This is a genomic window from Streptomyces sp. R818 (assembly GCF_056172735.1).
Genome location: NZ_JAOCNE010000014.1, coordinates 449,776 through 505,958 on the forward strand (window position 1 = coordinate 449,776; position 56,183 = coordinate 505,958).

General features: G+C 72.8%; 49 protein-coding genes (1 of these 49 running past the window's edge). 15 read left to right on the plus strand and 34 right to left on the minus strand.

Translation table 11 applies throughout. The features are described 5' to 3' along the window. Window positions 1-40: 40 nt before the first annotated feature. From N5I75_RS33720 to N5I75_RS33735, 4 genes are all read right to left on the minus strand, one after another. Window positions 41-835: an SDR family NAD(P)-dependent oxidoreductase gene (locus N5I75_RS33720; protein WP_476683941.1), complete on the minus strand. Its 795-nt coding sequence runs from the start codon at window positions 833-835 to the stop codon at window positions 41-43. Window positions 836-843: 8 nt separating this feature from the next. Then, entirely contained in the window at window positions 844-1,551 is a 708-nt protein-coding gene (locus tag N5I75_RS33725; RefSeq protein WP_476683942.1) for a TetR/AcrR family transcriptional regulator, read from the minus strand. A gap of 73 nt (window positions 1,552-1,624) precedes the next feature. Next, window positions 1,625-2,617: a beta-ketoacyl-[acyl-carrier-protein] synthase family protein gene (locus N5I75_RS33730; protein WP_476683943.1), complete on the minus strand. Its 993-nt coding sequence runs from the start codon at window positions 2,615-2,617 to the stop codon at window positions 1,625-1,627. 132 nt (window positions 2,618-2,749) lie between these two features. Then, entirely contained in the window at window positions 2,750-3,571 is an 822-nt protein-coding gene (locus tag N5I75_RS33735; RefSeq protein ID WP_476683944.1) for an MmyB family transcriptional regulator, read from the minus strand. Window positions 3,572-4,030: 459 nt separating this feature from the next. On the opposite strand from N5I75_RS33735, the gene N5I75_RS33740 reads away from it, so the two are divergent. Further along, window positions 4,031-4,576 (plus strand): hypothetical protein, encoded by a 546-nt coding sequence (locus N5I75_RS33740; protein ID WP_476683945.1) that lies wholly within the window; start codon window positions 4,031-4,033, stop codon window positions 4,574-4,576. A gap of 13 nt (window positions 4,577-4,589) precedes the next feature. Here the strand turns inward: N5I75_RS33740 and N5I75_RS33745 are convergent, their stop codons facing one another. Beyond that, on the minus strand, window positions 4,590-5,780 hold the full coding sequence (locus N5I75_RS33745; RefSeq protein ID WP_476683946.1) for a DUF4032 domain-containing protein: 1,191 nt from the start codon (window positions 5,778-5,780) through the stop codon (window positions 4,590-4,592). Between the two features lie 50 nt (window positions 5,781-5,830). Continuing rightward, window positions 5,831-6,730, minus strand: a complete 900-nt coding sequence (locus N5I75_RS33750) for a Gfo/Idh/MocA family protein (RefSeq protein WP_476683947.1) — start codon at window positions 6,728-6,730, stop codon at window positions 5,831-5,833. 296 nt (window positions 6,731-7,026) lie between these two features. Between N5I75_RS33750 and N5I75_RS33755 the strand changes: the two genes are divergently transcribed. Together N5I75_RS33755 and N5I75_RS33760 are read left to right on the plus strand one after the other, a co-directional pair. Continuing rightward, on the plus strand, window positions 7,027-8,529 hold the full coding sequence (locus tag N5I75_RS33755) for an MFS transporter (RefSeq protein ID WP_476683948.1): 1,503 nt from the start codon (window positions 7,027-7,029) through the stop codon (window positions 8,527-8,529). Beyond that, window positions 8,507-9,151 carry a TetR/AcrR family transcriptional regulator gene (locus N5I75_RS33760; protein ID WP_476683949.1) on the plus strand — a complete coding sequence of 215 codons (645 nt, stop codon included), beginning with the start codon at window positions 8,507-8,509 and terminating at the stop codon, window positions 9,149-9,151. The genes N5I75_RS33755 and N5I75_RS33760 overlap by 23 nt, the downstream gene beginning before the upstream one ends. Here the strand turns inward: N5I75_RS33760 and N5I75_RS33765 are convergent. The 9 genes from N5I75_RS33765 to N5I75_RS33805 form a co-directional block, all read right to left on the minus strand. Next, window positions 9,139-11,028 (minus strand): DUF2264 domain-containing protein, encoded by a 1,890-nt coding sequence (locus N5I75_RS33765; protein ID WP_476683950.1) that lies wholly within the window; start codon window positions 11,026-11,028, stop codon window positions 9,139-9,141. The two genes, N5I75_RS33760 and N5I75_RS33765, sit on opposite strands and share 13 nt — an antisense overlap. Further along, on the minus strand, window positions 11,025-12,005 hold the full coding sequence (locus tag N5I75_RS33770; RefSeq protein WP_476684868.1) for a hydroxyacid dehydrogenase: 981 nt from the start codon (window positions 12,003-12,005) through the stop codon (window positions 11,025-11,027). Before N5I75_RS33770 ends, N5I75_RS33765 begins: the two co-directional genes overlap by 4 nt. Before the next feature lie 23 nt (window positions 12,006-12,028). Next, window positions 12,029-12,901: a carbohydrate ABC transporter permease gene (locus N5I75_RS33775; RefSeq protein ID WP_476683951.1), complete on the minus strand. Its 873-nt coding sequence runs from the start codon at window positions 12,899-12,901 to the stop codon at window positions 12,029-12,031. Further along, the gene (locus N5I75_RS33780) at window positions 12,898-13,881 is read right to left on the minus strand and encodes a carbohydrate ABC transporter permease (RefSeq protein ID WP_476683952.1); all 984 of its coding nucleotides are present in this window, start codon (window positions 13,879-13,881) and stop codon (window positions 12,898-12,900) included. Before N5I75_RS33780 ends, N5I75_RS33775 begins: the two co-directional genes overlap by 4 nt. Window positions 13,882-13,912: 31 nt before the next feature. Continuing rightward, complete coding sequence (locus tag N5I75_RS33785; protein WP_476683953.1) at window positions 13,913-15,268, minus strand: ABC transporter substrate-binding protein; 1,356 nt, start codon at window positions 15,266-15,268, stop codon at window positions 13,913-13,915. Between the two features lie 103 nt (window positions 15,269-15,371). Beyond that, window positions 15,372-16,508: a substrate-binding domain-containing protein gene (locus N5I75_RS33790; protein ID WP_476683954.1), complete on the minus strand. Its 1,137-nt coding sequence runs from the start codon at window positions 16,506-16,508 to the stop codon at window positions 15,372-15,374. 86 nt (window positions 16,509-16,594) lie between these two features. Then, window positions 16,595-17,383 (minus strand): arylamine N-acetyltransferase family protein, encoded by a 789-nt coding sequence (locus tag N5I75_RS33795; protein ID WP_476683955.1) that lies wholly within the window; start codon window positions 17,381-17,383, stop codon window positions 16,595-16,597. Between the two features lie 22 nt (window positions 17,384-17,405). Next, window positions 17,406-18,791 carry a cytochrome P450 family protein gene (locus N5I75_RS33800; protein WP_476683956.1) on the minus strand — a complete coding sequence of 462 codons (1,386 nt, stop codon included), beginning with the start codon at window positions 18,789-18,791 and terminating at the stop codon, window positions 17,406-17,408. Between the two features lie 94 nt (window positions 18,792-18,885). Further along, on the minus strand, window positions 18,886-19,146 hold the full coding sequence (locus N5I75_RS33805) for a hypothetical protein (RefSeq protein WP_394436163.1): 261 nt from the start codon (window positions 19,144-19,146) through the stop codon (window positions 18,886-18,888). Between the two features lie 136 nt (window positions 19,147-19,282). Here N5I75_RS33805 and N5I75_RS33810 point away from each other — a divergent pair, with 136 nt between their 5' ends. Further along, a complete protein-coding gene (locus N5I75_RS33810; protein WP_476683957.1) occupies window positions 19,283-20,026 on the plus strand; it encodes an MgtC/SapB family protein in 744 nt (247 codons plus the stop codon). Between the two features lie 68 nt (window positions 20,027-20,094). Here the strand turns inward: N5I75_RS33810 and N5I75_RS33815 are convergent, their stop codons facing one another. Then, window positions 20,095-21,549: a cytochrome P450 gene (locus N5I75_RS33815; protein WP_476683958.1), complete on the minus strand. Its 1,455-nt coding sequence runs from the start codon at window positions 21,547-21,549 to the stop codon at window positions 20,095-20,097. A gap of 140 nt (window positions 21,550-21,689) precedes the next feature. Here N5I75_RS33815 and N5I75_RS33820 point away from each other — a divergent pair, with 140 nt between their 5' ends. From N5I75_RS33820 to N5I75_RS33830, 3 genes are all read left to right on the plus strand, one after another. Then, a complete protein-coding gene (locus N5I75_RS33820) occupies window positions 21,690-22,322 on the plus strand; it encodes a TetR/AcrR family transcriptional regulator (protein WP_476683959.1) in 633 nt (210 codons plus the stop codon). A gap of 69 nt (window positions 22,323-22,391) precedes the next feature. Further along, window positions 22,392-22,847 carry a MarR family winged helix-turn-helix transcriptional regulator gene (locus tag N5I75_RS33825; protein ID WP_476683960.1) on the plus strand — a complete coding sequence of 152 codons (456 nt, stop codon included), beginning with the start codon at window positions 22,392-22,394 and terminating at the stop codon, window positions 22,845-22,847. Next, window positions 22,844-24,271 carry an MFS transporter gene (locus N5I75_RS33830; protein ID WP_476683961.1) on the plus strand — a complete coding sequence of 476 codons (1,428 nt, stop codon included), beginning with the start codon at window positions 22,844-22,846 and terminating at the stop codon, window positions 24,269-24,271. The genes N5I75_RS33825 and N5I75_RS33830 overlap by 4 nt, the downstream gene beginning before the upstream one ends. A 26-nt stretch (window positions 24,272-24,297) precedes the next feature. On the opposite strand, the gene N5I75_RS33835 is transcribed toward N5I75_RS33830, so the two are convergent. Next, on the minus strand, window positions 24,298-25,032 hold the full coding sequence (locus N5I75_RS33835; protein ID WP_476683962.1) for a 2OG-Fe(II) oxygenase: 735 nt from the start codon (window positions 25,030-25,032) through the stop codon (window positions 24,298-24,300). A gap of 249 nt (window positions 25,033-25,281) precedes the next feature. Between N5I75_RS33835 and N5I75_RS33840 the strand changes: the two genes are divergently transcribed. Further along, complete coding sequence (locus N5I75_RS33840; protein WP_476683963.1) at window positions 25,282-26,112, plus strand: putative protein N(5)-glutamine methyltransferase; 831 nt, start codon at window positions 25,282-25,284, stop codon at window positions 26,110-26,112. 7 nt (window positions 26,113-26,119) lie between these two features. On the opposite strand, the gene N5I75_RS33845 is transcribed toward N5I75_RS33840, so the two are convergent. The 4 genes from N5I75_RS33845 to N5I75_RS33860 all read right to left on the minus strand — a co-directional run bounded on the left by N5I75_RS33845 (window position 26,120) and on the right by N5I75_RS33860 (window position 29,928). Beyond that, window positions 26,120-26,764, minus strand: a complete 645-nt coding sequence (locus N5I75_RS33845) for a DUF4230 domain-containing protein (protein ID WP_476683964.1) — start codon at window positions 26,762-26,764, stop codon at window positions 26,120-26,122. 66 nt (window positions 26,765-26,830) lie between these two features. Beyond that, window positions 26,831-28,732, minus strand: coding sequence for a tetracycline resistance ribosomal protection protein Otr(A) (gene otr(A) / locus N5I75_RS33850; protein ID WP_476683965.1), 1,902 nt, complete (start codon window positions 28,730-28,732; stop codon window positions 26,831-26,833). A gap of 135 nt (window positions 28,733-28,867) precedes the next feature. Then, complete coding sequence (locus tag N5I75_RS33855) at window positions 28,868-29,302, minus strand: protein-tyrosine phosphatase family protein (RefSeq protein WP_476683966.1); 435 nt, start codon at window positions 29,300-29,302, stop codon at window positions 28,868-28,870. Next, window positions 29,299-29,928: a TetR/AcrR family transcriptional regulator gene (locus tag N5I75_RS33860; protein WP_476683967.1), complete on the minus strand. Its 630-nt coding sequence runs from the start codon at window positions 29,926-29,928 to the stop codon at window positions 29,299-29,301. Before N5I75_RS33860 ends, N5I75_RS33855 begins: the two co-directional genes overlap by 4 nt. 93 nt (window positions 29,929-30,021) lie before the next feature. Between N5I75_RS33860 and N5I75_RS33865 the strand changes: the two genes are divergently transcribed. Continuing rightward, window positions 30,022-30,945, plus strand: a complete 924-nt coding sequence (locus N5I75_RS33865) for a DMT family transporter (RefSeq protein ID WP_476683968.1) — start codon at window positions 30,022-30,024, stop codon at window positions 30,943-30,945. On the opposite strand, the gene N5I75_RS33870 is transcribed toward N5I75_RS33865, so the two are convergent. From N5I75_RS33870 to N5I75_RS33880, 3 genes are all read right to left on the minus strand, one after another. Continuing rightward, window positions 30,936-32,084 carry a dihydrofolate reductase family protein gene (locus tag N5I75_RS33870; RefSeq protein ID WP_476683969.1) on the minus strand — a complete coding sequence of 383 codons (1,149 nt, stop codon included), beginning with the start codon at window positions 32,082-32,084 and terminating at the stop codon, window positions 30,936-30,938. The two genes, N5I75_RS33865 and N5I75_RS33870, sit on opposite strands and share 10 nt — an antisense overlap. A gap of 39 nt (window positions 32,085-32,123) precedes the next feature. Beyond that, the gene (locus tag N5I75_RS33875) at window positions 32,124-33,095 is read right to left on the minus strand and encodes a glutathione S-transferase family protein (protein WP_476683970.1); all 972 of its coding nucleotides are present in this window, start codon (window positions 33,093-33,095) and stop codon (window positions 32,124-32,126) included. Between the two features lie 84 nt (window positions 33,096-33,179). Continuing rightward, window positions 33,180-33,815 (minus strand): PAS domain-containing protein, encoded by a 636-nt coding sequence (locus N5I75_RS33880; protein ID WP_476683971.1) that lies wholly within the window; start codon window positions 33,813-33,815, stop codon window positions 33,180-33,182. Between the two features lie 163 nt (window positions 33,816-33,978). Here N5I75_RS33880 and N5I75_RS33885 point away from each other — a divergent pair, with 163 nt between their 5' ends. Continuing rightward, complete coding sequence (locus N5I75_RS33885; RefSeq protein WP_476683972.1) at window positions 33,979-37,146, plus strand: cytochrome P450; 3,168 nt, start codon at window positions 33,979-33,981, stop codon at window positions 37,144-37,146. Between the two features lie 73 nt (window positions 37,147-37,219). After that, window positions 37,220-37,456, plus strand: coding sequence for a hypothetical protein (locus N5I75_RS33890; RefSeq protein WP_476683973.1), 237 nt, complete (start codon window positions 37,220-37,222; stop codon window positions 37,454-37,456). Between the two features lie 63 nt (window positions 37,457-37,519). On the opposite strand, the gene N5I75_RS33895 is transcribed toward N5I75_RS33890, so the two are convergent. The 4 genes from N5I75_RS33895 to N5I75_RS33910 form a co-directional block, all read right to left on the minus strand. Then, on the minus strand, window positions 37,520-37,909 hold the full coding sequence (locus tag N5I75_RS33895; protein WP_476683974.1) for a VOC family protein: 390 nt from the start codon (window positions 37,907-37,909) through the stop codon (window positions 37,520-37,522). Window positions 37,910-38,064: 155 nt separating this feature from the next. After that, window positions 38,065-39,906: an asparagine synthase (glutamine-hydrolyzing) gene (gene asnB, locus N5I75_RS33900; RefSeq protein WP_476683975.1), complete on the minus strand. Its 1,842-nt coding sequence runs from the start codon at window positions 39,904-39,906 to the stop codon at window positions 38,065-38,067. A 301-nt stretch (window positions 39,907-40,207) separates the two neighbouring features. After that, the gene (locus tag N5I75_RS33905) at window positions 40,208-40,840 is read right to left on the minus strand and encodes a flavin reductase family protein (protein WP_476683976.1); all 633 of its coding nucleotides are present in this window, start codon (window positions 40,838-40,840) and stop codon (window positions 40,208-40,210) included. 111 nt (window positions 40,841-40,951) lie between these two features. Further along, window positions 40,952-42,127: a TIGR03364 family FAD-dependent oxidoreductase gene (locus tag N5I75_RS33910; RefSeq protein ID WP_476683977.1), complete on the minus strand. Its 1,176-nt coding sequence runs from the start codon at window positions 42,125-42,127 to the stop codon at window positions 40,952-40,954. Between the two features lie 127 nt (window positions 42,128-42,254). Between N5I75_RS33910 and N5I75_RS33915 the strand changes: the two genes are divergently transcribed. Further along, window positions 42,255-43,049 (plus strand): GntR family transcriptional regulator, encoded by a 795-nt coding sequence (locus N5I75_RS33915; protein ID WP_476683978.1) that lies wholly within the window; start codon window positions 42,255-42,257, stop codon window positions 43,047-43,049. Continuing rightward, window positions 43,046-43,729 carry a phosphonatase-like hydrolase gene (locus N5I75_RS33920; protein WP_476683979.1) on the plus strand — a complete coding sequence of 228 codons (684 nt, stop codon included), beginning with the start codon at window positions 43,046-43,048 and terminating at the stop codon, window positions 43,727-43,729. The genes N5I75_RS33915 and N5I75_RS33920 overlap by 4 nt, the downstream gene beginning before the upstream one ends. On the opposite strand, the gene pgm is transcribed toward N5I75_RS33920, so the two are convergent. The 4 genes from pgm to N5I75_RS33940 form a co-directional block, all read right to left on the minus strand. After that, a complete protein-coding gene (gene pgm / locus N5I75_RS33925) occupies window positions 43,722-45,344 on the minus strand; it encodes a phosphoglucomutase (alpha-D-glucose-1,6-bisphosphate-dependent) (RefSeq protein ID WP_476683980.1) in 1,623 nt (540 codons plus the stop codon). The two genes, N5I75_RS33920 and pgm, sit on opposite strands and share 8 nt — an antisense overlap. Before the next feature lie 95 nt (window positions 45,345-45,439). Then, window positions 45,440-46,207, minus strand: coding sequence for a Clp protease N-terminal domain-containing protein (locus tag N5I75_RS33930; RefSeq protein WP_476683981.1), 768 nt, complete (start codon window positions 46,205-46,207; stop codon window positions 45,440-45,442). Between the two features lie 63 nt (window positions 46,208-46,270). Continuing rightward, window positions 46,271-47,305: an aldo/keto reductase gene (locus N5I75_RS33935; protein ID WP_476683982.1), complete on the minus strand. Its 1,035-nt coding sequence runs from the start codon at window positions 47,303-47,305 to the stop codon at window positions 46,271-46,273. Between the two features lie 123 nt (window positions 47,306-47,428). Further along, window positions 47,429-51,742, minus strand: coding sequence for a discoidin domain-containing protein (locus tag N5I75_RS33940; RefSeq protein WP_476683983.1), 4,314 nt, complete (start codon window positions 51,740-51,742; stop codon window positions 47,429-47,431). 120 nt (window positions 51,743-51,862) lie between these two features. On the opposite strand from N5I75_RS33940, the gene N5I75_RS33945 reads away from it, so the two are divergent. Next, window positions 51,863-52,654 (plus strand): alpha/beta fold hydrolase, encoded by a 792-nt coding sequence (locus N5I75_RS33945; protein ID WP_476683984.1) that lies wholly within the window; start codon window positions 51,863-51,865, stop codon window positions 52,652-52,654. A 53-nt stretch (window positions 52,655-52,707) separates the two neighbouring features. Continuing rightward, a complete protein-coding gene (locus N5I75_RS33950; protein WP_476683985.1) occupies window positions 52,708-53,205 on the plus strand; it encodes a cupin domain-containing protein in 498 nt (165 codons plus the stop codon). Window positions 53,206-53,482: 277 nt separating this feature from the next. On the opposite strand, the gene N5I75_RS33955 is transcribed toward N5I75_RS33950, so the two are convergent. Further along, complete coding sequence (locus N5I75_RS33955) at window positions 53,483-54,916, minus strand: cellulose binding domain-containing protein (RefSeq protein ID WP_476683986.1); 1,434 nt, start codon at window positions 54,914-54,916, stop codon at window positions 53,483-53,485. Between the two features lie 48 nt (window positions 54,917-54,964). Next, window positions 54,965-56,183 carry the 3' portion of a beta-N-acetylhexosaminidase gene (locus N5I75_RS33960; protein WP_476683987.1) on the minus strand. 311 nt of this gene lie beyond the right edge of the window, so 1,219 of the gene's 1,530 nt are visible here — the last part of the coding sequence; its start codon lies beyond the right edge, outside the window; the stop codon is at window positions 54,965-54,967.

Genomic DNA, 56,183 nt, shown 5'->3' on the forward strand with positions numbered 1-56,183 from the left:
AAGAGGAGGGGCGCGCGTGGATCGGCTCCCCGGAGCGGGATCAGACGGCGGTGTAGGCGCCGTCCACGAGGTGGTAGCTGCCCGCGATGAACGAGGCGCGGTCCGAGAGCAGGAAGGCGATCAACTCGGCGACCTCCTCGGACTGTCCGAGCCGGCCCGCCGGGTGCAGACCGACGAGACCGTCGTAGGCGGCCTTGTCCATCTCCTTCAGGAGTGGGGTCTCGATGAAGCCCGGCCCCACCGCGTTGACGCGGACGCCCTTCGACGCGTACTCCGCGCCCGCCGTCTTCGTCAGGCCGACCACACCGTGCTTGGCCGCGACGTACGCGGGGGAGCCCGCGAAGCCGACCGAGCCGAGGATCGAGGCGACGTTCACGATCGCACCGCCGCTCGCGGCCTCCATGACGGGCAGTTCGTGGCGCATCGAGTAGAAGACGCCGTCGAGGTTGGTGCGGATGACGCGGTCGTAGGTGTCGATGTCGTACGCGCCGGTCGGGGCGGAGGCACCGCCGATCCCCGCGTTGTTCACGGCCAGGTCGAGCCCGCCGAAGGTGTCGACCGTGAACCGGACGGCGGCCTCGACGGAAGCGGGGTCGGTCACGTCCACCGCGACGGCGGCGGCCTCGATGCCCTCGCCCTTCAGCGTCTCGGCGGCCTCCTTCGCGCCCTGCTCGTTGTAGTCGGCGATGACGACGGCGGCGCCGTCGCGGCCGAGGCGGCGGGCGGTGGCCAGGCCGATGCCGGAGGCGGCACCGGTGACGAGGGCGGTCTTCCCGGCGAACTCGCCGCCGGTGGTGCTGTTGCTGCTGCTGACGCTTGTGCTGGTGGTGCTCATGGTGCGTGTCACTCTCTGCTTGCGCTGTTCTCAGTGGTCGCGCTGATCTCACTGGTTGTGTCGGCGGCGGCCGTCGCCGAACGGGCGGCCTCCCCGACGAGGGCGTCGTAGGCCGTCGCCACCAGGGCGGCGAGATCCGTGGCGTCCTTCTCCGTGCCGCGCGCCCACGCGCGCAGCGCGGCGGTCAGTACCCCGGCGGCGGCACCGACGACGACCTCGGGGCGCGGGTCCCGGGCCGGGTCGGTACCGAGCCGGTCGGCGATGATGCGGACGGACTCGTCCTGGGCGTCGACCCGGATCCGTTCGTACGCGGCGAACAGGGCGGGCTCCTCGTCCACGACGGCGTACAGCTCGCGCAGCCTGGGGCGGTGGTGCCAGCCGGGGCTCTCGCGGTCCGCGAGCCAGTCCGCGACGGCGTTGCGGTACGCGAGGAGCGGGGGTTCGTCCTCGGGGCGGGCGCGCAGCGCCGCGTTGATGCGGGCGCCGTCGGCGCGGGTGAAGTCGAGCGCCGCGTCCTCCTTGCCGGAGAAGTGGCGGCTGAACGTGCGGCGCGTGACGTCCGCGCGCTCGGCGATCGCCTCGACGGTGACGGCCCCGAGGCCCCGCTCGAGCACCAGCTCGACGGCCGCCTCCGCCAGCGCTTCGCGCGTCCGGCGGGCCTTGACCTGTCGACGGTCCTCGGAGGGCCGCCCCGGGAGGGGCTCGTTCGCCTTCATGGCTCTACGGTACACCCGAATGTCCCGGCGGGACATAAGTCCCGTTGGGACATTTCTGGGCGCGGGGAGCGTCTCAGGCGTGCCAGTGGCCGTGCAGCGCGGCCGTCGCGAAACCGGGGCCGTACGCGACCATCGTGCCGCGGGCCCCCGGCGCGGGCGGCTCCTCGTGCGTGCGCTCCAGGACGCGCAGGATGCTGACGCCGCCCAGGTTGCCCTCGTCGGTGAGGGTGTCCGTGGAGTGGCGGGCGGCGCGGGCGTCCAGGCCGAGCGCTTCCGCGGTGTCGGAGATGATGCGGGGGCTGCCCGGGTGGATCACGGCGAAGTCGGAGTGCCGGCCGCCGAGCCAGTCCAGGAAGACCGGCAGTGCTTCTCGCGACGCGGCGCGCCCTTCCTTCGTGGCGTCGAAGTGCAGCCCGGCGGAGGTGATCCGGCCGGCCAGATGGTCCATGGTGTCCGGCAGGACGTGCTCGAAGCTGTCCTCGACCACGAAGCCGGGACCCAGCGGTTCGGCGCTGACGACGGCGGCACCGGCCGAGTCGCCGAACAGGGCCTTGTAGATCATCGCGTCGATACCGGTGTCGCTGTGGTGGTACACGGCGGAGATCACCTCCGCGGCCACGACCAGAACGGGGCTGCCCGGCCTGGCCCTCACCATGTCCGCCGCGCGGATCAGGCACTTGGTGCCCCCGGTGCACGCGAGCGTGGTGTGCGCGAGGGCGCTGGCGGTGGGGCGCATCCCGAGGCGGGTCATGAGGTGCACGTCGAGGTTGGGCACCGACCAGCCGGTGGAGTGCGTCGTGACGATCCCGCCGAGATCCGCCGCCGAGAGGCCGGCGCTCGCGAGCGCCGCCTCGGCCGCCTCCTGCGCGAGCTCGAGCGCGTCCGCGAACGCGGCGCGGGCGCGCTCGCCGACCTCGCCCCCGCCCGCCACGGTCGCCGAGGTGAGGGGACGCGTGAAGAAGCGGGTCCGTACGCCGCATCCGGCCACGGCACGGACGGCCGCCGCGAGCCGGGGGTGGTCCGGGTGGTGCGTGCGTATGTCGTCCGCGATCTCGTCGGTGGTCACCTTGTGGGCACCCAGGGCTGTGCGAGGTCGGGACACGTAGACAGACATGTGATGGCTCCCACGGGGGCGGTAGGGGGTGTGGGGGGCCAGGTCAACCTACGTCACCGCGGGCGATGGTTGAAGGTCGGAGTGTCACCCCGCCTGCAGCGCGGGCATCCGGGGATGGGCGCGCCGGACGCCGGGGTGGAAGACCAGGATCATCAGACGCGCCCCGGGCGTGGTGAGCGGCTGCGCCGCGCACATGGTCGCCCAGCCGGGCCCCAACCGGGCGTGCAGGAGCGGCCGTTCGTCGCCGTCCGGGTGGATCGCCGAACCGCCCGCCTCGTAGATGGGCGCCGCTTCCGGATCGGAGAGGACCTCCTTCTCGATCTGGCGCAGCGTGTCGTCGTCGGGACGTGCGGCCAGGGCCGCCCGCAACTGGGGGAGCAGCAGCGGTGCCCACGCGGTCGTCCAGTCCGTCAGCATGTTCCGCGCGTGCTGGTCGAGGAGCATCCAGCGCATGGTGTTCTGCGGGGGCCGCCGGTCGGGGAAGAGTTCCGTGAACGCCTCGTTGCAGGCGAGCAGGTCCCAGGACGCGTCGGACACGTAGGCGATGTGGTTGATGCCGTCGACCGCCTCCTGCCAGACACCGGGCACCTCCTTGCCGGAGGAGAGGTACAGCGGGCCGGGCGGGTCCTGGAGCAGGGCGTAGCGGCACAGCAGTACCCATTCCTGCTCGTTCAGGCCGAACAGGCGGGCCACGTCGCGGAGCAGATCCGCGGGCGGGCTCGGGTAGCTGCCCGACTCCAGCCGGTGATAGGTCCCGAGGGTGCGGTGCAGCAACTGGTCGACCTGGTGCTGCGACAGGCCGGGCGCGCGCCGGCCCTGGCCCGTGGGGCGGGTGAAGCCGTGGGACTCGGGAGCTATGAGGGCGCGCCGTTCACGGAGCAGGGCGCGGAGCGCCTTCTTGTTCATGGTGGGTAATCCCTCTTCGTACACGCCGAGTTGAGCGTGAGCAGTCTAAATACTCCCAACGGCTTTGGTAATAAACATTGCCCGAAGAAAACGATCAGACGGTCCGTCATGATGAGTGGCGCGGGGTTACCCACCTGCCGGTTTCATCGTCTGTGAGCACATGGACACAGCGATGGGGCACCTGTCCCCGGCCGCTCGAAAATGGCCGAAATTTCCCGGCACCGGGTAACTCACGAGCCTTCGGGCTGTTCGTGGAAGAGAGGCGGGACCGGGCCACCTAATTTGTTCGATGTGGCCGGAAAATGCGTTGCAACGACGCACGTCCCTCTCTCGACGCGACCGGTTCCCGGAGGTCACTGGCTGCGGTCGGTGCCGTCACTCGCCATTACGTAGCGGCCACGGCATCGGCCGCGCCCGGTACAGCGCCCGCCCGTGCACACCCCGGGCATACTCGGGCCCATGACGATACGAAGATCCGCCGTCACTGCCGTCGGCCTGCTCGCCGCCGGGCTCATGCTCTCCGGCTGCGGTGCGGAGAAGGCGGACGGCACGGCGGCCCGAACAGCGGCCACGCCGCAGACGCCGCAAACACCGATGGCGTCCGCCGGCGCCGACTGCGCCGCCCCCAGCGCGCCGCCCGAGCAGCCCCCCGTAGCGGGCGACGCCAACCCGAAGTACCGCGAGAACCACGCGTTCCAGAGCACGGTCGAGCTCAAGGGCGCCGCGCGGTGCGCCGCCGACCGGCAGGCGGAGCGGGTCCGGGGCGCGCTCGCGCGGTTCAGTGGACGGCAGGACGTCACGCCGGGCCAGGTCGGCAGCGCGCTGACCCGGCTCGGGTACGCCGCCGACAAGGTGACCACGAGCGGCAGCGAGGGCATGGTGAGCTTCGCCGTCGAGATCGCGCCCGCGTGCGTCGAGGGCTCCGTCGCCGGACGGGTGACGGTGGAGACGCACGGCGTGTACATCGAGGGCACCGGGTGCGTGAAGCCGCAGGGCGGTCACTGACCCCGGCGGCGCTTCACTCCGGCTTGCCCAGATTGCGTACGTAGTCCTCCGCCGCCGCGTCCAGGCCGATGTCGTGCTGGGCGCGCTCGGAGAGGTACCAGCGGTGTTCGAGCAGCTCGTGGTAGAGCTCGGCCGGGTCGACGGGGGTCGGGATCCGGTCGCGTACCGCGCGGACCGTCGGCCGGAACACGTCGCGCACCCAGCGGTGGGCGAGGACCTCGGGGCGGGCGTCCTGGACGTCGTCCTGGGTCGCCATCCAGCTCTCCAGGTCGTTCAGGAGCCGCCGCGCCTGGTTCTCCTCCGCGTCCATGCCGGTGAGGCGCAGGAGCTGGCGCTGGTGGTGGCCCGCGTCGACGACCTTCGGCACGAACGTGACCGTGTCGCCGTGCGGGGAGCGGGAGATCTGCATCTCGGCGACGTCGAACCCCAGGTCGTTCAGGCGGCGGATGCGGCGCTCCATGTAGTGGTGCTTGCCCGCCGGGTACACCGACGTCCGGGTCAGCTCGCTCCACAGGTTCGTGTAGCGCTGCCCTATCTCCGTGCCGAACTCGATGGGGTCGATCGACGGGTGCAGCGCCCCGGACGCCTCCAGGTCGAGCATCTCCCCGCTGATGTTGACGCGGGCCAGATCGATGTCGTACTCCCGCTGCCCGTCGCTCAGCTTCGGGTGCAGCTCGCCGGTCTCCGCGTCCACGAGGTACGCGGCGTACGCGCCCGCGTCCCGCCGGAACAGGGTGTTGGAGAGCGAGCAGTCGCCCCACGCGAACCCGGCGAGGTGCAGCCGGACCAGGAGCACGGCGAGCGCGTCCATCAGACGGTGCACGGTCGTCGGCCGCATCGTCGTCTCGAACATCGACCGGTAGGGCTGGGAGCCGCCGAGGTGCCGGGTGATCAGGACCGGCTCCAGCGGCGTCCCGTCCGGCTGCTCGCGGCCGGTGACGACGGCCAGCGGGTCGACCGCGGGTATCCCGATGCGGTCGAGGGTGCGGAGCAGTTCGTACTCGCGCAGCGCGGGCCGCTCGGCCAGCTCCTTCACGGCGACCACTTCGTCACCCGCGCGCGCGTAGCGCACCACGTGCCGCGAGATGCCGCGCGGCAGCGGCACGAGGTACTCCTCCGGCCACTCCTCCAGCGGGATGTGCCAGGGCAGGGCGAGCAGGAGCACCGGGTGCTCGGGGTTGGTGGCGCTGATCTGGAGCGGCATGGTCATCAGCGTAAGCGGCCCGCCGCGCGCGTGGATCTCCCTGCCGCGCCTCAGTACGACAGGGAGTGCTCCGCCCCCGCGAGGATCTCCGTGATGCGCAGGCCGAAGCGGGCGTCGCACGGGGCGGGGGTACCGGTGCGCGCCGACTCCCGCAGCACGTCGATCGCCACGGCGAACGACTCCGGGGCGGTGCCGCCCGCGGGCATCGTGAATGTCCCGGCCGTGCCGCGCAGTTCCACCGCCGTCCCGCCGGCCGCCTTGGGCGCCGTCAGGCTCAGCGTCGCCGTGCTGGACGCGCCGGACGCGTGTGCCATCACCAGGTGCACGGTGTCGCCGGGGCCGCTCCGCGCCGTCAGCGCCTCCACGTCACCGAGGATCGGAAGCAGCACCGACAGGGCGTGCGGGCCCACGTCCCACAAAGCGCCCCGCTCGGCGCGCCACGGCGTGGAGGCCCGCACCTCGGCGTCGTCGCCCGGCGTGTAGAGGCTGCCGTACCAGTCGGCGCGGCCGGTGAACCAGTTGCCCACGGCCGCCTGTTCGGCGATCCAGGCCGACGGGTCGGGCGCGTAGCGCAGGGTGCAGAAGACGGCCGTGGCGACGCCCGCCGCGTCCGCCGCCTCCACGACCGCGCGCGCCGCGTCCGGTTCGGTGGCCAGCGGCTTGTCGAGCAGCAGATGGCACCCGGCCGCCGCCGCGCGGGCCGCGAGCGGCGCCTGCACGTCCGGCGGCACGGCGAAAGCCACCGCGTCGCACGCCGCGAAGAGCGCGTCCACGTCGTCGTACGCGGTGATGCCGTGTTCGGCGGCGAGTTCGGCGGCGGCCTCCGGGCGGCGGCCCCAGACGCCGGTGAACTCGGTGTGCGGATGGGCGGCGAGCGCCGGGGCGTGAGTACGGCGGGCCCAGGGGCCGGTGCCGACAAGTCCGCAGCGCAGGGTGTCAGTCGTGGTCATGAGCGGCAGTATCGCCCGGATCGGGCGAAAGTCGCTTCACGCGGCGTCACCCGCACCGCGCACCCGCACCGCGCACCCGCACCGCGCACCGGCCCCAGGGCTCCGCCCTGGACCCCGCTCCACAATCTCCCCCAGACTTCGCCCGGGGGACCCCCAGGGGCTTGAGCGGGGCGCAGACAGCGGGCCCCCGGGTGGTGAATACTCATTCACCGGCCGGGTGAATGCCGATTCACCCGCTTTCACCGTCCCGACGCGCCGCGCCGGGCCGCCCGCCCGCCGTCCCCGGCAGGAGCCCCATGGACGCCGCACCCGCACCGATACCGGCCCCGGCCCCGACGCACGGGCGCCTGCGCGAGCGCCTCACCGTGCCCGTGCTCGCCTTCGGTGGCATCCTCATGGCCGTCATGCAGACCGTCGTCGTCCCGCTCCTGCCCGATCTGCCCCGGCTGACCGGCGCGTCCCCGGCGGCCGTCTCGTGGATGGTCACGGCGACGCTCCTGGCGGGCGCGGTCCTCACCCCGGTCCTCGGCCGGGCGGGCGACATGTACGGCAAGCGCCGAGTCCTGCTGATCGCGCTCGGCCTGATGACCGTCGGCTCGGTGCTCTGCGCGCTGACCTCCGACATCCGCGTCCTGATCGCGGCCCGCGCCTTGCAGGGCGCCGCCGCGGCCGTCGTGCCGCTGTCCATCAGCATCCTGCGCGACGAACTCCCGCCGCACCGCACCGGTTCCGCCGTCGCCCTGATGAGCTCCACCGTCGGCGTCGGCGCCGCCCTCGGCCTGCCGCTCGCCGCGCTGATCGTGCAGTACGCGAACTGGCACGCCATGTTCTGGGCGACCAGCGCCCTCGGCGCCCTCGGCCTCGCGCTCGCCTGGTGGACGGTGCGCGAGTCGCCCGTCAGATCACCGGGCCGCTTCGACGCCCTCGGTACCCTCGGCCTGGCCGCAGGCCTGATCTGCCTCCTGCTCGGCGTCTCGCAGGGCGGCCAGTGGGGCTGGGGCGGTGCCCGGGTGATCGGCCTGTTCGCGGGCGCGGCCGTGATCCTCACCCTCTGGGCCTGGCACCAACTCCGCACCAAGCGCCCCCTGGTGGACCTGCGCCTGGCGGCGGGCCGCCGCGTCGGACTGCCGCACGTAGCCGCGCTCTTCACCGGCTTCGCCTTCTACGCCAACTCCCTCGTCACCGCGCAACTCGTGCAGGCCCCCGTCGCCACCGGCTACGGCCTCGGCCTGTCCATCGTCGCGACGGGCCTGGTCATGCTGCCCGGCGGCGTCATCATGCTGCTGTTCTCCCCGGTCTCGGCCCGCGTCTCCGCCGCCCGCGGCCCCCGCACCACCCTCGCGATCGGCGGCGTCGTCCTGGCCCTCGGCTACGCCGTGCGCATCGCCGACAGCACGGACCTGTGGGTCATCCTGGTCGGCGCGGCCGTCGTCTCGACCGGCACCACCCTCGCCTACTCGGCACTGCCCACGCTGATCCTGCGCGCGGTCCCCGCCCACGCGACCGCCTCCGCGAACGGCGTCAACGTCCTGATGCGCACCATCGGCCAGGCCGTCTCCAGCGCCGCCGTCGCCGCCGTCCTCGTCCACCACACCACGCGCGTGGGCGGCGCCGAGGTGCCGACGCTCGGCGGCTACCAACTGGCGTTCGCCATGGCCGGTACGGTCGCGCTGGTGGCCACGGCCGTCGCCCTCGCGGTCCCGTCCGACACCGCCCGGGAGAGCGCGACGACGGCCGCCCCCGTCCAGTCGGCGACGACGAAGGGAGCGCAGGCCGATGAGCACGACGTACGCGGGTGAACAGGCGTCCCGCGCGGTCCGCCGCGACGCCGAGGCGACCAGAACGGCCATCGTGAAAGCCGCCCGGCACCTGCTGGCCCGGCACGCGCACGGCGACATCACGCTCAAGGCCGTCGCCGAACGGGCCGGGGTCAGCCCACCCCTGATCCTCAAGTACTTCGGGAACAAGGACGCCCTGTTCTCCAGTGTCATGAACTTCGAGGCGGACGTGGAGACCTTCCTCGACGCGCCGCTGGAGAACCTGGGCGCCCACATGGTCCGCCACGTCCTCACCGGCCAGGCCGAACGCGGCGCCGACCCCATCCTCCGCATCGTCTTTGCCCCGCTCCACGGCGAACAGGGCGAGATCCTCCGAGAGAACTTCCGTACCCAGGTGAGCGGCCGCCTGGCGGCCCGCCTCCCCGGCGAGGACGCGGGGCTGCGCGCGGAACTGGCGGTGTCCATGCTCCTGGGTCTGGGCGTGATGTACGGCATCGCCCGCGGCCCGCATGTACGGATCGCGGACGTGGAAGAGGTGGTCACGCATTACGCCCCGGCTGTGCAAGACCTCCTAGGGGCGCGGGACTGTGTCGATGAGCGGCTCCGCCGCGGGGCGCGCCCAGCCCCCACTCACCGGCACTGAACGCGCAGCGGCTCGTAAGCCACGAAGGTCTCGAACCCATCGGCCCACCGCACGGTCAACTGCCCGTCCACAACATCCACTCCGGCAACAACCTCAGCGAGCCCGGAGTCGAATTCCCCACCAAGACAGGCCAGCGCCACAAAAACCCCGCCCCCCTCAACACCCGCCGAAAGCCGTGGCACCCGCACCCACGACTCGAACGCCGTCCCCTCAGGCGCCCGCACGGCATCCCGCTCCTCCCACCCGTACAACCCCACCAGCTCCGAGCGGACCGTATTCGTAGCCCACCCGGTAAGGGAGACCCGGGCCCCGCGCGGCGCCCCCACGACCCGGTGGACCCGCAGCTCGAAACGCCCCCGCGCCACCGTCACGCTCTCCACGCGAAGCCCCGGCACCATCGGCGGCCCCGACGCGAAGACGGGCCGGTGCCAGGACGCGGCCCAGCCCCAGCCGTCCCCGTGCTCCGCGCCGAGCGGGTGGACCCGGCGTCGTACGCTCGCGACGCCGCCGACCTCGACCGACAGGTGGTTGTCGGCGATGTTGGTGCGGGAGGTCGGCCCGGTGTGCGTGGAGTACGCCTGGCGGCCGTACAGCGGGTCGTCCTGCTCGGCGAACTCGCCCTCGTGCGGCCGGACGTGGTCGCTGCCGTGGTTGTGCAGGCGCACGATCCCGTCGTCCCGCGTCGACTGGACGAGCAGTCCGGGCGCGGGCAGCGCGAGGACCCGGTCGGGGCCCTCGACGGGGGCGGCCTCCTCGGTCGCGGTCCACAGCGGAGCGTCCTGCGGCGCGAGCAGCGCGACGAAGCCCTTCGACGCCCAGTACGGGGACGCGGGCCCCGAGTACGGCTGGAGGGTGGCGGTGTGCGGGCCGTGCCAGCCGAGGCTGAGGAGGCCGTCATCGGTGATGCCGCCGCGGTCGACGAAGTAGCGCAGGTTGCCGCTGATGAGGCGGCGCGAGGCGCCCGGGGTCAGCGGGGTGTGGCCGGTGAGCGCGCCCGTGCCGACCGCCGCCGACGCCGCGAAGCGGTAGGTGAGGGAGCGCCCGAAGTGGAGCGGCGCACCGTCCCCGCCGAAGAGCAGGGAGAAGCTCTCCAAGTGCTTACGGAGCCGCGGGCCGAAGCGGTCGGCGAGCGCCGTGTCGCCCGACAGGTGGGCGTGGAGCATCGGGTAGAGGTGCAGCGCCCAGCCGTTGTAGTGGTCGAAGGCGCGGCCGTCGCCGTCCGCGTACCAGCCGTCGCCCCGGTACCAGGTCTCCATCAGGTACAGGGCGCGCTCCATGGCGCGGGCCGTGGCCTCGTCGCCCCGGCCCACCGACTCAAGGAACGACGCCACCATGAAGGGGAACAGGTACCAGTTGTTCGGGGCGGGCGTGTGGTCGATCGCGCCGCGCAGCCACCGCTCGGCACGGTCCTGTACGTCGCCGTCGAGCCGGTCCCACAGCCACCGCCGGGTCAGCATCAGGCCGAGCGCCACCGACGCGGACTCGACCATCGGCTGGCCCTGCACATGGTGGTCGAGGATCAGCGGCCACGACTCGGCGTCGTCCGCGCCGGGCGTACGGGTGCCGGCGGTGAGGCCGCTCGCGTACCGCTCCAGGAGGTTGTGCGGGTCCTTGCCCTCGGCGCCCGCGATCCGGAACCCGGCCGCCAGGAACGTACGGGCGTAGCCTTCGAGGCCGTCCGAGCGCACGCCCGACGCGGACGGGCGGCCCGGCAGGTCGAGGAGGGCGCCCTCAGGGGTGGCCCAGCGCCAGGCGGCGGTGAGCAGTCCGTCGGCGACGGCCTCCCAGTGGGCGCGGGTGTAGCCGGTGTGCGGGCTCAGCGCCCGGTCCTCGGCGGGGAGTTCGAAGGGTATGGCCTTGCCACCAGGAACGCTCATGCGAGGAACGCCAGCCTTTCGCGTCGTACGGGATGGGCGAAACCGTCGCCCGCGGCCCAGCGCGCCACTTCGGCGACGGCCGTGTCGGCGAGCCGCTCCCACTCGCTGCCCTGCGATCCGGCCAGGTGCGGGGTGATGAGCGCGCCGGGGCAGTCCCACAGCGGGTGGTCCGCGGGCAGGACCTCGGGGTCGGTGACGTCGAGGACGGCCCGGACGCGGCCCGCGCGGACCACGTCGGTGAGCGCGTCCTGGTCGACGACGGCGCCGCGCGAGGTGTTGATGAGCGTCGCGCCGGGCCGCATGGAGGCCAGCAGATCGCGGCTGACGAGGCCGCGCGTGGCCGGGAGCAGCGGGGTGTGGACGCTCAGCAGGTCGCTGCGGGTGAAGAGGTCGGGCAGCTCGACCCACTCCACGCCCAGCTCGGCGGCCTCCGCCTCGGTCACGTAGGGGTCGTGGAGCAGGACCTCGTAGTCGAAGGGGCGGAGCAGTTCGATGACGCGGCGGCCGATCAGGGACGCCGACAGCAGGCCGACGGTGCGGCGGTAGTTGCCGACCTCGTGCGGGGTGAGCAGCCAGGCGTCGCGGGCGCGGTCCCTGCGGAAGTCGCGGGCGCGCTCCAGGACGTGCTTGCCGTGCAGGAGGAGCATGGCGAGGGTGTACTCGGCGACGGGCAGCGCGTTGGCCGCCGCCGCAGAGGTGACCTGGATGCCACGCTCCCAGCACGCCTCGGTGACGTGCCCGCGCACCGAACCGGCCGCGTGCACCACGGCCTTCAGGTTCGGGGCGGCGGCCAGGACGTCCGCGTCGAGCCGGGGACAGCCCCAGCCGGTGACCAGGACCTCCACATCGGCGAGGAGCTCCTTCGCCCGTACGGTGCTCAGGTCGTCCAGGGCGGGGAGCGGCGCCAGGTCGCAGACGCCTCGCAGCGCGGCCACGGACCGCGGCGTGAAGACGGCCGCCGCGGCCTGGGGGGACATGGCCAGCGCCACACGGGGCTGAGTCACTTGACCGCCCCCGCCGTCAGGCCGGAGCGCCAGAACCGCTGGAGGAGGACGAAGGCGAGAATGAGGGGGAGGACCGCGAGAAGCGAACCCATGATCACCACCGGGTAGTACTCGGGAGAGACGGACGCCTGGCTGTTCCACTGGTAGAGGCCCAGGCTGACGGGGTAGAGGTCCTGGTTCGACAGCATCACCATCGGCAGGAAGAAGTTGTTCCAGATGGCGGTCAGCTGGAAGAGGAAGACCGTGATGAGGCCGGGGCCGAGCATGCGCAGGGCGACCTTGACGTACGTGGTCAGCTCGCCGGCGCCGTCGACCCGCGCCGCCTCCAGGACCTCGTTCGGCACATAGCCCTGCGCGAAGATGCGGCCCAGGTAGACGCCGAACGGGTTGAACAGGACCGGGATGAACACCGACCAGAAGGTGTTGACGACGCCGGTCGCGGACGCGATCAGGTACAGCGGCAGCGCGAGCACCGTCTGCGGCACCATGACCGCGGCCAGGACGAGGCCGAACAGCTTCTCCTTGTGCCGGAAGTGGTACTTGTCGAAGGCGTACCCGCAGGCGACGCTGATCAGCGCGCCGATCGCGGCGCCCACGACGGCGTAGAGCAGGCTGTTGCCGTACCAGCGGCTGTACAGGCCGCCGTCCATCGCGAACAGGTCCTTGATGTTCTGCACGAGCGAGAAGTCGCTGAGGGACAGGATGTTGCTGCTGAACAGCGCGTCGCGGGACTTCGACGCGGCGAGGACCAGCCACAGCACCGGCAGCAGGGTGTAGAGGACGGAGATCGCGACGACCGCGTTGACCGTGGCGCGGCCGAGCAGGCGCGGGCGCAGCAGGGCGGGGTTTCCGGACGCGACTGTGCTCATCGGGCGTTCTCCTCGGCCGAGTCGACGCGGTTGGTCCAGCGGGTGACGCCGTAGGAGAGGGCGATCGTCAGGAGCAGGAGGATCACCGAGGCGGCCGCCGCCAGGGAGTAGTTGTTGCGGCTGAACGCCGCGTCGTAGATGTACATGCTCGGCGAGAACCGCGAGTTGATCATCTGCGAGGACTGGTGGAGCAGCATCGGCTCGGTGAACAGTTGCAGCGCCCAGATGAGGGTGAACATCGCGACCATGACGATGGAGGAGCGGACCAGCGGTGCCTTCACCTGGAGCGCGGTGCGCACCGGCCCGGCGCCGTCGACGACGGACGCCTCCAGGACTTCGCGGGGGACCGCCTGCAGGGCCGCGTAGAAGACGACCATGTTGTAGCCGAGATTGCTCCACAGGGCGATGTTCACGATCGACGGCAAGGTGGTGTGCAGGCCGAGGAAGTCGACCGTGATGTCGGCCTTGCCGAGGATGTCGATGATCGGGCTGATGCCGGGCGTGTAGAGGTACAGCCAGATCAGCGAGGCGATGATGCCGGGCACGGCGTGCGGCAGGAACAGGCCGAGCTGGGCCGAGGCCCGCAGCCGTACGACGCCCGAGTCGAGCAGCAGCGCGAGCGCGAGCGAGCCGATCACCATCAGCGGGATGTAGATCACGCAGTACAGCGCGACCGTGCCGAGCCCGGACAGGAACGTCGGGTCGGTGAGCACGGCGGCGTAACTGCGCAGGCCCACGAAGACGGTGCGCTCCGCGCCGAAGCCGAGGCCCGGCTGGTCGTCGCTGAAGAAGCTCAGCCAGACCGCCGTGCCGACCGGGATCAGGAAGACGACGACGAGGAGGACGAAGAACGGCGTCATGAGGACGCCCGCCGCGCCGTTGCGGCGGCGTCTGGCCGCCTGGTGCGCCTTGCGTCCCGCGGCGTCGGCGCTGCGTCGGGGCGCGGGCGTCGCGGTGGGGGCGTGGGTGGTCGCGGTCACGGGGTTCACCTGCCTTTCGGAGTGCGGGCGCTCACGTGGAGTGCTGGGTGGTGGAGAGGCCGAGCGCCTTCAGGTCCGGCATGGTGCCGTCCTGCGCGGCGCGCATGGAGGAGAGCAAGGTGCCCGATCCGGCGCCCGCGCGCGCGAAGGCGTCCTGCATGACGGAGGCGGTCGCGGTCATGCGCGGGCCCCACACCCAGCCGTCGTCGATCTTCCGCGCCTCCCGCTCGAACAGCGTGTAGATGTCCTGGCCGCCGTAGTACGCGCGGTCGAACGCGGCGCGGCCCACGTCGATCAGCTCGGTCGCGGCAGGGTACTGACTGCTCGCGCCGCTGGAGAGCCGCGCCTTGAGGGCGTCCGGGTGGGAGACCTGCCACTCGATGAACTCCATGGCGGCCTCGGGGTGCGCGCTGTCCTTCGTCACGGCGAACGTGGAGCCGCCGTGGGTGCCGAGCGTCGGCCTGTCCGGGGTCCACTGGGGGAGCGGGGCGATGCGCCACTTGCCCTTCTGCTCGGGGCGCGCGTTCATCTGCGCGCCCGCGTCCCAGGCGCCGCTCAGCCGGGTCAGGACGAGACCGTTGCCGATCTGCGCGTCGTAGAGGCGGGCCGTGGAGGAGTTGACGTAGACGAGGTCCTCGTCGAGGAGGCGCTGCCAGTACGCGGCCACCTTGCGGGTCGGCGCGTCCGCCAGGGACACGTTCCACGCGCCTTTGGACGTGTCGAACCACTGCGCCCCCGCCTGCCAGGACCAGGCGGCGAACTGCGTCATACCGTCCGTGGGGAAGGTGCCGACCCGGCGGCCACCGCCCGTGCGGCGCACCTTGCGGGCGAGTTCGGTGTACTCGTCCCACGTGGTCGGCACCTCGAAGCCGTACTTCGCGAAGAGGTCCGCGCGGTAGTGCATCACCATCGGCTCTATGTCGAGCGGCACGCTGAACGTGTGCTTCTCGAACGTCGTCTGGGCCAGGGACTGGGGCAGCAGCTTGGCCCGCAGGTCGTCGCTGATCAGCGAGGTGATGTCGCGGGCGACGCCGTCGATGGCGAAGCCCGGCAGCTGGGGGTACTCGATGGTGGCGACATCCGGGGCGTTGCCGGCGCGCGCCGCGTTGCTGATCTTCAAATACCCACCCTGGCTACCGGAGGGGATCTGCTCGTAGTCGACCCGGATGTGGTCGTGGGTCCTGTTGAACGCGTCGACCACTTCCTGGCTGCCGCGCAGCGAGGACCAGAACGTGATCGTGGTCGTGCCCTTGGTGCTGGTGGTACCGGACGTGCTGGTGCTCCCGGATGACGCGCTGTCGTTCCCGCTGCAGGCGCTCAGGGCGCCCGTCAGCGGCAGCGCGGTGATCGCGGCGAGCACGGATCGACGGCTCTGTCGACCAGGCATGGGCGCCTCCCGCGGCTCCTGCGTGTTCGAGTCACAGGAATACTGATCGGCTGAGCGGTCGCGGTCAATAGATCGATCAGAAGAAAATGAAACGGTCAAACGCTCATGCGGACGCTCCAGTTGAGGGTGCGGTGGCCGGGGCCTGGGTCGAGCCGCGGACCTCCAGGGTGGGCAGCAGCTCCATCCGCCGCACCGGGCCGCCCGAACGCCCCGGAACCGGGTCGCCGAGCCTGCGCAGGAGCAGCTCGGCCGCGGCCCGGCCGACGTCCGCCTTCGGCGGCGACACGGCGGTCAGCGGCGTGCTGCCGAGCGCCGCGACCACGTCGTCGTACGCGATCACCGAGCAGTCCTCGGGGACCCGTACGCCGCTGTCGCGCAACGACTGCACCAGCATCAGCGCGTCCACGTCACCGTGAAGGATGGCGGCCGTGGCACCCAACTCACCCAGTAGCGCCGGGAGTTCGATGGCCTTCTCGGCGGTCTCCGACCCGGGGTCGGGGGCGGCGCCGGGGGAGCTGAGGGCGATCGCCCACGTGTCGACGTCCGGGTGGTCCGCGGCGATGCCGGCGAAGGCCGAGCGCAGGGCGCGCGCCGTCGGGCTGTCGTCGCGCGCGGCGAGCACGATACGACGGTGCCCGAGGCCCGTCAGGTGCTCGACGGCGAGATGGATGCCGTACCAGTGGTCCGTGCAGACCGTGTCCAGGGCGTGCAGCGCGCTGCCGCGCCGTGGCATCCGCTCCATCACCACGGCGGGCACCTCGAGCCGCGCCAGCCAGGCGTAGTCCGCCTCCTCGACGGCGCGGCTGCGCCAGCGCGGCGCGATGAGCAGCCCCCGCGCGCCCTCCGCCAACGCCCGCTCGACGAGCGGCTGTTCGGCGCCCGGGGCGGTCGGGGCTATGTGCAGGGCGATGCGTACGCCGGCCTCCTCGAAGGCGGTGCGGGCGCCGTGCAGCGCCTCGTACAGGTAGGCGTGGCGCTCGGGCACGACGAGCGCGACCGGGCCGCCGTCCGCCTGGGGCGGCGCCGTGGGCGCGGCGGCCTGCTCGGACTCGGGCAGGACCGGGCGGGCCACGCCGTGGCCGCGGCGCAGTTTGCCCTCGCGGGCCAGCTCCTCCACGTCGCGGCGGAGCGTCACCACCGACACCGCGAGTTCGGCGGCGAGGTCGCTGACCCGGGTCGCGCCGCGCGACTGCACGACGGCGAGGATCCGCTGCCGCCTGAGATCGACCGGTTCGCGCATGCTGAGGGCCCCCTCACGACCGCTGTTCGTTTGAGCGCTTCGGTGAACGCTTCGGCCGCAGCATAACCAGCGGGCGCGGGCCGGCATCAGCCCCCGGCGGACTCCGGTTCCGGCGGGAGGCGGTCGAGGGTGATGCCGAAGTGCTGGTCGTAGGCGGCGCGGACGGCGGCGTCCGTGGGCAGCTCGGTGCGCGTGCGCTGCGCGCCGACCGTCCTGGTGAGCGTATGACCGCTGAGGGTGATCCGTCCCTCCTCGGTCAGCAGCGAACAGACCAGGGAGCGGGTGAAGTGGGAGGCGGGGGAGGTGCGGTGGTACCAGGCGCCCGCCTCGAAGTCCCGGAGCGCGCGCGGGCGCCGGTCGAGGAGGTACTGCGGCTCCCCGTCCCGCAGCACGAGCAGATCCCCCTCGGCCGCGTCCTCGACGCGGAAGACGCCGCCGGGGTCGGCCTGGTCGCCGCGGTCCCCGTACCGCAGGGGGAAGTGCGTGTGCGTGCCGAACCCGATGTCGGCGAGCCAGTCGCCGCCCTCGCTGTCGCGCACGCGCAGCGCGAGGTGGTCGTACGGGATGCCGAACCGGCCGCCCTCGCCCGCCGCGCGCGCCTGCAACAGCGTCACCTCGAAGCCGAGGGCGGTGAGCAGGGTGCCGAACGCGCCGTTGAGCTCGTAGCAGAAGCCGCCGCGCCGCCGGTCGACCAGCTTGGCGACGAGCGCGTCCGCGTCGAGCGTGATGTCCTCCTGCAGGTGCACGGAGAGGTTCTCGAACGGCACGGTGCGCAGGTGCGCGAGGTGCAGGGCACGCAGCGCGTCGCCGGTCGGGGCGGCGGGGCGCTCGGCGCCGATACGGGCCAGGTAGGCGTCGGTACGCGCGTGATCCATGAGGGCAGTCTCCACAAGGGGGCTATGGCCTGTGCGCCTCGGGGCCCGGCCGGACCGGCAGGCGGCGGACGCTGTTGCCGACGAAACCCGTGTGCGCGGGCAGCTCCTCGTCCGGCACGGCCAGGTCGAGTGCGGGGAACCGGGTGAACAGCCGCTCCAGGGCGACGGTCGCCTCCAGGCGGGCCAGGGGCGCGCCCAGGCAGTAGTGCGCGCCGTGGCCGAGCGAGAGGTGGCGGCCGCGATCCGGACGGGTGACGTCGAAGCGGTCGGCGTCCGGGCCGTGCGCGGCCGGGTCGCGGCCCGCGCCCGAATAGCCGGCGAGGACGGGGGTGCCGCGCGGGATCACCGTGCCGTCGACGGTGAGGTCGCGGGTCGGGTAGCGGAACGGGAAGTAGCTGACGGGGCTGTCCCAGCGCAGCGTCTCCTCGACCACGTCCCCCCAGGCGGCGTGTCCTTCCCGGACCAGGGCGAGCTGGTCGCGATGCCCGCACAGCGCCCGCACCGCGTTCGTGATCAGGTTCAGCGTCGTCTCGTGCCCCGCGACGACGAACAGCATGAGCGTGCCGATCAGCTCCTCCTGGCCGAGCCGGTCGCCGCCCTCCTCGCGCGCCGCTATGAGGGCGCTGGTCAGATCGGAGCCGGGGTTCTCCGCCCGGACCTCAGCGACGCGCGCGAGCACGCCCACCATCTCCTGGTTCGCGGCGAGGGCCTCCTGCGGGGTCGTGCCCGTGGAGACGACCTGGCTCGACAGATGGTGCAGGCGGTCCCGGTGCTCCTCGTCGACGCCGAACAGCTCGCAGATGACGCGCATCGGCAGCGGCAGCGCGAAGTGCGCCCGCAGTTCGACGACGTCCTCCGTGGCCGCCTGCCCGGCCACCCCGTCGAGCAGCTCGTCCACGATCCGCTCGACGCGCGGCCGCAGCGCCTCCACGCGCCGGACCGTGAACGCGCGGCTCACCAGCGACCGCAGCCGCCGGTGGTCCTCGCCGTCCGCCGTCGTCATCCCCGGCACCGTCGCGAACGTGCGCAGCGGCCAGCCCGGCGGGATCCGGCCCTCCGCCAGTGCGGTGAAGTGCCGCGCGTCCTTGGCGACGTCGGGGTGCGCGAGGAACTCCCGGAGCGCGTCGTGGCCGAGGAGGAGCGCGCCCGGGACTCCGCCCGGGAGCACGACCGGCGCGACGGCACCACCCTGCTGCCGCAGCCGTGCGTTGAGGGCGTGCGGGCAGCCGCCGGCGGGGTCGAGGCGGTGCGGCCGGCCGGTGGCGGGCTCGCTCGGGTCCGGCGCTTGGGGCGTGCCGGCCGGGTCGGCCGCGCGAGGCGGGGCGGAGGTGCCGGCAGGGAGGGCCGCGCCGGGCGGGGCGGAGGCGGTCCCGGCGGAGTGCGCTGCGTCGGCTGATGGCGAGGTCAAGCGGGGCTCCTGACGCGGGTGCGGGCTGGCGCGGGGGCGCGTCGGGCCCAAGGGCCGGCTCGTCAATTCCCCCGCGCTCGACGGCTTTTGGATCCTAGTGCGCACGCGGCTCGACGCCCAGGTCGTAGATCCGCTCCAGCAACCACGCCTCATTGCCCGCGAGGCCGGCGCGGCTCAGCGCCTCGTCGGCCTCCGCGATGGGCACGGCGAGCACCGACGCGGTGGCGGGCGGCTCCGTGCCGGAGAGCGCGGCGCGTGCCGTGTGCAGCAGCCGCAGACAGGCCTGTGCCGCCGCCAGCTCGTGGTTCCTCGTCGGCCTGCGGTCCTGCTGATCGAAGTCCCTCGTCCCATTCATGGTTCCCACTCTTGCGCACGGGTCTGACAATCCGTCTCCAAGCGGGCACGGCTAGCCTCGTGTGAGCCGCGGATCACCTGGCCGGGGCACATGCGGGACGGTCATGGAGCACTGTCCGGAAGGGAGGCGTCCGCCTTTGTCGTCGCTCGCGATCCCCCTGTTCGACCCCGCGGCGGGGCAAGGGGCCCGCCAGCTCGCCGAGTTGGGTCTCGCCCTGGTCCTGTCCACCCTGATCGGCGCGGAACGCGCCGTGCAGCAGAAGAGCGCGGGCCTGCGCACGCACACGCTCGTCGGGGTCGGCAGCGCCCTGTTCATGGAGGTGTCGCAGCACGGGTTCAACTCCGTGCTCGCCCTGGAGGGCGTCTCGTTCGACCCGTCCCGCGTCGCCGCGCAGATCGTCTCCGGCATCGGCTTCATCGGCGGCGGGCTCATCTTCGTCCGCCGGGACGCCGTCCGGGGCCTCACCACCGCCGCCACGGTCTGGCTGACCTGCGCCATAGGGATGGCCTGCGGCGGCGGCCTCCCCCTGCTCGCCCTCGCCGCGACCGCCTGCCACTTCCTGGTCGTCCGGGGCTACCCCTACCTGACCCGCCGGGTCCCGGCCCTGGCCACCGAGCGCCGCTCGGGGCTGCACCTCGCCTACCGGGTCGGCAGCAGCGTCCTGACCCGCGTTCTTGAGCAGTGCACGAGCCGCGGCTTCCGTGTCGTCGAACTCCGCACCGACCGCACCGACTGGGAACAGGTCCCCGACCGCCCCGGCACGATGGCCGTCCGCATGGAGATCGAGGGCACGGCCGACGTCCCCGCACTCGTCGCCGTGCTGGCGGAGCTGGACGGGGTCCTCGACGTGACCTCCATGGAGTCGGCGCCGGACGAGTAGGGCGCGTGCGCGTGGGGTGAAGCCAGGGCACGCGCTCGGGGGGGTGAACCCAGGCACGCGCCTGGAGTTCAGCGGCGCGTCAACCGCAGCCGCAGCCCCCTCGGCATCAACGTCAGCCGTTCGTCGATCGCCAGCCGGTACCCCGGCTCCGGATGGATGTCGTAGCGGCGCAACAGCAACCCCAGGACCAGCATCGACTCGTGCAGCGCGAACTGGCGGCCGATGCAGGCGCGCGCGCCCGTGCCGAAGGGCTTGAAGACGTGGGCGGGGCGGGCCCGTACCGCCTGCGGGGCGAAGCGGTCGGGGTCGAAGGTTTCGGGGTTCTCGCCCCACGCCGACCGGTCCCGGTGCAGCATCGTCGCCAGGACCAGTGCCCAGGCGCCGCGCCGCATGGGGTGGCGGCCGCCCAGGGTCGTGTCGGTGACGGCCTCGCGCGCGAAGGCGGGGGCCGTCGGCCACAGGCGGAGCGACTCGTCGAGGACCCGGCGCAGGTAGCGGAGCTTGGCGACCTGTTCGTACGCGGGGACGGCCGCATCGCCCCAGACCCGGTCGACCTCCTCCTGCGCCTTCGCGAGCACGGCCCGGTCCTGGGCGAGGTAGTGCAGGGCGAAGGACAGCGCGCCCGACGTCGTCTCGTGCCCGGCGACCAGGAACGTGATCACCTGGCGGCGGATGTTCTCCGGCGCGAGCCGCTCGCCCGTCTCGGGGTGCGCCACCTCCAGCATCCGGTCGAGGAGGTCACCGGGCCCGCCGCCGGCGGCCCGGCGCGCGGCGACCACCTCGTCCACCGTGCGGTTCAGGTACGCGCGGTCCGCCGCATTGCGCCTCTCCGCGCCGCGCAGCAAGGACGAGAGGAGCGGCGGCACCACATTGCGGCGCTGGGCGAACGACAGGGCGCCCACCATCGCCGTCACGAACGGATGCGGCCCCTCCTTGCCGAAGTCCCGCTCGAACGAGCCGAAGTCGTGCCCGAAGCCGGTCCGCGCGATCGTCTCCAGGGTCAGCTTCGTCATGTCCCCGGGCACGTCCACCGCGCGCCCCGCCGCCTCGTTCGCGTCCCAGGCCGTCATCAGCTGCCCCGCCACGTCCAGCATCAGCGGGTGGTAGCCCGCCATCGCCTCGCGGCTGAAGCCGGGCGCCAGGATGTCGTGCGCGAGCTGCCAGTTCGGCTCGTGGTTGTAGGCGGTGAACAGGCCGTCCCCCGCCACCGGGCGCAGGTTCGCGACACCGAGCCCGACATGCTTGGCGAACCGCGACTCGTCCGCAAGCTCCGCGGCAAGATCGGCGCCCGCCACGAACACGATCTCCTTGCCGAACGCCTTGCGCCGGAAGATCGGCCCGAGATCGGCCGCGACCCGCATCGAGTCCTGCAGCGGCGTCCGCACACTGGCGCCCAGGACGTCACCGATCAGCGGCACGCGGCGCGGCGGGTGCGGTATCCGCTCCAGGCGCGGCCAGCCCTGCTCGGCGCTGCGAAAACCCCGCGGCAGCACCCCGTCCGCCGTCTGCGTCACCTGCGCCATGGTGCCCATCTCCCCTGCGCGACCGGTTCGTTGCAGCCGCCTCGCGCCCTGTTGGACGTGGATTCAATAGTGCGCCTCAGTGTGGTCCCGTTGTTGAACTGACGTCAAGTAAGCGGGAAGAGGTCCAGTAAGGTGCCCGCATGAGCGCAGAGCGGGAGCGAGGGGGAGCGGCGGCGCCGGGGGAGCGGACCCGGCGCCGGATGAGCACGGAGGAGCGGCGCGAGCAGCTGCTCTCCGTGGGGGCCAGGCTCTTCGCGCAGGACCCGTACGACGACGTCTGGATCGAGCAGGTCGCCGAGATCGCCGGTGTCTCCCGCGGGCTGCTCTACCACTACTTCCCGACCAAGCGGGACTTCTTCGCCGCCGTCGTCCGCCGCGAGAGCGAGCGCATGCTGCGCCTGACGGCCGCCGTCCCCGGAGTCCCGGTGCGCGAACAGATCGGCACCGGCCTGGACACCTTCCTGGAGTACGTCTCCTCGCACGCGCAGGGCTTCCGCGCCTTCCACCGCGCGGAGGCGACGGGCGACGTCGCCGTGCGCGCCGTCTACCAGGAAGGGCTCGACGCCCACGAGGAGCAGATCAAGGCCGCGCTCGCCGCTGACCCGCACCTCGTCGGCCGCCTTCCCGAGCCGGCGGCGCTGCGCCTCGCCGTCCGCGGCTGGCTCGCCTTCCTCGTCGCCGTCTGCCTGGAGTGGCTGGACGAGCCGCAGCTGACCCGGGAGCAGGTGCGGGACCTGTGCGCGCGGGCGCTGCTCGGGGCGCTGGAGGTCTGAGCCCCCGCCGGTCACGGTGATCGCAAGGGAAACTTGCAAGGCTCCCTGTCTACCTCTTACGGTGGACGCATGTCAGGAACGCAGGGACCCGCCGCCGCCGAGCCGCCCACCGAGCGGATCGCCGCCGATCTCGCCACCGTGGTCGGCCGCCTCTCGCGCCGGCTGCGCAGCGCGTCGCCGGACAGCCTCCTCACGCCGACCCAGCGCACGGTCCTGGCCCGCCTCGACACCGAGGGGCCCGCCACCACCGCCGCCCTGGCCCGCTCCGAGTACGTACGGCCGCAGTCCATGCGGCTGACCGTCGGCGCCCTGGAGGAGCAGGGCTTCGTGTCGCGCTCGCCGGACCCGAACGACGGCCGTCAGTCCGTCATGTCGATCACCGAGAGCGGCCGCGCCACCCTCGCAGCCGTCCGCGCCGCCAAGCACGGCTGGCTCAGCCAGGCGCTCGCCGCCGAACTCGACGCGGACGAGCGCCGCACCCTCGCCGAGGCGACCCTGCTGCTCGAACGCCTGGTGCAGAAGTGAGCGGTGACGCGAGCGACACGGCCCCGCCGCAGGTCGCGGTCGCCCGCGAAACGGCCGCCGGGCCCGCCCAGGGGTTCGCCACCCGGCTGACCGCCCCGCTGCTCCTCGGCTCGCTCCTCAACCCGCTCAACACCACGATGATCTCCACCGCCCTGGTGGCGATCGGGCACACCTTCGGGATCGGCGCCGCCGACACGGCCTGGCTGATCTCCGTCCTCTACCTCGCCAGCGCCGTCGCCCAGCCGGTGCTCGGCAAGCTCGCCGACGCGCTCGGCCCCCGCCGCGTCTTCCTCGCGGGGCTCGTCGTCGTGTGCGCCTCGGGCGTCGTCGGCGCCGTGGCCCCCGGCTTCGGCTGGCTCATCGTCTCCCGGCTGCTGCTCGGCATCGGCACGTCCGCCGCCTACCCGGCCGCGATGGCCGTCCTGCGCGACGAGGGACGGCGCGTGGGGCGCCGCCCGCCGCGGCCCGTGATGGCCCGGCTGTCCTTCGCGGCGCTGGGCAGCGCCGCCGTCGGCCCGACCCTGGGCGGACTGCTCGTCACGGTCGTCGGCTGGCGCGGCATCTTCGCGGTGAACATCCCCGTCGCGGCGATCGCCTTCGTCTGCGCGCTCGCCTGGATCCCCGCCGACCCGCCGCGCGCGGCGGACACCCGGGAACCGAGCCCCAAGCTCGCCCTCGACCCGCTCGGCATCGGCCTCTTCTCCACCGCCCTGACGGTCCTCGTCTTCTTCCTCCTCGACCTGGCCCACCCCGCCTGGTGGCTGCTCGCCCCCTTCGCGGTCCTCACCGCCGCCCTGCTCCGGTGGCAGCTGCGCTGCCGCACCCCGTTCATAGACGTCCGCATGCTCGCCGGGAACGGCCCGCTGGCCCGCACCTACCTCCGCCACGGCCTGGGCTACCTGCTGATCTACTGCGTCATGTACGGCTTCACCCAGTGGCTGGAGGAGGGACGCGGCTACTCGTCCGGCCACACCGGGCTGCTCATGCTGCCGATGTCCGTCGCCGCCCTGGTGTGCTCGCTGCTCGGCGCGCGCACCAAGGGGATCCGGGCGCCGCTCATCGTGGCCTGTGTCCTGCTGACGGCGGGCGCGGGCCCGCTCACCGTCGTCTCCGGGCACACCCCGCTCGTGGTCCTGCTCCTCGCGGGCGCCTGCTTCGGCATCCCGCAGGGGCTCATCGGCACCAGCAACCAGGCCGCGGTCCAGGAGTACGCGCCCGCCGCCGACATCGGCGCCGCCGCGGGCCTCCAGCGCACCGCCCAGTACATCGGCGCCATCACCGCCTCCAGCCTGATCGCCCTCGCCTACGGGCAGCGCGCCGACGACGGCGGCCTGCACCTGATGGCGGGCGCCTCGGTCGTCCTCGGCGTCCTGCTGGTGATCGTCACGGTGACGGACCGGGCGCTGCACCGGGCCGGCCGGTAGCACCCCCTTCGCCGGTCCCGCCCGTCTCACTCCGCGTCGTGGAACACGAGCCCCAGCGTGTGGCGGCGGCCCGAGCGCACCGTGTTCACCCCGTGCCGCATCGGCCCGTTGGACCAGCCCCGCGCCGAGCGCACCGGCCGGTCCCGGGTCGTGAACACCAGCGCGTGCCCCCGCGTGAGCGTCGTGGCGAAACCGCGCGTCTGCGCGCGGGCCCGCTGCTCCGTCATCAGGAACTCACCGCCCCGGTAGTCGGCGCCGGGCTCGTCCAGACCGATCACGACCTGGAGCGGGAAGACGAGCTCGCCGTAGAGGTCGCGGTGCAGGGCGTTCCAGTCGCCGGGGCCGTAGCGGAGCAGGATCGGCGTCGGCCGGGTCTGGCCCGCCGCGTGGCAGTGCTCCAGCCACTCGTCGAGCGTGCCGGGCCAGGGGGCGGGCCGGTTCAGACGACGCGCCCAGGACCGCGCGATCGGCAGCAGCAGCGGGTAGAAGGCGGTGCGCAGCTCCTGTACGAGGTCGGGCAGCGGGTGGTCGAAGTACCGGTACTGGCCGCGGCCGAAGCGGTAGCGCGCCATGTCGATCGTCGAGCGGAACCGGGCCACGTCGTCGTAGAGCGCGGCGATGTCCTGGCACTCGGCGGGCGTGAGCACGGGCCGGGCGGTCAGCGCGTGCCCGAACTCGTCCAGTTCCTCGGCGAGTCGGGTCCCGTCGACGGCATCGATCCGGTCCCGCGCGATGCCGCGTGGTGTGCTGGTGCTGGTCATGCGTCCAGGCTGCACGCGCGCGTGGGGCGGCGCTGGCGGGAATCGGACGGCGTGCCCGGTGCGGTAGTGTGACCGGGCCCCACCGGTGCCACGAGGGAACGAGGAGGTGAGCCCGATCACCGCTGTGTCAGGTCAGGAGCTCCCTTCTCCTGCCGTACGCACCGTCCGCGCGCTCTGAGCTTCGCCGCGGACCGGCGGCCGTCCGGCGCCCGGGAGCCCCACCGGCTTCCGAGAGGTCATACATCAGCCATGTCGTCGCTTCCCCCGCCGCCCCCCACCCCTCCACCGACCGTCGATCCCGCCCCGGTCGTGACCGCTCTGCGCCGCGCCGGCTGCGTCTTCGCCGAGGACGAGGCGCGCGTCCTGCTCTCCAGCGCCCGGGACGAGGCCGAGCTGGCCGCGATGGTCGAGCGCCGGGCCGCCGGGCTCCCGCTCGAACACGTCGTCGGCTGGGCCGAGTTCTGCGGCCTGCGCGTCGCGGTCGACCCCGGCGTCTTCGTGCCGCGCCGCCGCACCGAGTTCCTGGCCCGGCAGGCGCTCGCGCACACCCCGCCCGGCGCCGTCGTCGTCGACCTGTGCTGCGGCAGCGGCGCGGTCGCCGCCGTGCTCGCCGCGCGGCGCCCGGCGCGGCTGCACGCGGCGGACCTCGACCCGGCCGCGGTGCGCTGCGCCGAGCACAACATCGCGCCGCTCGGCGGAGTGGTCCACGAGGGCGACCTGTACGAACCGCTGCCCGCCGAACTGGCCGGCCGGGTCGACATCCTCATCGCGAACGGGCCCTACGTGCCCACGGGCGACGTGCCGCTGCTGCCGCCCGAGGCCCGCGACCACGAGCGGCGCATGGCCCTGGACGGCGGCGCCGACGGCCTCGACGTCCTGCGCCGGGTGGCCGCGGGGGCGCCGCGCTGGCTGGCGCCCGGCGGCCGGCTGTTCGTGGAGACCAGCGAACGCCAGGCCGCGGCCGCTGAGGCGGCGGTGTGCTCCGCCGGTCTGCGGCCGCGGGTGGCGCGGGACGAGGACCTCCACGCGACGGTGATCATCGCTGAGCGGGGCCCGGAAGCGGGGCCTCAGGTCCCGTGACAGACCCTCACGTCCCGTAGGAGACCTTCACGTCCTTGAACCCGAGGGAGCGCAGCAGGCCGCGCAGCATGTCGGTCGTGTTGCGCTCGGCGCGGGCGGTGAGACCGCTGTCCCGCGCCGCCTCCCCGATGTGCTTCGCGGCGACCTTGCGCACGGCCCGCTCGTCGTTCGGGTTGTCCGAGAACAGGTCGCCGAGGCGGTCGAGGAGACCGCGCTGCTTGGACACGGCGTAGGAGCGGTCCGTGTCGAGCGTGGGGTCCCCGAGCTTCGCGTGCGGCAGCTTCAGCGTCGCCGCCGTCCGCGCGTCGTTGACCCGCACGTCGCCGGAACCGACCTGGCCGAGGTCCACGTACGCGTCCACGCTGCCGGCCCCGACGTACAGGGTCCGGGTCCCGCGGATCGCGTCCGGGAGGTACTTGGTGTCCTTCTCCAGGTCGACGACGACCTGGAAGTTCCCGGACGCCGCTTCGTAACGGCTCATGTCCCGCACCGACTTGAGCAGCGCGGGGCCCGAACGGTCGTGCGTCTCGGTGCCGAACACGTCGGTCAGCCGGTGCACGAGGCGCAGGCCCGAGAAGACGAGCACCAGCACCACCGCGAGCACACCCAGGAGCTTCGCCCACCGGGGCAACGCCGCAACCCTTGACGTCATGGCGGTACCTCCTCTCCAGGAGGTCTTGTTCCACCGTATCCGCGTATCACGCCTTGAGCGCCGCTCCTAGCCCCGGATCGGTCGGTCCCCCGACACCCGGGACCACCACACCCCCTCGCCGCGCGTGAGCCCCGGCAGCGCCCGCTCCATCTCCGGCACCTCACGCGCCGTCAGTTCGCCGGTGACCAGCCACGTCTCGTGGCCGCCGGTGGTCGGGCCGAACTCGGCGCCGAGCGCGGCGAGCCGGGCGGTGACGGGGGCGAGCGCGTCCAGCGGCACCTCCGCCTCGAAGGCGTGCACCGGCTCGGACACGCGGGTTCCGGCGCGTGCCAGGGCCTGCCGGGTGATGAGCGCGGTGACGGTGCGGAAGTCGCCCGCCGTGCTCACCGGGGAGTCGAACCCCGAGCGGATCAGCGTCACCCGGCAGTCCGTCACCGGCCATCCGCGCGGCCCGCCCTCCGCGAGGGTGGCGTGCACCGTGTCCTCCACGGCCTGGTGGAACGCCCGCGGCAGCGCGCCGAGTTCGGTCTCGTACGTGAAGACGCGGCCGGAGCCGTGCGGTCCCGGTTCGACGCGGAGGCCCACGGTCGCGGGCAGCCCGGTCGTGCTGCGGCGGCCCATCTCCTCGACCGCCTCGCCCGTGCCCACGGGCCGTTCGAGGCAGCGGACGCGGGTCGGGTCGAACGCGGCCTCGATGCCGAACTCCTCGGCGAGCGTGGCCGCGAGGACCTCCTTCTGCACGTCGCCGTAGAGGAGCAGCGCGGTGCCGCCGTCCGGTGCGGGGCGGGCGTGCAGGAGGGGGTCCTGGTCGGCGAGTTCGAGGAGGGCGGAGCGGAGCGCCGCGCCCTGGCCGGGGCGGACGGCGCGGGCCAGCGTCTGGAGCGTCGGCGGCGCGAACTGCCCGCCCCCGCTTCGGGCTTGCCCCAGGCGGTCGCCCACGCGGAGTCCGGCGACGCCGCGCACCTCGGCGATCTGGCCGGGCCCCGCGACGTCGCCGCCGGTGCCGACGACCTCGACCCCGGTGAGCCGCGCGGTGATCCGCGCCGTGGCGCCCTCGGCGTCCCGCCGGTGGAAGGTCACCTTCTGACGCGCCCGCACCTCACCCTCGTACACGCGCAGACAGCCGATCCGCTCCCCGGCGGGGCCGCGGCGTACGGCGAACACCGTGCCGGTGGGGCGTGCCGACGCCGCCTCCGCCTTCGCGGTGACGGGGAGGAACTCCCGCACGGCTTCGATGAGTTGCTGTACTCCCTGGCCGCCGAGTGCCGAGCCGAACAGGACCGGGTGGAACGAGCCGTCCCCGGTGCGTGCCGTCAGCGCGGCGCGCACCGTGGCGGCGTCCGGCCGCTCCCCGTCGACCAGGGCGGCGAGGATCGTGTCGTCGACCTCCGCCAGGGCGCGGGCCGTCTCCTCGCGCACCGCCGGATCGTCGAGGCTCCGTGCGGTGACGGAGGCGTCCCGCGTCCCGACGCCGCGCACCTCCGTGAGGGGCGCCACGTGCGGGGTGAGCCTGCGGCGGATGTCGTCGAGGAGCGGGGCGACACGCGCGCCCGCCCGGTCGATCTTGTTGACGAAGACGAGCGTGGGCAGGCCGAGCCGCCGCAGCGTCTTGAGCAGTACGCGCGTCCGCGCCTGTACGCCCTCCACGGCGGAGAGCAGCAGGACGGCGCCGTCGAGCACGTCGAGCGCCCGCTCGACCTCGGCGACGAAGTCGCTGTGGCCGGGCGTGTCGATGAGGTTGATCTGCGTGTCACCGACGGTGAACGCGGCGACGGCCGAGCGGATCGTGATGCCGCGCCGCCGCTCGATCGCGCCGGTGTCGGTGCGGGTGTCGCCGCCGTCGACACTGCCGAGCCGGCCGATGGCGCCCGTGTCGAACAGGAGCCGCTCGGTCAGGCTGGTCTTACCGGCGTCGACGTGGGCCAGGATGCCGATGTTCAGGGTCGTGCGAACCTGCGGGGTCTGCATGGAAGGTCGAGTCCTCGAAAGCTGTGGTCCGGCGGGGGCGCTGAACTGCTTCGAGGACTCGGCGCATGCGTTTCTCCTGAACTGACGGACCAGTGGCGCGCTCAGCATGCGCAGAGGGACACCGCGCGGCGCAAACTATTTTCCGGGTGGCTCGAACCGGCGTACGTAGCGCTTCTGCCACGGCGTCTCGACGGCGCGCGGGTCGTAGTGGCGGCGCACGTACGCGACCGCATCGGCGGGCTCCACTCCGTCGAGGACGGCGACGCAGGCGAGCGCGGTGCCGGTCCTGCCGCGCCCGCCGCCGCACGCCAGCTCCACCCGCTCGCCGGCCGATCTGCGCCAGACGTCGAGCAGCACGGTGCGCGCCTGTCCGGCGTCGGCCGGGAGCCGGAAGTCGGGCCAGCGCAGCCAGGCCGATGCCCAGTCGACCGGCGGTGGCTGTCGGCCCAGGAGGTAGACCCCGTACGTCGGTGGCGGGCCCGGCGGCAGCGGGTCGCGCAGCCCCCTGCCGCGTACCAGCCGTCCCGAGGGCAGGCGCAGGACGCCCGGCGCGGCCGGGTCCCAGGTCATCGCGCCTCCCGCGCGGCGGAGAGCAGGAAGGCGGCGAGGCGGCGGGCGCGGTCGAACGCGTCGGGGAACACGTCCAGGCCGTCCGTGACCAGCGCGCCCTCGTGCAGCAGCGTCAGGGAGCGGCCCAGCTCCCGAGCCGCGTCCGGCGCCACGTCGTGCGCGAGCCGGGTGAAGAGGTCGAGGGTCCACTGCTTCTGGCCGGTGATCACGGCGTACGCGGGGTGGGCCGGGTCGCTGATCTCGGCGTGAGCGTTCACCATGCCGCAGCCCTTCCCGGCGTACGCCCCCGTCGACCACTCCTTCGACGCGTCGAAGACGGCGAGGATGCGGTCGGCCGGGGTCAGGGCGGCCGGGTCGTGGTGCGCGGCGAGGAACGCCCGCCAGCGCGCGTCCCGGGTCAGCAGGTAGTCGACGACGATCTGCTCCTTGGAGCCGAACCGGTCGTAGAGCGTCTTCTTCGTGACGCCCGCCTCCGCCGCGATCAGGTCGACCCCCACGGCGTGGATGCCGCGCTCGTAGAACAGCCGCGAGGCGGTGTCGAGGACCCGGCGGGCGGCCGGGGTGAGGTCGGGTCGGTCGGGATCGACGGCCGGAGGGGCGGTCACCGGGGGCGCGGTAGTACGCATGTCTCCACACTAGACCGATCTGTATACTCGGGCCAGTAAACCGATCTGTATACCCGGTCTTCCAGGCCCCGTACACGAGGCGGTGTCCGCGCCATGAACGTCCTGCTGTCCCTCGGATTCGTCCTCACGTGGAGCTCCGGCTTCATCGGCGCCAAGCTCGGCGCCGGTGACGCGAGCGCCGTGACCACGCTGATGTGGCGGTTCCTGCCGCTGGCCCTCGTCCTCGGCGCGGTCGCGGCGACGGCCGGGCGGCGATGGTGGCGCGGACTGACACGCCGCGACCTGGGACGCCAGGCCGTCATCGGCCTGCTCTCGCAGAGCGGCTACCTCCTCACCGTCTACTACGCCATCCAGCTCGGCGTCTCCAGCGGCACCACGGCCCTGATCGACGGTGTGCAGCCGCTCGTCGCGGGCGCGCTCGCCGGGCCGCTGCTGCGGCAGTACGTCACCGCACGGCAATGGCTCGGCCTGTGTCTCGGCGTGGCCGGGGTGCTGGTCGTCACGACGGCCGACGCGGCGGCGGTGACGGGCGTCGCGGGCTGGGCCTACCTCGTCCCGTTCCTCGGCATGCTGGCCCTGGTGGCGGCCACCTTCGTGGAGAGCCGCTCACCCGCGCGCGTGGAGCCGATGGCGGCCCTGACCGTGCACTGCGCCACCAGCGCCGTCGTCTTCACGGGCCTCGCCCTGGCCGTCGGTGACGCGGCGCCCCCCTCCGCGCCGTCCTTCTGGCTCGCCATCGCCTGGCTGGTCGCCCTGTCGACGTTCGGCGGCTACGGCCTGTACTGGATCGTCCTGCGGCGGCGCGGCCTGACACAGGTCAACACCCTGATGTTCCTGATGGCGCCGGTGACGGCGGTGTGGGGCGCGCTCATGTTCGGCGAACCGTTCGGCGTGCGCACCGCCGTCGGACTCGCGATCGGGCTCACCGCCGTCGTGGTGGTCCAGCGCGGCGACAAGCAGCGCCACGCGCGCGTGGAGCACGACAGCGCCCCCGAGCGCGAGCACGCTCACTCCTGACCGGACACCAGATGCCGGTTCGGACGCATCGCGATTTTCGCCAGCTCGGGCACCTCCGCCACGACCACGCCCGCCCCGGCGAGCAGCCCGATGCCGTCCGCGCCCGGCACGAACGTGTCCGGCTCCCGCCACGCCGTCACCACCCGCCGCACCCCCGCGTCGACGATCAGCCGCGCGCACGGCCTCGGCCGCGACGCGCGGCGCGCGCACGGCTCCAGGCTGCTGTAGACGGTGGCGGCGGCGAGGCGCGGATCGTCGGCGGGGAGCTTGGCGAGCGCCGCCTCCTCGGCGTGCACGACCGGGTCGCCGGCCTCCCGCGAATGCCCCCGGGCCAGCTCCGTGCCGTCGGCCCCGACGATCACCGCGCCGACGCTGAACGCGGTCTCCGACGGCGGGCAGTCGGCGGCCAGCTCGCAGGCGATGCGCAGCCAGTGCCGGTCCGCCGCCGTGGCCGCCTCCGTCGTGCCCGGCACGGTCGGCGCGTACCGCGTGACGATCACGTCGCCGAGCCGCTCGGTCGAGAGCACCGCCATCCGTCCGCGCGGCCCGCCCGGGTACGCGCCGGGCCCGAACAGGCGGGGCGCGTCCGGCTCGCCCACGACCAACGGGGCGACGGCGAGCCGCAGTTCGTCCGCGAACCCGAGCTGGAGCAGCTGCGTGTGCACGCGCGCGCCGCCCTCGACCATCAGGCGGCGCACCCCCCGCGCCCCGAGGTCGTCGAGGAGTGCCGCCCAGTCGACGGCCGGGCCGAGCGCCACCACGCCGGCGCTGCCGCCGAGCCGGGCCCCGGCGACCTCCGCGCCCTTGTCGGTCGTGTAGAGGAGCCGCTCGCCGCCGGTCGTCCAGAACGGGTCGCCGGGGGACAGGTCGCCGGACCCGCTCACCGCCACCTTCAGCGGGTACGCGGGGCGCCCCGCCTCCTCGCGCCGCGCCCGCCGCTCGGCGGAGTTGACCAGCAGCCGGGGCCGGTCCGCACGCAGGGTGCCCGCGCCGACGAGGATCGCGTCGCTCGCCGCCCGCTCCGCGTCGACCTGGTCGAAGTCCTCGGGCCCGGAGAGCAGCAGCCGCTCGGGCCCGATGTCGTCGAGGCAGCCGTCGAGCGAGACGGCGGCGGACAGCAGCACGTAAGGGCGGGGCATGGCGAACTCCGTGACCGGGAGGGGACGTACCCGTCGACCCTACTGGGGCGCGGGCGGCGTTCCGTCACCGAACGGGCGTCCGCCGAGCTGCTCCCGGCCGTGCGCCGTGTGCCAACCGGACGGATCAGGGCCGAGCGGCACGATCGCCGACGGGTTGATGCCCGTGTGCACCTGGTAGTAGTGGCGCTTGATGTGGTCGAAGTGGACGGTGTCGCCGAAGCCGGGCGTCTGGAACAGATCCCGCGCGTACCCCCACAGGACCGGGTCCTCGGTGAGCTTGTTCCGGTTGCACTTGAAGTGGCCGTGGTAGACGGCGTCGAAGCGGACCAGCGTCGTGAACAGCCGGATGTCCGCCTCCGTGATCGTGTCGCCGACGAGGTAGCGCTGCCCGGCGAGCCGCTCGGACAGCGCGTCCAGGCGCCCGAACACATCCCGGTACGCGGCCTCGTACTCGTCCTGGTTCGTCGCGAAACCGGCCCGGTACACGCCGTTGTTCAGGTCCCGGTACACGCCCTCCATGACGTCGTCGATCTCGTCGCGCAACGGCTCCGGGTAGAGGTCGGGCGCGCCCTCGCGGTGCAGCGCCGTCCACTCGGTGGACAGGTCGAGGGTGAGCTGCTGGTAGTCGTTGGTGACGAGCTGCCCGGACGGTACGTCGACGAGCGCGGGCACGCTGACCCCGCCCGGATAGTCCTTCTCGCGGGCGTCGTACGCCTCGCTGAGGTAGCGGATGCCGAGCACCGGGTCCCGGCCGTCGGGGTCGAGCGTGAAGCGCCAGCTCCGGTCGTCCTGGATCGGGTCGGTGACCGCGAGGGAGAGGGCGTCCTCCAGGCCGAGCAGGCGCCGCACCACCAGGGCGCGGCTCGCCCACGGGCACGCGTAGCTGACGACGAGGCGGTAGCGGCCCGCCTCCACGGGCCAGCCGTCCCGCCCGTCGGCCGTGATCCGGTCCGCGAAGTGGCTCCGGGACCGTTTGAAGGCCTTCTTGCCGAGCGAGTCGTTGCCGTTCACCGATCATCCTCCTGGGCCGGGTCCCTGCGCGGGCTTCGCTGCCGAGCCTGCCCGGAAAACGGGCCGTACACCAGCAGGCCGCCGCTACTCGGCCGATCGGGCCGGGCGGGGCGGCCACACCCCGGGCTCCAGCACCCCCGACGCGTAGGCGCGGGCCACCAGTTCGGTCCGGGTGGCCGCGCCCCAGCGCTGGGAGAGGCGCCGCAGGTGGTACGTGACACCGTCGGTCGTCAGGCCCGTCTCGCGGGCGGCCCGCGCCGTGGTCGCCCCGGCCGCGAGCAGCGCGAGGATCCGCTCCTCGTTCGGATGCAGCGGCGCGGACGCGGGTGCGGGCACCGGGTCCGGGGCGGCCTCCTCGCCCGTCACCCGCACCATGACGAGCAGGTCCGGCAGCGCGTTCGGCCGCTCGCTCACCGGGTCCACCATCAGCTCCCCGGTGCGGCGCATCCCGTCGGCGCCCTGCCAGGTCACGGCCACGGTGTAGCGCGAGCGGCGGCCCAGCCTGAGCGCCTCGACGACCCGGTCGACCTGCGTGCCGTCGCGCGGTGCGAACAGGTCGAGCAGCTCACGGTCCTTCAGCCGCCCGGGTGTCGTGCCCCGTTCGGCGGCGAGCGCCGCGTTGGCCAGGCGGACGACCCCGTACGGATCGCACACCGCGACCGGCAGCGGAATCCGGTCGAAGAGGACCATCGCGCGATTGCGCCACACCACCGCGTCCATGCGGCCGCGCCTCCTTCCCCGTAAGACTCCGGACCCAGGTCCACAAGCCCCGCATACCGATCGTCACTACACAATCATGTAGTGGGGCGGCGCTCGCGGGCGGGGGAGCGGGAGCAGAGTGGAATCACCGGTCCCCCCACCCGCGAAAGGCCGTTGCCGCACCATGCCGCCCTCCGCCCCCGCTCCCGCCCCCGCCCTCACCGGCCCGCCGGTCATCGACATCTCCGCCACCGGTCCGGGACCCGCCCCGCTGCAACAGGTCATGGGTCTGATGCGCGAGCACGGCCCCGCCCTGGTGCGCCGGCTGCACGGCCGCGACGCCCTGTTCGTCGCCGACCTCGGCCTCGTCACCGAACTCGCCGACGAGACCCGCTTCGCCAAGCACGTCGGGCCCGCCCTGGAGAACGTCCGCTCCTTCGCCGCCGACGGCCTGTTCACCGCCTACAACGACGAGCCCAACTGGGCCCGCGCGCACGACATCCTGATGCCCGCCTTCGCCCTCGGCTCCATGCGCGCCTACCACCCGGTGATGTACCGCGTGGCCCGCCGCGTCCTCGACGCGTGGGACGCCGCCGCGCACGAAGGACGCCCCGTCGACGTGCCCGGCGACATGACCCGCATGACGCTCGACACCATCGGCCTCGCCGGGTTCGGCTACGACTTCGAGTCGTTCGCCCGCGCCGAACCGCACCCGTTCGTCGAGTCGATGGTGCGCTGCCTGGAATGGAGCATGAAGCGCCTCGCCCGCACCCCGGGCGGCGACCACACGGCGGCCGACGCCGCGTTCCGCACCGACGCCGACCACCTCGCGCAGGTCGTCGACGAGGTCATCACCGCCCGGGTCGACGGCGGCGAGCAGCACACGGACGACCTGCTCGGTCTGATGCTCAGCGCCGGACACCCCTCGGACGGCCGCACCCTCGACACCGCCAACATCCGCAACCAGGTCATCACGTTCCTGATCGCCGGACACGAGACGACATCGGGCGCCATGTCGTTCGCCCTGTACTACCTGGCGAAGAACCCGGCCGTCCTCGACCTCGTGCGCCGCGAGGTCGATGCCCTGTGGGGCGACACGGCCGATCCCGAGCCGGACTTCGACGAGGTCGGACGGCTCACCTATACCCGGCAGGTCCTCAACGAGGCGCTGCGCCTGTGGCCCACCGCCGCCGCGTTCAGCCGGGAGGCCCGCGAGGACACCCTGCTCGGCGGACGCATCCCCGTGCGCGCCGGACAGGGCGTCACCGTGCTCGCCCCGATGCTGCACCGGCAGCCCGTCTGGGGCGACAACCCCGAGCGCTTCGACCCCAGCCGGTTCACGCCCGAGGCCGAGGCGGCCCGCTCCCCGCACGCCTTCAAGCCCTTCGGTACCGGTGAACGCGCCTGCATCGGGCGGCAGTTCGCGCTGCACGAGGCGACCATGCTGCTCGCGATGCTGGTCCACCGCTACCGGCTGCGCGACCACGCCGACTACCGGCTCACGGTGAAGGAGACGCTCACGCTGAAGCCGGACGGGTTCACGCTGGGCCTTGCGCGGCGCACGGCGGCCGACCGCCATCACGCGCCGCTGCCAGGACACGTCACCGCCACGGAACAGAGCGCCGGCGCCGCCGAGTTGCCGGTACGGGTCCGGCCCGGGACCCGCGCCCTCTTCCTGCACGGCAGCAACTACGGCACCTGCCGCGACCTCGCCGCCCAGCTCGCCGACGAGGCCGCCGCCCTGGGCTGCACGACCGAGGTCGCCCCGCTCGACGCGTACGCGGGCGCCCTGCCCACCGGCCACCCGGTCATCGTCGTCGCCGCCTCCTACAACGGCCAACCGACCGACGACGCGTCGAAGTTCGTGACCGCGCTCGACGAGGCGCCCGACGGATCCCTCGACGGCGCCGTGCACGCCGTGCTCGGCGTCGGCGACCGCAACTGGGCCGCCACCTACCAGCACGTGCCCACCCGCATCGACGACCGGCTCACCGCACTGGGCGCCGAGCGGCTGTGCGAGCGCGCCGCCGCCGACGCCTCCGGCGACCTGAACGGCACCGTGCGCACCTTCACCGCGGGCCTGCGCGCCGCACTCCTGGAGCGGTACGGCGACCCCGACGCCACCGACGACGGGCCCGCGCCCACCTCCGCGTACGAGATCCGGGAGATCACCGGCGGGCCGCTCGACCGCGCCGCCGAGCGGTACGGGCTCGCGCCGTTCACCGTCACGGAGGCGTACGACCTGACGGCGGCGGGCCATCCGCGCGCCAAGCGGTTCGTGCGGCTCGCGCTGCCGGACGGCGTCACCTACCGCACCGGCGACCACCTCACCGTGCTGCCCGCGCACGAGACCGCGCTCGTCGACCGCGCCCTGCGCGCGCTCGGCCTCGAGGCGGACACCGTGCTCGACATCCGTACGGGCCGACCGCGCCGCGACGCCGTCCCCGTCGACCGGCCCCTGACGGTACGCGAACTCCTCACGCACCACGTGGAGTTGCAGCACCGGCCGACGGCCGAGCAGGTCGCCGTGCTCGCCGCCGCCCATCCGTGCCCGCCGGAGGCCGCCGCTCTCGCCGCGCTGCCCGCCGACGACCCCCGTACGGTCGTCGAACTCGTCGAGGCGCACCCGGCGCTGCGCGGTGCCCTGTCCTGGGCCCAACTCCTGGAGCTGCTGCCGCCGTTGCGGCCGCGCCACTACTCCGTCTCCTCGGCGCCCGCGGTGAGCCCCGGCCACGTCGACCTGATGGTGTCCGTGCTCGACGCGCCCGCCGCCTCGGGAAGCGGCCGTTACCGGGGTACGGGCTCCACCCACCTGGCGACGCTCCGCCCGGGGGACACCGTGCTCGGCCGGATCCAGCCCTGCCGCGACGTCTTCCGGATCCGGCACGACGCGTCCGAACCGGTCGTCATGATCGCGGCGGGCACGGGCCTCGCGCCGTTCAGGGGAGCGGTCGCCGAACGGCTCCACCACGCCGCCGCGTCCGCACCGGCGCTGCTCTACTTCGGCTGCGACCACCCGGACCGCGACTTCCTGCACGCCGACGAACTGCGCGCGGCCGAGGCCGCGGGCACGCTCTCGCTGCGTCCCGTCTTCAGCGAGGCCCCGGTCGACGGACACGCCTTCGTGCAGCACCGCATCGCCGCCGAGGGCGACGAACTGTGGGCCCTGCTCGACGCGGGCGCCCGGGTCCACGTGTGCGGGGACGGCGCCCGGATGGCGCCCGGGGTGCGGGCCGCGTTCCGCGACCTCTACCGCGAGCACGTACCGGGCGCCGACGCAACCGCTGCCGGGGAATGGCTGGCCGAACTCGTCGCCTCCGGCCGGTATGTGGAGGACGTCTACGGGGGCTGAGGCGGGTGTTACCCCGTTCGGCGGAGTCCCGCTGGGCTAGCGGGATCACCGAACCGGACGCAGAATCGGTTCTATGTCCCTTTTGTCCGCGAGTGTGACGTGGCTCGGACTCGGCCTGACGCTCGACACGGCCGGGCTGGTGACGTACGGCCTCGCGACGCTCCCGTGCAGGGAGACCGTCCGCGAGGAGGACGCGGAAGGAGTCTGCTGTCTGGCGCGGCGCACCGCTTGGACCCTGGGCACTCTGGGGATGACGGCGTTCGTCGTGGGGACGGTGTACCTCGTTCTGCACGTCACGCGCTTCCGCTGAGACCGTGTCCGGGCGCACGGGCCGGGGCCGCGTCGCGCGGACGCGGCCCCGGCCCGTCCTCGGTCAGCTCCCGCCGCTCCCGTAGGGGCGGGTGATGACCTCCATGCCGTGGTTCACCGGATCCTTGAAGTAGACGCCGCGCCCGCCGTCGTGGTGATTGATCTCGCCGGGCAGCTTGCCGTGCGGGTCCGCGTAGTACGTGATACCGGCTTCCTTGATGCGCCGGAAGATCCCGTCGAACTCCTCCTCGGTGACGAGGAAGGCGTAGTGCTGGGTCACGATGGACTCGGCGGGGATGGACGCGAAGTCCAGCGTCACGCCGTTGCTGAGGTCGAGCGGGATGAACGGGCCCCATTCGGCGCCCGCCTCGAGCCCCAGGATGTGGGCCAGGAAGTCGGCGGACTCCCGCTTGTCGCGGGCGTGCACGATGGTGTGGTTGAGCTGGACAGCCATGATGGATTGCCTCCAGAAGGCAACTCCGGCACCTCCATGCCTCACCCGGACGGTGACCGGCACGCGATGCTGCCGTGGATCGTAGGCACATCGCGCGCCGGTCCGCCAGCCCGATTCCCGGCCGGTGCGCCGGTGCGCCGAGTCGGTCCGCCGCGTCAGTCCAGGACCAGCTCCGGGTTGTACATGTCCAGCCAGAGCGCCAGGTCCAGGGTGCGTTCGAGCCCGCGCCGCGCCGCGTGGTTGATCTGCGGCCCCTCGCGGTGCGCGGCGCCCGCCACGCGCTCGCGGTCGACGAGGTCGAAGACGCGGTGCGAGGGCCGCGAAAGGAGGTCCTTCGCGTGGTCCTGGAGCGCGATGGCGTACTTCGGGTCCTGCGTCGACGGGTACGGGCTCTTGACCCGGTCGTACACCGACTTCGGCAGCACGTCGGCGGTCGCCTCGCGCAGCAGGCTCTTCTCGCGGCCGTCGAACGACTTCAGCGCCCAGGGCGTGTTGTAGACGTACTCCACGAGCCGGTGGTCGCAGAACGGCACCCGCACCTCCAGGCCGACCGCCATGCTCGCCCGGTCCTTGCGGTCGAGCAGGACCCGGACGAACCGGGTCAGGTGGAGGTGGCAGATGCGCCGCATCCGGTACTCGAAGTCGCTCTCGCCGTCCAGGCGCCGGATGGAGCGGACGGCGCCCGCGTAGCTGTCGGAGACGTACCCCGGGAGGTCGAGCCGCTTGGTCAGCTCGGGGCGCAGCACGTCCGCGTCGTCGCCGAAGTGCTGCCCCATCCGCACCAGCCAGGGGAAGGTGTCCGCGTTGCGGGCGTCCTCGTCGAAGAACTGCAGGTAGCCGCCGAACACCTCGTCGGCGGACTCGCCGGACAGGGCGACGGTGGAGTGCTCGCGGATGGCGCGGAACAGGAGGTAGAGCGAGGCGTCCATGTCGCCGAAACCGGCGGGGATGTCGCGGGCCCGGATCACCTTGGCCCGCACCTCGGGGTCGGCGAGCGCGTGCGAGTCGAGGACGATGTCGCGGTGGTCGGTGCCCGCGAGCCGCGCCACGTCGTGCACGAACGGGGTGTCGGGGGTGCCGCGCAACTCGTCCGCGACGAAGTTCTCCGCCTGTCCGACGAAGTCGACCGCGAAGCTCCGCACGGTCTCGCCCCGCTGCCCCAGCTGGCGCGCGGCGATCGCCGTCATCGCGGAGGAGTCGAGACCGCCGGAGAGCAGGGTGCAGCGCGGCACGTCGGAGACCAGCTGGCGGCGCACGATGTCGTCGAGCAGTTCGCGCACGGTGGCGATGGTCGTGTCCCGGTCGTCGGTGTGCGCCCGGGTCTCCAGGGTCCAGTACGCGCGGCTGCGCAGACCGGAGCGGTCGACGGTGACGACCGTGCCCGGTTCGACCTCGTGCATGCCGTCCCACACGGCGTGGCCCGGAGTCTTCACGAACGTGAACAGCTCGCGGAATCCGTCCAGGGTGACGCGGGGCTTGGCGAGCGGGTTCGCGAGGATCGCCTTGGGCTCGGAGCCGAACAGCACGCCGTCGGCCGTCCGGTAGAAGTAGAACGGCTTGATGCCCATCCGGTCGCGGATCATGAACAGCTTCTCGACGCGGCTGTCCCAGAGGGCGAACGCGTACATGCCGTTGAGCCGCTCGGGCAGCGCCTCGCCCCACTCCAGGTAGCCGCGCAGCACCACCTCGGTGTCCGAGTCGGTCCTGAACTCGTGGCCGAGGGCGGCGAGTTCGGCGCGCAGCTCGGTGTAGTTGTAGGTCTCTCCCGAATACACGAGGGCGACCGTGCCGCCCGGCACCGACGCCGTCATGGGCTGCCGGCCGCCCGGCAGGTCGATGATGGCGAGCCTGCGGTGGCCGAGCGCTGCCGGACCCTCGATCCAGGTGCCGCGGTCGTCGGGGCCGCGGCACTCCATCGTCTGCGTCATCGCGTGCAACGCGTCGGCCGAGCCCCGCAGGTCACGGTCGAAGGAGAGCCAGCCGGTGATGCCACACATATGTGTTCCTCCTGCTTCCCGTACCGCCGTGCACGGCCGGCCGCCCCCGAACCAACCGGTTGTACACGGCATCTATGTGTCGAGCGTGTGTCATGGCGGCGGGCCCGGTCAACGTGGCCGTAACACCGCGAACCGCTCGACCCGGAGGGTTTCGGCCGCCCGCGCCGGGGTCGACCGGAACGATCCCCTTCGCAAATCCCCGATTCCGCGCAGGTCCGCCGACCGGTTGCCCCGGGCGACCATCACGATCCGGCCAACGGCAAAGCTTTGATCAATCCTGGCGGCGCGTTCCAGCGGCGGCTCAGCCGACGTGCCGGCCCGCCGTCTCGCTGCGATACGTGTGCCCGAGTTCGGGGCCGAGGCCGAAGTAGTGGCGGAAGTTGTAGACGAGCGGGCTCCATGCCACCGGGTCGATGTGGTGAGTGCCGGGCACGACGATGTCCGCGGTGGCGTGGACCCGCCGCACCGCCGCTTCGACGACGACGAGGACGCCGCCCGCGTCGAGCCGTACGTCCACTGCGTGCGCCTCCAGTTGCAGGGGGCACTCGGCGACCCGTGGGGGCCGCACGGTCCCGGAGGGCTGCGGGGTGAGCCCGGCCGCCGCGAACTTGTCCGGCTCGAAGCGGCAGCCGCGCGGCTTCGTGGCCGGCACCGGGTCGCGGCCGGTCAGCGGGGCCAGGCGCTCGACCGACTGCCAGAGGCCGGGCCCCGGCAGGCTGACCACCAGGTCGGGGCGTGCCGCGAGGTTGCGGGCCGTCTGCCCGTCGGCACCGAGCCCGAGCACGAGCGTGTGGCCGAGGGCCCAGGCCGAGGACATCGGGGCGAGGTTGAAGGTCCCGTCCTCGTTCTCCGTCGACAGGAGTACGACGGGGGTGCCGAAGTAGAGGACGCTCGGCTCGATGGGCAGATGGGGCAGGGAGGTCGCGGTGATCATGGACGGAAGCGTAGGGACCGGTCGGTTCGGCCCCGGCCGAAGTGTGTCCGGGTGCCCCTCTCCGGGTGCCCTCTCCAGTTGCTCTCCTCCAACTGCCGTCCTCCGGGTGCCCTACGCGGTCGCTCGCAGCGCTCCCTCGAACGTCGCCGCCGCCAGCCCGAACGACAGCGTCATTCCGACCCCCGACGTCACCGACACCGCCCGCACACCCGGCGCCATGTCCCGTACGAGGAGCGGGCCGCGCGGGCTGCTCGCGTACACGCCCTGCCAGCGCTCGGTGACGCGCACCCCGGGCACGCCGAGGACCCGCGCGACCTCGCGCAGGAGCAGCGCGGTGACCGCCTCGTCCTGGAACGGGATCTCCGTGGTGTCGTACGCGTGCGAGTCGCCGACGAGGACGGTGCCGTCGGGCAGCCGGGTGAACATCACGTTGGCGCCGATGGCCAGCAACTCCGCGCTGTGTGCCTCGACTTCGGCGCGCAGGGCGGCTGCCGACGGGGTCGCCGTGAAGGCGTCGTAGCGCAGCATCGAGGTGGCGGTGAGGACCGCCGCGTCGGTGCGGAACGCGGAGGGTGCCTCGACGCGGGCCATCGACAGGCGGCAGCGCTCGATGCCGTGCGCCGCCGCCTCGTCCGGGTGGAGGCGGTCGAGGTCGTGGCCCACGCAGAGCAGGATCTGGTCGCCGTGGACCGGGCCGCGGCTGGTGTGCACGGTGCCGGTCTCGGTGCCGGTGACGTTCGTGCCCCACAGCACGCGCACGCCGGGCTGCTGCGCGAGCCACGCGGCGAGCCGCGGCGCCGCCTCGCGCGGGTTGACCCGCAGGTCGGCCGGGAGCAGCGCGCCGCCGGCGAGATCGGCCCGGTCGTCGGCGGCCCGGCCGAGCGCGTCGCCGGTCTGGTCCCGCGTGCGCAGCCGCACCGCGTCCGCGCCGCGCTCCTCGCGCAGCTCCTCAAGGACGGCCAGCTCCGTCGCGGAACGGGCCACCACGAGGGCGCCGGCCTCCGGCGCCCACAGCCCGGCCCGCGCGGCGGCGTCCAGCCAGCCCGCGCGCGAACGGGTCGCGAGGTCGAGCAGTTCGCCGCGCTGGGCGGTGACGCAGCAGTGCCCGAAGTTCCGTACGGACGCGCCGACGGGCTGCCGGTCGCGCTCGACGACCGTCACGCGCAGCCCGCGCCGCACCGCCTCGACGGCGTGCGCGAGGCCGACGATGCCCGCGCCGACCACGACGAGGTCGCTGCGGTCGCGCGGGAGGGAGGCGGGGGCGGGGGGTGCGGTGGCGAGCGTCATGCCACCCAGCCTGCGGAGCACCGGCCGATCACGGCAAGTGCTGTCTATACAAGTTTCCCGGATGTTTACCAGATGGAGGCAGTGCTCGGTCTTGTTGCGACCGTGGAGGCCCTGTCACACTCGACTTGTGAAGACAAGTGACGGCGGGCCGCTGCATCAGCGGCTCGGAGCCGAGTTCCGGCGGCGCATCGAGGCGGGGGAGTGGCCCGAGGGGCTGCCCGTGCCGAGCGAGGCTCAGTTGTGCGAGGAGTTCGGCACCTCGCGCGGCCCGGTCCGCCAGGCGCTCGCGCAGCTGCGCGCGGAGGGCCACCTCGTCGGGGGCCGGGGCAGGCCGCCGGTCGCGCGCCGGGTGACGCCGTCGCAGCCGTTCGCCTCGCTGATGTCGTTCACGCAGTGGGCGCACTCCATCGGCCGCACCCCGGGCCAGCACACGGTCGAGGTCGCCCGCAGACGCGCCGGGCCCGACGCGGCGGCACGCCTCGGCCTCGACGAGGGCGCCCCCGTCGTCGACCTCGTACGGCTGCGCCACCTGGACGGCGTGCCCGCCATGGTCGAACGCTCCACCTTCGTCCTCGACGTGGGCGCGCACCTGTTCACGTTCGACCCCGACGCGGGGTCCGTCTACGAGGCCCTCACCTCCCACGGCGTCGACCTGCACCACGCCCGCCACACCATCGACGCCATCGCGGCGGACCCCACCGACGCGGAGCTCCTCCGCACACCGGAGGGCCAACCTCTGCTGCGCGTACGGCGGTTGGCGTTCACCGGCGACGGCAGGCCCGTCGAGTACGCGGACGACCGCTACCTGCCGTCCATGGCCACCTTCACCATCGAGAACACCGTCGGGGGCCGCACCGTCGCCGGGCGCGACCGCTCGCACGACGCCACCGGCCCCCGCCCCGACACCAGGGAACCCCAGTGATTGAACTCGCCGTCTTCGACATGGCAGGCACGACGATCGAGGAGCACGGCGCCGTCTACGAGGCGCTGCGCCACGCCGTCGAGACGACGGGGGCCACCGTCGCCGCCGCCGATCTGCAGACCTGGATGGGCACCGACAAGCGCGAGGCCATCGCCGCGCTCGTCCGCATCGGCGGCGGCACCCCCGACGCCGGCCTGGTCGAGCGCCAGTACGCCGTCTTCCGTTCGTATCTGCGGCAGCGCTACGAGGAGGCGCCGCCCGAGCCGATCGCCCACGCCGACAAGGCGCTCGCGGAGCTGCGCGCCCGTGGCATCAGAATCGCCCTGACCACCGGGTTCAGCGACGACGTGGCGCTGCCGCTGCTCGCCTCGCTCGGCTGGTCGACGGGGGAGGGCGGCACCCTCGACGCCGTGGTCACCTCCGACGAGGTGGAGCGTGGCCGGCCCGCCCCGTACATGATCCACCGCGCGATGGAGAAGACGGGCGTCGTCGACGTGCGCAAGGTGCTCGTCGCCGGGGACACGACCGTCGATCTGGAGGCCGGGGCGAACGCGGGCGCGGGTGTCGTGGTGGGCGTGCTCACGGGCCAGTTGACCCGTGAGCAGCTGGAATCCGGCCCGCACAGCTATGTGCTCGACAGCGTCGCCGACATCCCCGGCCTCCGGGAGGTCCTCAGCTGAGCGCCGCGTCCACGATCGCCTGCGCCTCGGACTGCACCTGCGCGAGGTGCTCGGCCCCGCGGAAGGATTCGGCGTAGATCTTGTACACGTCCTCCGTGCCGCTGGGCCGCGCCGCGAACCAGGCGTTCTCCGTGGTCACCTTGAGGCCGCCGATCGCCGCCCCGTTGCCCGGCGCCTCGCTCAGCCGGGCGGTGATCGGCTCCCCGGCGAGGGTGTCGGCGGTGACGGCGTCGCCGGACAGCTTCGCCAGGCGGGCCTTCTGCTCCTTCGTCGCCTTGGCGTCGATGCGGGCGTACGCGGCGCCGGACGCCCCGTACCGCTCGGCGAGTTCGGCGTAGTACACGGACGGCGTCCTGCCCGTCACCGCGAGGATCTCGGCGGCGAGGAGGGCGAGGAGGATGCCGTCCTTGTCGGTGGTCCAGACGCTGCCGTCCTTGCGCACGAAGCTCGCCCCGGCGCTCTCCTCGCCGCCGAACGCGACCGAACCGTCGACGAGGCCCGGCACGAACCACTTGAAGCCGACGGGCACTTCGACGAGTTCGCGGCCGAGGGAGGCGGCGACGCGGTCGATGACGGCGCTCGACACGAGCGTCTTCCCGACCGCCGCCGACTGCGACCACTGCGGCCGGTGCGAGAACAGGTAGTGGATGGCGACCGCCAGGTAGTGGTTGGGGTTCATCAGGCCGGCGTCGAGGGTGACGATGCCGTGCCGGTCCGCGTCCGCGTCGTTGCCGGTGAGGAGGTCGTAGTCGTGGCGGCGTGCGAGGACGGAGGCCATCGCGGACGCCGACGACGGGTCCATCCGGATCTTGCCGTCCCAGTCCAGCGTCATGAACCGCCAGGTCGGATCGGTCTCGGGATTGACCACCGTGAGGTCGAGCTCGTACATCTCGGCGATGCGCGCCCAGTAGTCGACGCTCGCGCCGCCGAGCGGATCGGCGCCGATGCGGACGCCCGCCGCGCGGATGGCGTCCACGTCGATGATGTTCCGCAGGTCCTCGACGTAGCGCTCACGGAAGTCGTACGGCTCCGGGGCCGGGCCCTCGGCCGTGCGCGGCGTCCAACTCGCGTCCTCGAGCAGCTCGTTGGCGCGCTGGGCGATCCACGAGGTGGTCGTCGAGTCGGCGGGGCCGCCGTGCGGCGGGTTGTACTTGAAGCCGCCGTCGCGCGGCGGGTTGTGGCTCGGCGTGATCACGATGCCGTCGGCGCGGTCGGCGGGCTCGTCGCGGTTCCAGCGCAGGATCGCGTGGCTGAGCGCGGGCGTCGGCACCCAGCCGTCGAGCGAGTCGGCCATGGTGCGGACGCCGTGCGCCGCGAGGACGCCGAGCGCGGTCTTGAGCGCGGGCCGGGAGAGGGCGTGCGTGTCCGGGCCGATGAACAGCGGCCCGGTGATGCCCTCGCTCGCGCGGTGCTCGACGATGGCCTGGGTGATCGCCGCGATGTGCTTCTCGTTGAAGGCGCCGTCGAGGCTGGAGCCGCGATGGCCACTCGTGCCGAAGACGACGCGCTGCTCGGGGCGGGAGACGTCGGGCTCCCTCGCGTAATAGGCGTCGACCAGCTCACTCACGTCGACGAGATCGTCCGGCAGGGCGGGGGTTCCTGAGCGGTCAGTCATACGAACAGTGTCCCACCTGCGGCTATGGGACGTCCTAAAGCGCCGCCCCGCGTCGTCGGGTCGGGCCCGGCCGGTGCGGCGCGGCGCCGTGCCGGTCAGGCGTCGCCGCGTGCGGCGTCGCCCGCCTCGGCGACCGCGCTCTCCCGCGCCTCGACGATCGCGGCGACGGCGGCGAGGACATGGGTCTCGGTCGCGCCCTTGTCGATGCCCAGGCCGCTGAGGACACCGGAGCCGTTCTCCTGCTCCAGGAGGGCGAGCAGGATGTGCTCCGTGCCGACGTAGTTGTGGCCGAGGCGCAGCGCCTCACGGAACGTCAGCTCAAGCGCCTTCTTGGCGTCGGCGTCGAACGGCACGAGGTCGGGGCCGTCCTCGACGGCCGGGGGGAGCGTCGCCGCCGCTGCCTGGCGCACCGCGTCCAGGAGCACGTCCTGCGCGCGGATCGCCTTGGCGGCGAGGCCGTCCGGCTCGTGCAGCAGGCCGAGGACGAGGTGGGCGGTGGTGATGGTGGAGTTCTTCGCCGCGCGGGCCTCGGTCTGCGCGCCCATCACCACGGTGCGGGCGCGGGGCGTGTAGCGGCTGAAGCCCTGACTCGGGTCGATGTCGGACTCGCCCTTGGGGACGAAGCGCTTCTGCGCTGCCTGCCGGGTGACGCCCATGCTCTTGCCGATGTCGGTCCAGGAGGCGCCGGAGCGGCGGGCCTGGTCGACGAAGTGCCCGATCAGATGGTCGGCCACGTCACCGAGGTGGTCGGCGGCGAGCATCGCGTCCTGGAGCTGGTCGAGCGCGTCGGTGTGGACCTTCTTGATGGCCTCGATCAGGTCGTCGAGGCGCACGGGATGCGTGGAGGCGACTGGTTGCGTCATGTGACAACCGTAGGTTGACAGTGAAGGGGTGTCAACCGCGAGTTGACACTTCACTTGGTGGTCTCACGCGACCGGCGGGTTGAGCTGCCTGAAGCCGTCCTGCACCCGGTACGGGTAGTAGGGGTAGGGCGCCCGCACCTCGCTCGCCGCGTCGAGGCGGGCGACCTGATCCGGTGTCAGCTCCCAGCCCACGGCGCCCAGATTCTGCTTCAGCTGCTCCTCGTCGCGCGCCCCGATGAGCACCGAGGAAACGGTGGGGCGGCGCAGCAGCCAGTTGATGGCGATCTGCGGAATCGCCTTGCCGGTCTCCTCGGCGATCTCGTCGAGCGCGTCGACGACCCGGTAGAGGTGCTCGTCCTCGATCGGCGGGCCGAACTGCGCGGTCCGGTGCAGACGGCTGCCGGCGGGCAGCGGCTGCCCGCGCCGGATCTTCCCGGTCAGTCGCCCCCAGCCCAGCGGGCTCCACACCACGGCGCCCACGCCCTGGTCGAGGCCGAGCGGCATCAGCTCCCACTCGTAGTCGCGGCCGGCGAGCGAGTAGTAGACCTGGTGCGCGGCGAACCTCGGCCGTCCCCGCTTCTCGGCCTCGGCGAGCCCCTTCATCAGCTGCCAGCCCGAGTAGTTGGAGACGCCGGTGTAGCGGATCTTGCCCGCCCGCACCAGGTCCTCAAGGGTCGACAGGACTTCCTCGACCGGCGTGCCCGCGTCGTAGGCGTGGAGCTGGAAGAGGTCGATGTGGTCGGTGTCGAGGCGGCGCAGCGCCGCCTCGACCGACGTGATCAGGCGTGAGCGCGAGACCCCCGCGTCCTGCGGCCCGTCGCCCGTCGGCAGCGCCGCCTTCGTCGAGATGAGCGCTTGGTCGCGGCGGCCCTTGAGCGCCGCGCCGAGCACTTCCTCCGACGCCCCGTCCGAGTAGACGTCGGCCGTGTCGAACATGGTGACCCCGGCCTCCAGGCTCAGGTCGACCATGCGCCGCGCCTCGTCGACGCCGTTGCTGCCCCACGCGGAGAACAGGGGGCCGCGCCCGCCGAACGTCCCGGCGCCGAAGCTGAGCGCGGGGACCTTCAGGCCGGAGGTCCCCAGCTGGCGGTACTCCATGGCAGTCTCCTTTGTAAATGGTTCTGCGGTTCCGTTAGTGCATGGGGTGACCATAACAGGAAGGCGGCACCTAAAGGAACCCTGGTTCCTTTAGGTGCCGCCCAGAGGGAACGCGGCCGCGTACTACGGCTGCAGGTTGATCTTGAACGTGGACGTCGTGTTGCGGATGTCCACCGCGTTGCCGCTCAACTTCAGGTTCTTGAACGTGACGTCACCGACGGCCGGGCCCTGCCCCGCCTCCGGCATCTCGTTCGCCCACACACCGAAACCGGACTTCGCGTCGTACGCGTCACCGCTCTTGCGCGCGCCCGAGATCGTGACGTCGGTCAGGATCGTGTCCTTGATCGGGAACTGTGGCTGGCCTCCCACGTAGTTGGTCTGGAACATGATTCCGCTGTAGGTCGGGTCGACGATGTCGACGCCTGTGACGCGGATGCCCTGGAACACCTTCGACGCCGAGAACATCCAGATCCCCGGGAACGTCTGGCCGCCCCAGAAGTGGCCGCCGGAACGGATGACCGAGCTGTTCTCCAGCGTCGTCGGACCGGTGCCGAACCCGTTCATCGGATAGCCGAAGTCGAGCGAGCTGATGGTGACACCGGAGTAGACGAGGGTGTCCGCGACGAGGATGTTGCGGAACGTGTTGTCGTAGCCGCCGTACACGGCGATGCCCGCCGCGCGCCACGTGAGCAGCGACGTCAGATTCTCGAACACGTTGTTCTTCTCGTCGGCGCCGCCCGCGTCGATCGCCGAGAACAGCGCGAAGCTGTCGTCGCCGGTCGCCCGGGACTCGTTGTTCACGACGTGGTTGTCGGTCGACCCGTTGGTCATGTTGACGCCGTCGGCGAACGTGTCACGGATCCGGGAGTTCTTGACGGTCACCCGGTCGGTGTTGGCGCCCCAGTACAGGCACACCGTGTGCTCGTTCCAGATGTCGTCGATGGTGATGTCGGCGACGTTGGACAGGTCGAAGACCTTGCCGGGGCCGTCGATCCGGGAGGTGTAGTTCCCGAAGAAGGAGAAGTGCGCGAACGTCGACCCGTTGGCGCTGGCCTCCGCGCGGAACCCGGCGTCCGTGTTCTCCTGCGACGTCGGCGTGTGGAACCGCGTGAACCACGGCCCGGCGCCGACGACCTTCACCGCCTTCCCGTAGACCTGGAACTTGTTGGACGTCTCGTAGTCACCGGCCGGCAGGTACACGCCGACCAGCTTGCCCGTCGTGTCCATGCGGACCTTGTCGAGGGCGTCCTGCACGGCCTGGTGCGAGAAGCCGTTCGGCACCGTGTACGTGGCCGGGTCCGGGTTGGGCAGCTGCGTCGCCTGCTCCAGGCTGACGAAGTCGATCGCGTACGTGGTGTCGTTCGCGGCGTCCTTCTGCAGCCGGATCTTGGCTCCCGCCGGAACGGTCTGGCCGAGCAGCAGGTTCGCCTCGTCGTAGATGTGCCGGGCCGCGCCCGCGCTCGGCGCGTTGCCGGGCCCGGTCTCGTTCCCGTACAGCCATGCGTACTTGGAGGTCAGGTCGATGGCCTTGAGGTACTTGCCGTCGACGTAGACGTTGAGTGTCGAGTTGCGGCCGCCGCCGCCCGCCGCGTCCGGGATGGAGAAGCGGGTGACCAGCGTGTTCGTGGGCGCCTTGGTGGTGAACTCGACGTAGGCGCCGGTGGAGTCGAGGGTGACGGCCTTGCGGCCCGACGCCTCGCCCGCGAGGTCGCCGACGGTGCGGTTGGGGCCGAGCACCTTCGCGCCGCCGCCGGTCGAGCCGTCCTCCGCCTCGTAGGTGTCGTACGGCATGTTGGCGCCGCGCCCGACGAAGAGCGGCTGGGAGGTGGTGTTGTTGTCGCGCTTGACCGGCAGTTCGTTGGTGTCGGCGGCGATCACGGTCTTCACCGTGAACTTGCCCTTGCCCGCCGTCCACGTGCCGAGCTTGACCGGCGCGGTCGTGTCACCGGCCGCGATCACACCGTCGTAGGAGCCGGTGAGCGTCTTCACGACCGTGCCGCCGGAGTCGGCGACCGTGAGCGTGATGGCGTGCCCGCCGGACGCGCTGGCCTGGTTGCCCTGGTTCTTGACGGCGACGGTGAAGCTGACCGCGGAGCCCTCGGCGGGTGCGCTCGGCGACCAGGAGACCGGCGAGGCGATGAGGTCGGCGCTGGTCACCGGCTTGACGACGAGGCCCGTCGGGCTGGTGTAGGCGTTGTTGCCCTCGTTGCTCTCGACCACCTTGTTGTCCGGGTCGACGACCGCGCCGACCTGGTAGGTGCCCGCGTCGCGCGCCCCGATGTCGGCGCTGACGGTCGCCGTCGCCCCGGCCGCGAGCGCGCCCACGGTGGCGGAGCCGGCTTTGTCGGAGCCGAGCTTGAAGTCCAGGGTCGTGGCGCCGCTCGCCTCGCTGCCCGCGTTGCGGACCGTCGCCGACAGGGTGACCTTGTCGGACTCGACCGGCGAGGCCGGCGAGGACGTGATGCCCGTGACCTGGAGGTCGGGGTTGGGCGCCGGGGTGCCGAGGACCTGGAACTCCGCTATCTGCCCGCCGGGAGCACCGGAGTTGGCGGTGATGACGAGCCGCACGTCCGCGACGCGCGCGGTGACCGGGATCGTCACCGTGTTCCCGCTCGCCGGGTTGAAGGTGTACTCCTTCGCCGCGGCGAGCTGCGTGAAGTCCGACGCCTTCTGCTCGCGCCCCTGCACCTCGATCTTCTGGGTGCGGGTGGCCCAGGCGGCGTCCGGGTTCAGCTTCAGGACGACCGAGGACACGTCCGCGTTCGCGCCGAGCTTCACGGTCAGCGTGTTCGGGTAGCCGCTGCCGCCCTCCCAGTACGTGCTGGTGCTGTCGTCGACCGCGTTCTCCGCGACGAAGGTCTGCGTCGAGGAGGACGCCGTGACCGGCTTGCGCACCGCCAGGTTCGCGTCGCTGGTCGTCGAGCCGTTGCGCGTGACGGCGTTGCTGTGCGCGGACTGGTTGCCCGCCGCGTCCTTCGCGCGCACGGTGTACGTCACCGTCGCCGACGCGGGCCGGGAGTCGGTGTAGGTGAGGACGTCCCCGGCGACCGACGTGAGCAGCGAGCCGTTGGCGTAGAGGTCGTACCCGGTGACCTTCACATTGTCGGTCGACGCCTGCCAGACGAGCTTGACCTGACCCTTCGTGGCCTCGGTGTAGGCCAGGTTGCCGGGCGCGGTCGGCGCCTGCGTGTCGCCCGAGTCGCCCTTGCGGGTCACGGAGTCGGAGTCCGGCGACTGGTTGCCCGCCGCGTCCTTGGCGCGCACGGTGTACGTGAGCGTCGCCGACGCGGGCTGGGTGTCGGTGTAGGTGAGCACGGACCCGGCGACCGAGGCGCGCAGCGTCCCGTTCGCGTAGACGTCGTAGCCGGTCACGCCGACGTTGTCCGTCGCGGCCTTCCAGGTCAGCTTGATCTGGCCGGTCGTGGGCTCGGTGTAGGCGAGTCCGGTGGGCGCGCCGGGCGCCTCGGTGTCGCCCGTCGTCGGCCCGTAGACCTCCAGCTCGGAGAGCTGACCGGCGGGCTGCCGGGTGTTCGCGGTGACCTGGACCCGCACATAGCGCGTCGTCACCGTGTTGAACGACAGCGTCTGCGCCTGCCCGCCCGCCGCGCTGAACTCGTACGCCTTGGACGTGACCAGGTCGCTGAAGTTGGTGCCGTCGGTGCTGCCGCGCACCGTGAGCGTCTGCGTCCGCGTCTCCCAGCTCGTCGGCAGGCGCAGCACGACGCGGTTCACGCGCACGGAGGCGCCCAGGTCGACCTGGACCCACTGCGGCAGCGCGTCGTTCCTCGACTCCCAGTAGCTGGCGACGTCACCGTCCCCGGCGTTCCCCGCCGCGTAGGTCTGCGTGTACGAGCTGGCCGTGAAGGTCTTGCCGCGCGCCAGGTTCGTCGAGGACTCGCCCGCGCCGTGCACCTCCAGCTCCGCCAACTGCGCGGCCTGCCATACGGAGTTGGCGCTCACGACGGCGCGCACGTAGCGGGTCTGCGTCGCCGCGAACGACACCGTCACCGTGTTCGCCGAACCCGGCGCGAAGGTGTACGAGGCCGACGCCTTGAGCGTGTCGAACGAGGTGCCGTCCGCACTGCCCTGCAGCGCCAGGGTCTGGTTGCGGCTCTCCCAGCCGCTCGGCAGGCGCAGCACGACCTCGTCGACACGGGCCGCCTGGCCGAGGTCGACCTGCACCCATTGCGGCAGGTCCGAGCCCGAACTCTCCCAGTATGTTGCCGCGTTGCCGTCGCTGACCTGCGCCGCCTCGTACCCGGACTTCGCGCTGCTCGCCTTCGCCGGGGCGCCCGCCGCGAGGTTCGGGCCGCCCGACGCCCCTGCCGCCGACATCGCCGGCAGGCCGAGGAACGCGAGGGCGAGCGCGAGCAGCGAGACCAGCAGGCCGCGCCTCCTGCCCCGCCCTCTGGATCTGAGCAAAAACTGGCCGATCATGCTGCCCCTATCCCCTGTCTATATACGTTTCTTGCGTTCAGTTGTTGGAGAATTGCAGAGTGATGTTGCTGAGTCCACCGTTTGAACAGAGATAGTTGCGATGAGGGACAATGGAGGACCATGTCCCACGCACGAGCGGCCGACGGCGCCGCACTCCACTACCAAGTCCGCGGCAGCGGCGCCCCGTTGCTCCTGCTGGCCGGTCAGTCCAACGATCACCGCTGGTGGGACCCGGTCCTCGACCGGTTCGCCGCGGCCTTCACCACCGTCGTCATGGACTGGCGCGGCACCGGCGACAGCGACCGGCCCGACACGGACACGTACAGCACCGGGAACTTCGCCCGCGACGCCGTCGCCGTGCTCGACCACGCCGGGATCGGCCGCGCGCATGTGTACGGGACTTCGATGGGCGGCCGCGTCGCGCAATGGCTGGCCGCGGACCATCCCGGCCGCGTCGACCGCCTCGTCCTCGGCTGTACGTCGCCGGGCGCGCCGCACGGCTTCGAGCGCGGCCCCGCCGTCCGCAGGGCGCTGGCCGACCCGGACCCCGCGGTCTCCCGCGCCGCGCTGCTCGACCTGATGTACACGCCCGGCTACGTCGCCGCGCACCCCGGGCCGTTCCGCACGCTCGGCGATCCGGAGATGCCCGCGTACGCGCGCCGCCGCCATCTGCGGGCCAGCGCCCGGCACGACGCCTGGGACGCGCTGCCGCGGATCACCGCCCCGACCCTTGTCGTGCACGGCGCCGACGACGCCTTCAACCCCACGGCCAACGCGCCGCTCCTCGCCGGGCGGATCCCCGGCGCGCGGCTCCTGCTCGTCCCCGGCGGGCGGCACGCCTACTTCGAGGAGTGCGCGGACGAGGCGACGCCGCCGGTCGTCGATTTCCTGAACGCACGGACCGCCTGTTGACCCGCCACCCTGCCGCTGCCACCGCTGACACCGCCGACGGAGGAACTCACGCGATGCCCGCCGCCCATGTCCTGCTCGAAGACCTGCTGAAGGCCGCCGACCCGGCCGCGACCGGCGCGCTCTGGCGCCTGGAGGGCGCGGCCCGCCAGCTCGACTCCAACGTGATCCGCGTCCGGCCCGGGGCGCGCGGCGAGGCGTACGCCGAGAACGACCTGGACGTCCTGCTCATCGTCGTCGCCGGACACGGCACCCTGCGCCGCGCCGGCGCGGAGGAGGAACTGACGCCCGGCACGCTCGTGTTCGTGCCGCGCGGCGAGCGGCGCGCCGTCAGCGCGGGCGGCGACGGGCTCGTCTACATCACGGCGCACCGCAGGCGCCCCGGCATGACGATCGGCCGCGCCACAACAAGGGTCGCGGCCGAGGGTGGCGAGGCGCCCTGTTTGCTTCCGCGCGTGTGCGCCGCGTGCGGCCGGGCCACCGAGGAGGCCGGCGCGCGGTTCTGCAGCCGCTGTGGAGAGCGCTTGCCAGGACAGACTTCCGGCCGTCCTTGACTGCGAGGGATCAAGCCAGACGGCGGGTTCCGCACCCCGGCTCCCGCCTGCGCGCAAGGGTCCCGCCGCTCCGCTTCCGTCACTTCTCGCCACTGATTCAACACACAAGGTTACCGAAAGGCGGGGGTCCGGGATGAGTTCCGGCCGCGCCCACGGCAGACTCTGCCGCAGGCGGTCGCCGAACTCCCGCGGCGGCCTTCCTGGGGAGGGGAAGCACCACTGAGGGAGCCCGCGCGTGTGGGGCGCGCGGGCTCCCCGCCCCGTCAGTGGACCCGCATCAGGACCCCGGGACCGTGTCCTCGAACGTGGTGCCGGCCGAGCGGTACGCGGCCACCTTCGCCGCCACCTGCGCGGGCGTGAGCACCGCGTCCTTCACGTGCAGCACGTAGTCGACCTGCTGGTCGTACGCGCGCGGGCTGGTGCTCGTCTGGCCCGCCAGGTCGATCAGCCACTGGTTGAAGTTGATCGACATCGGCCGCTCCGGCAGGTACGCGGCGTCGTGCGTGCCGAACGCCTGCCCGTCCACGTAGTACCGGATGGAGCTGTTGTCGATGGTGACGACCAGGTCGTGCCAGCCCGCGTAGGACTGCCGGCTCTCGGTGTGCTGGTTCACCGCCTGCCACGGGTCCGGGTTGTAGGTCTCCCAGGACGTCGTGTACAGGATGTTCGACGGCTCGCCCCAGCCTCCGTTGGGCAGGTACTCGAAGTCGTACTCGGCGTAGTCGTCCGCCATCGGCGCCTTCAGATCGTTGATCGTGAAGAACGTCTGCACCAGGTGGTCCCCGTCGGGGCCGCTCTTGGGCGCGTCGCTGAACTTCACGCGCGCCGCGTACGTCCCGTTCCTGAACTTCAGCGCCTTGGTGAGCACTTCGGTCTGCTTGGTGCTCTCGCCGGTCCCGGAGGTCGAGGTCTCCAGGTTCATCACGGCGTTGCCGCCCGAGGTGGGGAAGGTGACCTTGTCGGGGGCCCAGGTCGCGCCCGGCACGCCGGGTCCGCCGGAGTTCGAGCGCACGTTCCAGCCGTGCGCCGAGATCTTCGGGTCGGTGTACCCGCTGTAGTTGAAGTCGTCGAACAGAGAGCCGCCGGGCGTGCCCGGGTCACCGGGATCGCCGGGGTCGCCCGGGTCCGTGGGATCGTTGCCCGCCGGGGCCGTGCCCCAGACGAGGGCGCCGTCGAGCTGCGCGGTCACCTTCGACCAGTTCGCGTACGAGGTCTGCGCCGCGCCGAACGAGTAGTCGTCGTTCTGGTTCAGGGACTGCCAGTCCGAGCGATAGAACCGCAGTTGGAGATCGCCGGTGTCCGCGCCCGCCGCGAGCGATCCGGCGCCGGACGTGAAACCGATCTCCAGGTACCGGTCGGCGGTCGACGTCGGCTTGGCCAGGGTGCCGAACGTGCCGGTGACGTTGGAGCAGCCCTTGACGGCCCAGGAGCACGCGAAGCGGTAGTTCGCGCTCGCCGAGTCCGCCTTGAAGTAGTAGCGCACCTTCACGCCGGTCAGCGCGACGCTGCCGCTGCCGGAGTTGCGCACCTTCAGCCACGGTTCTGCCTGGTCACTGCCGGTGCTGCCGGTGTGGTACTGCACGGTCAGATCGCCCGCGGCGGCGGAGGCGCTCGACGGGAGCGCGACGAGACCCACGCAGCCGAGCGTCGCCGCGACGGCGGCCGTGACGGTTCTGCCGAGCGCTGTCTTCCTTCGTGCGGTGTTCCTCATGACAGTTCCTTTCCGGAACGGTGGGGTGGGGGAGGGGAATGTGCGGTTCTAGAAGGGATCGAGCGGTCCGTGGCGCACGCCGAGGGCGGCGAGCCGGGCGGTGTGCGCGGTGAGCCGGTCGCGGAAGCCCGGCCAGGAGGGGGATCCGTGCCAGGCGCGGTCGGCGTGCGCGCACAGCCGGGGAAAGACGAGCCGGTCCACGTGCGCGGCGGTCGGCGCGAACTCGGTCCACAGGTGCGCCTGCATCCCGAGGAGCCGGCCGGCCACGTCGGTGTCGTCCGGCAGTTCGTGGTCGTGGACCGCGCGCAGGTCGACGACGGCGCCGGGCTGCCCCTGCGGTTCGCCGGGAGCGTGGGACTGGGCGTAGTCCAGGTAGCTCGCGCGGTGCTGGCCGCTGATCACCGCGTGGCCGCGCTTGAGCGCGATGCGGGTGTGTTCGGGGTCGCGCCAGGTCATCACGGTGAAGTGCGGCGGCAGCCCCTCACCGTTCTCCGCCCACGCCGTCGGCACCCGGCCGCGCTCGGTCAGGAACTCCCCGACGCGGCCCAGGAACCAGCCCCGCAGGGCGGCCGTGTCCGCGAGCCTTTCGGCGGCGGCCCGCGCCCGCGCGGCCGGGCTCGCCGCCCACTCGGTGGTGGGGCACTCGTCGCCGCCGATGTGCACGTGCGACGAGGGGAACACGTCGCAGACCTCGTCGAGGACGGTGCGGCAGAAGTCGAGGACCTCCTCGTGGACGCCGAGGACGTTCTCGCACACGCCCCACCGCGTCCACACGTCGAGGCGCCGCCCCGGAACGGTGCCGAGCTCCGGGTGGGCGGCGAGCGCGGCGCGTGTGTGCCCCGGCATCTCTATCTCCGGCACGACGGTCACGCCGCGCGCGGCGGCGTACGCCACGAGCTCGGCCAACTCCCGGCGCGTGTACGCCCCTTCGTGCGGTGTGCCGTCGAAGACGGTGCTCCCGGAGGGGCCGACCATCGACTCGGCGCGCCGTCCGCCCACCTCGGTCAGGCGGGGATACGCGGCGACCGGCATCCGCCAGCCCTGGTCGTCGGTGAGATGGAGGTGCAGCACGTTCAGCTTGTGCAGGGCGAGCAGATCGACGTAGCGGCGCAGTTGCGACACCGGCTGGAAGTGCCGGGCCACGTCGAGCATGAAGCCGCGCCACGGGTGCCGGGGCACGTCGGTGATCTCCACGCAGGGCACACGCCAGGGGACGCCCGGCCGGGCCGTGCCCCACAGGGCCTTCGCGGGCAGGAGCTGGCGCACG

Bases quoted from the DNA above. Each gene is read 5' to 3' on its own strand.
- asnB (WP_476683975.1), bottom strand. From the start codon at position 39,906: ATGTGTGGCATCACCGGCTGGCTCTCCTTCGACCGTGACCTGCGGGGC.
- N5I75_RS33860 (WP_476683967.1), bottom strand. From the start codon at position 29,928: ATGCGTACTACCGCGCCCCCGGTGACCGCCCCTCCGGCCGTCGATCCC.
- N5I75_RS33870 (WP_476683969.1), bottom strand. From the start codon at position 32,084: ATGCCCCGCCCTTACGTGCTGCTGTCCGCCGCCGTCTCGCTCGACGGC.
- N5I75_RS33735 (WP_476683944.1), bottom strand. From the start codon at position 3,571: ATGAACAAGAAGGCGCTCCGCGCCCTGCTCCGTGAACGGCGCGCCCTC.
- N5I75_RS33945 (WP_476683984.1), top strand. From the start codon at position 51,863: ATGTCCCACGCACGAGCGGCCGACGGCGCCGCACTCCACTACCAAGTC.
- N5I75_RS33890 (WP_476683973.1), top strand. From the start codon at position 37,220: ATGTCCCTTTTGTCCGCGAGTGTGACGTGGCTCGGACTCGGCCTGACG.
- N5I75_RS33885 (WP_476683972.1), top strand. From the start codon at position 33,979: ATGCCGCCCTCCGCCCCCGCTCCCGCCCCCGCCCTCACCGGCCCGCCG.
- N5I75_RS33820 (WP_476683959.1), top strand. From the start codon at position 21,690: ATGAGCGCAGAGCGGGAGCGAGGGGGAGCGGCGGCGCCGGGGGAGCGG.
- N5I75_RS33770 (WP_476684868.1), bottom strand. From the start codon at position 12,005: ATGTCCCCCCAGGCCGCGGCGGCCGTCTTCACGCCGCGGTCCGTGGCC.
- N5I75_RS33935 (WP_476683982.1), bottom strand. From the start codon at position 47,305: ATGGAGTACCGCCAGCTGGGGACCTCCGGCCTGAAGGTCCCCGCGCTC.
- N5I75_RS33955 (WP_476683986.1), bottom strand. From the start codon at position 54,916: ATGAGGAACACCGCACGAAGGAAGACAGCGCTCGGCAGAACCGTCACG.
- N5I75_RS33855 (WP_476683966.1), bottom strand. From the start codon at position 29,302: ATGACCTGGGACCCGGCCGCGCCGGGCGTCCTGCGCCTGCCCTCGGGA.
- N5I75_RS33950 (WP_476683985.1), top strand. From the start codon at position 52,708: ATGCCCGCCGCCCATGTCCTGCTCGAAGACCTGCTGAAGGCCGCCGAC.
- N5I75_RS33835 (WP_476683962.1), bottom strand. From the start codon at position 25,032: ATGACCAGCACCAGCACACCACGCGGCATCGCGCGGGACCGGATCGAT.
- N5I75_RS33825 (WP_476683960.1), top strand. From the start codon at position 22,392: ATGTCAGGAACGCAGGGACCCGCCGCCGCCGAGCCGCCCACCGAGCGG.
- N5I75_RS33725 (WP_476683942.1), bottom strand. From the start codon at position 1,551: ATGAAGGCGAACGAGCCCCTCCCGGGGCGGCCCTCCGAGGACCGTCGA.
- N5I75_RS33910 (WP_476683977.1), bottom strand. From the start codon at position 42,127: ATGACGCTCGCCACCGCACCCCCCGCCCCCGCCTCCCTCCCGCGCGAC.
- N5I75_RS33895 (WP_476683974.1), bottom strand. From the start codon at position 37,909: ATGGCTGTCCAGCTCAACCACACCATCGTGCACGCCCGCGACAAGCGG.
- N5I75_RS33840 (WP_476683963.1), top strand. From the start codon at position 25,282: ATGTCGTCGCTTCCCCCGCCGCCCCCCACCCCTCCACCGACCGTCGAT.
- N5I75_RS33745 (WP_476683946.1), bottom strand. From the start codon at position 5,780: ATGCCGCTCCAGATCAGCGCCACCAACCCCGAGCACCCGGTGCTCCTG.
- N5I75_RS33785 (WP_476683953.1), bottom strand. From the start codon at position 15,268: ATGCCTGGTCGACAGAGCCGTCGATCCGTGCTCGCCGCGATCACCGCG.
- N5I75_RS33795 (WP_476683955.1), bottom strand. From the start codon at position 17,383: ATGGATCACGCGCGTACCGACGCCTACCTGGCCCGTATCGGCGCCGAG.
- N5I75_RS33760 (WP_476683949.1), top strand. From the start codon at position 8,507: ATGAGCACGACGTACGCGGGTGAACAGGCGTCCCGCGCGGTCCGCCGC.
- N5I75_RS33740 (WP_476683945.1), top strand. From the start codon at position 4,031: ATGACGATACGAAGATCCGCCGTCACTGCCGTCGGCCTGCTCGCCGCC.
- N5I75_RS33790 (WP_476683954.1), bottom strand. From the start codon at position 16,508: ATGCGCGAACCGGTCGATCTCAGGCGGCAGCGGATCCTCGCCGTCGTG.
- N5I75_RS33815 (WP_476683958.1), bottom strand. From the start codon at position 21,549: ATGGCGCAGGTGACGCAGACGGCGGACGGGGTGCTGCCGCGGGGTTTT.
- N5I75_RS33930 (WP_476683981.1), bottom strand. From the start codon at position 46,207: ATGACGCAACCAGTCGCCTCCACGCATCCCGTGCGCCTCGACGACCTG.
- N5I75_RS33775 (WP_476683951.1), bottom strand. From the start codon at position 12,901: ATGAGCACAGTCGCGTCCGGAAACCCCGCCCTGCTGCGCCCGCGCCTG.
- N5I75_RS33845 (WP_476683964.1), bottom strand. From the start codon at position 26,764: ATGACGTCAAGGGTTGCGGCGTTGCCCCGGTGGGCGAAGCTCCTGGGT.
- N5I75_RS33805 (WP_394436163.1), bottom strand. From the start codon at position 19,146: ATGAATGGGACGAGGGACTTCGATCAGCAGGACCGCAGGCCGACGAGG.
- pgm (WP_476683980.1), bottom strand. From the start codon at position 45,344: ATGACTGACCGCTCAGGAACCCCCGCCCTGCCGGACGATCTCGTCGAC.
- N5I75_RS33865 (WP_476683968.1), top strand. From the start codon at position 30,022: ATGAACGTCCTGCTGTCCCTCGGATTCGTCCTCACGTGGAGCTCCGGC.
- N5I75_RS33880 (WP_476683971.1), bottom strand. From the start codon at position 33,815: ATGGACGCGGTGGTGTGGCGCAATCGCGCGATGGTCCTCTTCGACCGG.
- N5I75_RS33940 (WP_476683983.1), bottom strand. From the start codon at position 51,742: ATGATCGGCCAGTTTTTGCTCAGATCCAGAGGGCGGGGCAGGAGGCGC.
- N5I75_RS33765 (WP_476683950.1), bottom strand. From the start codon at position 11,028: ATGAGCGTTCCTGGTGGCAAGGCCATACCCTTCGAACTCCCCGCCGAG.
- N5I75_RS33750 (WP_476683947.1), bottom strand. From the start codon at position 6,730: ATGACCACGACTGACACCCTGCGCTGCGGACTTGTCGGCACCGGCCCC.
- N5I75_RS33905 (WP_476683976.1), bottom strand. From the start codon at position 40,840: ATGATCACCGCGACCTCCCTGCCCCATCTGCCCATCGAGCCGAGCGTC.
- N5I75_RS33755 (WP_476683948.1), top strand. From the start codon at position 7,027: ATGGACGCCGCACCCGCACCGATACCGGCCCCGGCCCCGACGCACGGG.
- N5I75_RS33720 (WP_476683941.1), bottom strand. From the start codon at position 835: ATGAGCACCACCAGCACAAGCGTCAGCAGCAGCAACAGCACCACCGGC.